Origin of the sequence: Planktothrix paucivesiculata PCC 9631 (genome assembly GCF_900009265.2) — a bacterium.
GTDB classification, from domain to species: domain Bacteria; phylum Cyanobacteriota; class Cyanobacteriia; order Cyanobacteriales; family Microcoleaceae; genus Planktothrix; species Planktothrix paucivesiculata.
Genome location: NZ_LR735022.1, coordinates 74,700 through 132,370, shown reverse-complemented (window position 1 = coordinate 132,370; position 57,671 = coordinate 74,700). Strand labels below are relative to the sequence as shown.

Sequence of the window (57,671 nt, the reverse complement as noted above, 5' to 3'; positions counted from 1 at the left end):
ATCGACTGCGAACCGATCAAATTGTCCGAGCTAAGGTAATTTGGGAACAACAATCAGGAATCACCATTCCCGTCACCTCTATTAGTCGGATTGGGGATCAAAGTTTTGTATTTGTTGCCCAAGAACAAACCCAGGATGGGAAAACTCAATTAATCGCCAAACAAAAACCCGTGCAATTGGGCAGTATCCAAGGTCAGAGCTTTGAAGTCCGCTCAGGTTTAAAAGCCGGAGAAAAAGTGGTGATAGATGGCGTGGTCAAGTTACGAGATGGCACACCCATTACGGATCAAAAACAGCAACCCACCACCGATGCCCCCTCACCGGGAAAACAATAAATTACCTGGTTAATCCCTAATCCCCCACTAACTGCCAACCCCTGAGAAGATTGCTATGCTTCTGTTTGTTCAAACCTTTATTAAACGACCCGTCCTCACGACGGTCTGTAGTATCCTGATTATTTTGATCGGGGCTATCTCGGTTCCCCTACTGCCGATTACCCAACTTCCTAACCTGGCAAATACCCAAATTAGCGTTACCGGGGTTAATATTGGGGCGGATGCGGAAACGACTGAAACCACCGTTACCACCATCATCGAGCGGGAGATTAACGGGGTGGAGGGGATGAAATATATGTCCTCTAGTACGGGCAATAACGGTATCAGTAATATTTCGGTGTTTTTTCCCAACGATGCGGATCGGAATATTGCTCAGGTGAACGTCCAAAACCGAGTGGCCCAAGCCGAATCTAATTTACCCGATGTTGTGAAGCAAACCGGACTCTCGGTTCAAGCCTCATCGCCCAATATTCTCCTCGTGATCGGGTTTTATTCCGCCAAAGATGAAACGGGAAAACCCCTCTACGATCCCACTTTTATTAGTAACTATATTGATCTATTTATTGTTGACCAAATTAGCCGAATTCCTGGGGTGGGTCAGGTTACTATCTTTGGAGAACGGAAATATGCCATGCGACTCTGGCTCGATCCGGCTCGAATGGCCGCCAGGGGATTAACGGCTCAGGATGTGGTCGGGGCTTTACGCGAACAAAATGTCCAAGTCGGGGCGGGAAAAATTGGTCAACAACCCACTCCCCCCGATCAACTATTTGAAATTCCCCTACAGGCCACAAGTCGGCTGCGGGGGGCTGAAGAATTTGAACAACTGGTACTGAAAACCAATAGTGATGGTAGTTTAATTACCATTCGGGATGTAGGAAAGGCGGAGTTAGGGGCGGAAAGCTACGATCTGGCAGCCACCTTTAACGGGGAACCCGCCGCGGGTTTAGGTATTTATCAATTACCTGGAAGTAACGCCTTAGAAACATCGGATCAAATCAAAGCCACGATTGCGGATATGGCCAAAAGTTTCCCGCCGGGACTCGAAAACCGGATTGCTTATGATACGACTTTATTTATTAAAGTGTCCCTTGAGGAAGTGGTGATCAGTTTACTGATGGCCGTTGGCTTAGTGGTGTTGGTGATTTTTATCTTTTTACAGGACTGGCGGGCTACCTTAATCCCCTCCATTGCCATTCCCGTAGCCCTAATCGGGGCGATGGCTGGGTTAAAGGTCTTTGGTTTTGAACTCAATACCTTAACCCTATTTGCTTGTACCTTGGCAACGGGGTTAGTGGTGGACGATGCGATCGTAATTGTAGAAGCCGTCTCGATCAAAATTGAACAGGGGATGAAAGCCCGTCAAGCTGCTTTAGATGCCATGCAGGAACTCACCGGGGCGACCATTGCCACTTCGGTGGTGTTGATGGCCGTATTTATTCCCGTGTCCTTTTTCCCGGGAACCACCGGGGCGATTTATCGGCAATTCGCCATGACGATTATTTTTGCCCTGGTGTTTTCCACTTTTAACGCCCTTTCCTTTTCCCCCAGTATGGCTGGGTTATTACTCCGCCCCAAAGAGGAAAGCCACGGGCCTTTAGGATGGTTTTTTGACCGATTTAATCAAGGTTTTGGTTGGGTACAGGAAGGATACCGTAAATTCATTACCTTTTTAACCCGGATTAATGCCTTAGTTATGGGTGTGTTTGTGGCGGGGTTAGTGGCAACGGTGTTCATGTATCAACTGGTTCCTTCGGGATTTGTTCCCGAAGAAGATCAGGGCTATCTGCTGATTCTATTTCGGACTCCCGATGGGGTGTCCCTCAACTATACTGCTAAAGCCTCGCAGCAAATTGTGGATCGAGTTTTAGCCATTCCTGAAATTGAAAGTGCCTTTGTGGTGCCGGGATTTGGTTTTGAGGGACAAAACCCCAGTCAAGGGATCGCCTTTGTGTTACTCAAACACTGGGAAGAACGCCAGAACCCGGAACAGTCGGTTTATGGGATCTTAAGAAAATTAAATGCGTCTTTACAATCGATTCCTGAAGTTCAAGCCTTCGCGGTGAATGCCCCCCCGGTACAGGGTTTGAGTACCACCGGAGGCTTTGAATTTCAACTCTTAGATACTACGGGGACTTTACCAATTCAATCCTTAGTGGAAAATGGTAATCGTTTAATCGCCGCAGCTAATGCCAATCCGACTTTCGCCGGGGTATTTAGTCAGTTTTCAGCCAGTAAAGCTCAGAAGCGAGTGGAGGTTCTGCGCGATCGCGCCAAAGCCCTAAATGTCAATATTAATGATATCTTTGGCACGCTACAAACCTATTTAGGGTCATCCTATGTGAATGATTTTGTCCTGGGTCAGCGTCAATATCGGGTTTATGCCCAGGCTTCCCCAGAATTTCGCGCTAGACCCGAAGATATTGATCAGTTATATGTGCGTTCCCAAGACGGCGAGATGATTGCCCTGAGTAATTTGGTCAGACTGACAGATTTTGTCGGGCCAGAAACCATTAACCATTTTAATATCTTCCGTTCCATGCTGATTCAAGGCAACCCCGCCCCTGGCTCTAGTACGGGCCAAGCGATCGCCGAGATGGAAAAATTAGCCGCTGAGGTCTTAGACCCCGGTTTTGATTATTCTTGGCAGGGAAGTGCCCTGGAGGAAAAATCCTCCGGGGGTTCGGCAGTTCTAATTTTCGGATTAGCTTTTATTATGGTATTTCTGGTGCTATCGGCCCAGTATGAAAGTTATATTGATCCGACGATTATTATGTTGTCCGTGCCTCTGGCGGTCTTGGGGGCGATGGCCGCGGTTTGGTTCCGGTCAAATGTCCTGATGCAAGGGACGGTCTGGCCGGTGATCACCAATGATGTCTATGTGCAGGTGGCCCTGGTGATGTTGATTGGTTTGGCGTCTAAAAACTCCATTCTGATTGTGGAGTTTGCTAACCAACTGCGAGACAAGGGCCTAAGTATTACCCAGGCCGCAATTCAAGCGGCGGAACAAAGGTTCCGACCGATTCAAATGACGGCGATTTCCAGTTTAATCGGGTTTTGGCCGTTGGTGGTTGCCTCCGGTGCGGGTTCTAGTAGTCGTTGGTCATTGGGAACGGCAATTTTTGGGGGATTGTTAGCGGGAACCGTATTAAGTTTGTTAATTACACCGAACCTGTACATTACGATTAAAACCCTGGAAGCTCGTTTTCTAAAAGGGGAAAAATCCGATAAATCTAATAACAATAAATCGGATAAAAATCAACCTCCTTCTCCACCGGAAGATCCCCATTCCCAAGGTAAAACTTCTGAGACTTTGCCCCCCTCAGATAATGGTTCTATCCAACCCGATACCAGTGAGCCAGTCAATCCTAAATTATCATAAATTATAGCCACTAGGGTTGAATGAGCCTTCAGCCCATAGCCTGTTACCTATTCCCTTTTATATCTACCAAATATGTCAAACGAACCTCTACTACCACAACAACCAAAAGGATCTAAACCTCAATCTCAACCTTTGAGTTTAGATGCTTTATCCGAACGAGTTGAACGCTTAGAACAGAAGTTAGATAAAGCGTTATTATTATTAACGGATATATACCGATACCAAAAATTACGGGATTTTTTAGAAACCGAAAATTGGAAAGCTGCGGATGAGGAAACCACAAGAATTATGTTAGAAATTATGGGAAAAAGTAGCCTGGAAAATATTATTCCTGATGAAGTTATGAATTTTCCCTGTAGTGCATTAAGTCTGCTGGATCAACTGTGGATGAGTTATAGTCAAGGTCGTTTTGGCTTTAGTGTTCAACAGCAAATTTATACTAATTTAGGGGGAACCGATGATATTTCTGATATTGATATGAAAGTTTTACAAGCCATGGAAGCCCAATTTGGATGGAGTGTCAATAATAAATTATTAGATTATGAAGATCTTGATTTTAGTTCAGAAGCTCCTGTGGGGTGTCATCCGTCTGGGTGGTGGCGATCGCCCTACGGCGCGAAAATGGAAGTTTATTTTATTGCCCGTTTAATTAGTTGTGGTGTTGATTGATCTGGAGCATTTATGAATCTCAATCGATTTAATTATTGGTTGAATCAAAGACAAATTCAACTCTTAGAATCCGCTTATCAAAGTGCCCAAGACATTAAAGCCCTCGAAGATCAATATTTTCAGGGTAATCCGATTGGGTATCATCCTGAATATAAAAAAACGGTGGTTGATTATGTTAAAAGTTTACGCGATCGCCACCTATTAACAATTCGTTTTAATTTGAGTCAGTTCAAATTGAATAGTTTTTTATGGAATCCTCAATCTTTATCCCAGGAAGAAACATTTCAATCCGTTGGTATTCCCGACATTGAAATTATCGAAAAGCTGGATTTTATTGATGGGGTGATCAAAAAATATCGCGACGACTCCCAGGATGCCCTAATTAATAGTTTAGCCAATACCTCAACACCGATCAAGTTAACACCAGAAGAATTAAAAGTAGAAAACAATGAATCTGCGATCGCCCGTACCCTAGATACTCCAATTATATCGGCGACATCTATTATTACACCTCAACCTAAAAATAATTGGTTGAATTGGGGATGGTTTGGGGGAAATAAAGTTAAACCTGAGTATGAACAACAGGTAGTTCAAGAATTAAGAATTAGACGCATCCAAGATCAAGTGGCTAGGCGTTGGATTTTGATTTTATTCTTGATTCCTTTGTTAGTTCAAGTTGCTGTTAAAAATATTGTTTTTAACCCATTAATGGGAAATTATAGTGACAAATATCCCACTAAAATTGAACTCAGTTCTGGGATTCAGGAGGAGTTTTTACAGGAGTATTCTTTTTTTAAAGAAGGTTTAGAAATCAAACAATTATTATCAGGAAAGCCGATGCTTTCCGAGGAAGAAAAAGAAGAAAAATTATCAGAAAAGGCCACCGAAATTTGGCGAGACTCTCGTAATCGTGCCTTGAATGGATTAAAAAATGTTTTATCCGATGGTGTGGCTTTACTTGCCTTTGTGGGATTAGTTTATTTTAATCGAAATAAAATCACGGTATTAAGAAGTTTTTCTAATCGAACTTTCTTGAATTTGAGTGATCCTTTAAAAGTATTTTTGTTTATTTTAATTACGGATATGTTTGTGGGCTTTCACTCCGCCGAAGGATGGGAAGTTTTATTAGAAGGTGCAATCGCTCATTTTGGACTCCCTGAAAGTAGAGTAGCGGTTAATGGTTTTATTGCAACGGTTCCTGTGATTATTGATTCCTGTATCAAATTCTGGATTTTTAGCTATCTCACCCGTTATTCTCCGGCCGCTTCTGCTATTTACGAACGCATGAATACCTAATCCATATATAATTTGTAGCCTGCTAATTAATAGTTCCCATGAAAACTTATATTTTCAGTATATCAGTTGGATATATCAGTGTTTTATATTGACAGGGAAAGCCCGCATTTATAAAGGATTAAGCCTCTAAAACTCTACAAATTTTATCAACTTTTTTAAACTTTTGTAAACAAGGTTAAAAATATTGTTCAAAAATAGAAAAATAGAGCTAATTTTAGAATATAGGGTTATGATTGCAACAAATTATATTTAGGGTTATCCCAGGAAGATAATTATGAATATGCGACTGGTAATTTTTTCTGGAATGGTGATGATGATCGTCGGTACAATTGCTGGACTAGGAGTTTCCAAATATAGCGAGAAACAATATCAATGCTGTAATATTGGCTTTTCCGTTGACCTGGGTTATAGTCAGTCGAGAGCTCCTCGGACTTACGCCCTAGCCGGTGCTGCCATGGGTTTCGTTTTTGGTTCTGCCCTCGAGTTAGTTAGACAATCTACGGCGCAAGAAGCGGAAAATCAATAATAGGAAATGGGTTAGGGGATATAATTGCCTAGAGTTGAGATGACGGGCTGATCAGAGCAAATCCCCCCCATAACTTTGGGGAGGATGAATAATTTAATCGGTAATTTTGTGAATTTTCAAGAAATTTGTACCCCGGGCTTTTTTAGTCGGAACCCCCCCAATAATCAGAATTTTATCTCCGATTTGAGCTAAATTCCGGTCTAATAATTTAGTTTGGGCCAGATCAATTAACCCTTCAAAAGAATCCACTTGATGTTCTAATAAAATCGGTTTAACCCCCCAAACTAAGTTTAAACGGTGATAGACTTTGTGGTTGGGAGTCAGGGCGATCACGGGAACTTTGGGGCGTTCTCCTGCGGCTAAAATTGCCGTATATCCACTACTGGTATAGGCAACAATACAATGCAAATTCAGGGTTTTATCAATGACATTCAACGCTTCACTTAAAGCATGAGTTTCATCAGACATCACCGGAGGATAATTTTTAAATTCGATTTCCGGTTCGACATCACTGGCAATTTTAGATAACATTTGTACTGATTTCACCGGGAATTTACCAACAGCAGATTCTCCCGATAACATCACCGCATCCGTACCATCAATAATCGCATTAGCAACATCACTGGCTTCGGCACGGGTGGGACGGGCACTATGAATCATGCTATCTAACATTTGGGTGGCGGTAATCACGGGAATCCCCTTTTGATTACACATCCGAATGATTTGTTTTTGCAACAAAGGGACTTTTTCGGGACTCATTTCCACCCCTAAATCCCCCCGGGCTACCATTAAACCATCACATTCATTGATAATAGATTCTAAGTTAGCGATCGCTTGTGGTTTTTCAATTTTAGCAATTACTGGAATCTCTGAAGCTCCCTTTTGGGCTAATAAAGTTTTTAAGGCAATAACATCCTCCGCCCGACGAACAAAACTGAGGGAAACCCAGTCTACCCCTTGAGAAATTCCAAAGTCTAAATCTTCTTTATCTTTGTCTGTTAGGGAGGGAAGACGCAAAATTAAACTTGGTAAATTTACCCCTTTTCTACTTTTGAGGGTTCCCCCTTCAATCACCCGACATTTAACGGCATTTCCCTGAATTTCTTCTATTTTTAATTCCAATAATCCATCATCAAGTAAAACTTGCGCTCCGGGTTGGGCTTCTTCTGCTAAATAGGGATAATCAATGGGGACGGTATTCGGTTGATTGTCAAAATCATCAACGGGAACAAAGGTTAATAATTCACCTTCGACTAATTCTATTTCTTCCGAGGGAAGATGACCAATCCGAATTTTGGGGCCTTGTAAATCTTGTAATAAAGTAATCGGACTATCACATTCTTGGGCAACTTGTCGTAGCAATTTTACCATTTCTGCATGATCTTCATAAGTGCCATGGGAAAAATTTAATCGGGCGACATTCATTCCCGCGTGCAGCATTTGACGAATAATTTCTGGGGATTTACTCGCTGGGCCAATGGTGGCAACAATTTTGGTACGATTTTTGAACGGTTTAGTCATGGTTTTTTACTGCCAATGGAATAATAATTAAAAGTTCTTGGACTCAAATTCAACTCTTGTCTGGCATATTCTATCAATAATTTACCTTTTGAACCCAAGTCTTACATCGATTAATCCAGTTTGGGTGAATCTTAACCCTAATTTAACTTTTTATCCGTTTAATTAGGTGATCAAAATAGCGATTTAATAAGGGAAATAACAAACTATGGAAATAATTTAAAATTTTCATTTCTAATCCGGGGGCGATCGCAAATTTATTTTTATTAATTCCCTGAATAATTGCTTGAGCAATATCTTCTGGTTCCCAAGGTTTAACCGTTCCCGTAATTGCTTTTGTTTCTGGAGGTTTGGTTTTATTTTCAGCAATTAATTGCGGGGTATTTGTATCCGGCGGATAAACAATAGAAACCTGTATTCCCAAAGGTTTTAATTCCCCTCGCAAAGATTCTGCTAACCCCCTTAAAGCGAATTTAGTAGGACTATAAGCGGTATAACCATAAATTCCAATTAATCCAGCCCCCGATGAAATTATAATAATTTTACCATATTTTTGTTCAATCATTTTCGATAAAATTCCTCGAATACAATAGAAAGAACCCCAATAATTAACCGCCATTGTTTGTTCAAATATCTCTATAGGAAGTTCCCTAAAATACCCCGGATAGGCCATTCCAGCCGAGAGAATTAAAATATCCACACCTCCCAAAAGATTAATTCCTGTTTCCATGACATTTTCCGCTTCTTCCCGTATAGAAATATCCGCCGACAGGGTAAAAACCTTCTGGTTTTGAGATAATTTTACCGCATCAATTTCTTTTCGAGCTTGATCAAGGGTAGTTTGATTTCGCGCAATAATAGTTAAATTTGCCCCTAAACTGGCTAACAATTGAGCCGTTGCTTTTCCAATTCCACTGGAACCTCCAGTAATAATAATATTTTTTTGATTAAAATTCATAATAATTATAAAGAGGGTATAGTCTAGTTACTCTAGTTACTCTCGTTCCCTGGTTCTACCACGGAATTTCTAACGGGGAGATCTGCCTCCTCTAAACTCCTATATTGAATCATATTTTGGGGTTAATATTAGGAAGGAGGCAGAGGCTCTTTTTTTTGTTTCTAGGTAGATAGAAACGAGGTTAAACCAGGTTAGGGACGGAATAAATGGGAATGTTCCGGGTTATATAATTTAGATCTTAAAGTTGAAGTGTGGGGAGTTTTTTCTAAGGCTGGACTAATCACATAAAGAGTGGTTCTAATTAAGTTTTCTTCCTGGGTCACCTGTGCCATTTTTTCTAAGGGAACTACCCGGATTTTTTCATCGGGCCATCCCAAACGATAACAAATAGCAATCGGCATTTCTGGCGGATAATATTTGATTAACTTTTGCTGGGTTTCTGCCACATAACGCGCACTCAAATATAAACATAAACTAGCTTTATGGGCAGCTAAACTTTCTAATTCTTCCTCCGCAGGAACACCTGTAGCTTTGCCACTCACCCGAGTTAAAATAATCGTTTGGACTAATTCAGGAACAGTTAATTCTATTTTTAATTTGGCGGCTGCATCCTGAAAAGCACTAATTCCAGGAACAATTTCAAACTCAATTTCTGCCTCTATTAACTGTTGCATTTGTTCATAAATTGCCCCATATAAACTCGGATCACCCGAATGTAATCGAACAACAGAAAGCCCTTGACGAACTCTTTCAATCATTAAGGGAATGATTTCTTCTAAGGTCTTATCGGAGGTTTTAACTAATTCTGCATCCGGCCGCACCCCGGTTAAAATTTGTTCAGGAACCAGAGAATCGGCAAATATAATCACATCCGCCGAGGTCAATAATCTTTGGGCTTTCACGGTTAATAATTCAGGATCACCTGGGCCTGCCCCAACAATATAAACCGCAGCTTTGAGTAATCCGATATCTGGTTCCATAAGGTTCTAATTTCCTAAAATTGACGCTGGATTTCTATTTTTTCCGGATCTGCACTGACCCACGGAGAAGACAAGAACGGTAGATGCACCCTGGTTGAAGCCCTGGCTATTGAGTCTAGGGCTTTTTTATTCGGATTCCGAGACATGGGATTTCTGCACAATATCGGGTAAGGTTCGCTTCAATCCATACAACCAAATTAAACCGAATAATCCTAACATCATCCCCGTTAAACTAACCAGTTGAGCTATTCTTAAAGACCCTAACATTAAACTATCCGTGCGTAATCCTTCAATCCAAATTCGACCCAAACTATAGGTTAATAAATAGACCAAGAATATTGTGCCCGGTTTGCAAGGATGTTTGCCTTTTAAACCTTTTAAGAATAAGGTTATTAGTAGGGCAAATATAGTTAAATTCCACAGGGATTCATACAAAAAAGTCGGGTGAAAATATTCGTAGGATTCAAAACCATAAGGGCGGCGTTCCGAGGGAATATAAAGTTTCCAAGGTAAATCCGTTGGACTTCCGAATGCTTCAGAATTAAAAAAGTTACCCCATCTACCAATGGCTTGACCTAAAATCAAAGAAGGAGCGACAATATCAGCTAATTGCCAAAAGGGAATTTGTTTAATTTTAGCAAATAGCAAAGCCGCTATTAATCCCCCAATAATTGCTCCATGAATGGCAATTCCTCCCTTCCAAATGGCAATAATATTGCTGGGATTATTAGCATAACTTTCCCATTGAAATGCCACATAATATAGTCTAGCAAAAGGAATCGCTCCCACAATTAACCAAATTGCCAAATCTCCGATGAGTTCAGAATCAATTTGCCGACGACTGGCAAGATACCCAGATAAGGATACTCCAATCAAGACGGCTGAGGCAATTAACAAGCCATACCACCGAATTGATAACGGCCCGATTTCAAATATAATAGGGCCGGGGGATGTAAATTGAAATGCTAGAAATAAGTAATTTGTATCCATAATAGCTGATTTTGAGCCAAGCCATTCTATCATCCCTTGGGGATCAAAGCTCTGGTTTAATTTTTTTTTTCAGAAGAAAGTTGATCAAAATATTGAATCAAAGGAATCTGAAGATATTTTAATCAAGAAAATGGGTACAATAGGATTTGCTATGCTTTCTGTCAATTTTCAACTCTTTAGATGAGATCGAATCAATCATTTTTATGATTTGAGGATAGGGATTTCCCCTAAAACTGTGAATGTTAATTTGTTTTAATTCTTAGTTACTCCTATGTCTTCCTCCAATTTACCCCCCAATTCATCGGATTTAGAATCAGGATTAGCTGCTTTAAAATGCAAAGATTATCAACAGGCGATCGCTATTTTAGAACCTATTGCCCAATCTCAGGATTCCGGTCAATTTAAGGCGCAAATGGGGTTAGTGATTGCTTATGAACACACAGGAAATACTAAGTTAGCGATTAATTTATGTCAAAGTTTAACCCAATCTTCCCGGGAAAATGTAAAAAATTGGGCTAGGGATTATTTAAAAAAATTATTAAAACGTTATCCCCCAAAACCTCAGAGTTTAAAACAACTTGAATCTCAAAATATTAATCCTAATCTTGAAAATAAACCTTCGGAATTACCACCTTTTACAGAAACGGGTTTTATTCCTTTAAATCCTAATTTACAACCGATAAAAGCTAAGTCTAGTCTGCCCAAAATTCCCCAACTTTCTACCCCATCACCGTCGGAAAAAGCCCCGAATCCTTCTTTATCTCAACCTCCACCTTTAAATCTCAAAAAAACTGAAAAAATCCCCCCCAATTCTACGGCAAAAATTCCCGATGCTCCGGTTAACTCAAAACCAGAAATCATTCAACCGCCGCCGCCTCCTAGGGTTGAAGATTGGCAATGGCGACAAGCAGGACGAGCTACGAATTGGAAACCCCTTAAACCTTTAAAATCGAGTCCGTTTAAACTGGAACAATTATTAATGGCGGTGGGTTTAATTTGGTTTATTCCGATGGTTTTTGCCTTTATTAATCATAGTTTAAATCAAATTTGGATTTGGCAACCGATTTTAAATTCTTGGCGAGAATTATCCCGTCAACCTTGGCAAATTATTCTGATTATTCTATTTATATTTGCTATGGGTTGGATTTGGCAAACTGCCCGATTTTTTGGCGAACTTTCCCTCACTATTTTAGCCTTGCTTTGGTTAGCTCCTCGTTTACTAGAGGGGTTAATGAAACTGACAAATAATAGTTTATCTTGGCTGCCTATTGTCCAACCTATTCCTTTATTTTATCAGAATCCAACTAATGGTGTTTATCTCACCCTATCGATTTTATTTATATTCTCTCCTTGGTTATGGGATAAACTTCTGCAACTGAGTTATGGATTAAAACCCTTACCTTTAACAACATTATTTAACCAAAGTCAAGAAACTAATAAACTGTTAAGAAATTATTGCCAAAAGAAAAAGTTTAAACTGCCGGAAATCAAACTATTACCGATTGATCATCCGGTGATTTTCTCCTATGGAAGTTTACGACGATTTGCTAGAATAGTTGTTAGTCAAGGATTATTAGATCAATTAACAGAAGATGAAATCGCTGTAATTTTTGCCCGGGAAATTGCCAGCATTGGGGAATGGGATTTTGCGGTGATGTCTTTTGCCACTCTGGTCAGTCAAATTCCCTATTTAATTTATTGGTATTTAGCCGAATTAACTGAAAAATTACCCGATCTTAATTTTCCCATTCCCCCTAGTATTCGAGGTATTTTACATCAAATATTAAGCACGATCTCTCTTTTGATTTGTCCTTTGTGTTATGGATTATATAAACTGTTAAGATTCCCTTCTTTATATTTATCCCGTCGTCGGGTTTATTATAGCGATCGCATCGCTTGTAACCTCACCGGAAATCCGAATGCTTTAAGTCGCGCCTTACTCAAAATTACGATAAAATTATCCCAAACTATTCAAACCCAGGGAAAAACTGATTTTATCTTAGAAGCCTTTGACCGATTAATTCCGATTCATTATCAACAGGCTTTAACCATGGGTAGTTTAACGCCTTACACATCAATAGATGCTTTATTAACCTGGGATTTAACTAATTCTTATACCCCTGAATTAACCTTAAATCAATCCCATCCCTTAATCGGAGAACGCTTAAAAATTCTGGGTTTTTATGCTAATTATTGGAAGTTAGAACCAGAATTTGATCTATCCCATCTGACCCCGGTGAAACCGCCCCGATTAATCGCCCAGAATTCTCCTTTATTATTACAAGGCGCGCCGTTTTTTGGGATTCCTGCGGGGATGATCATTGGGGGAGTTATTTGGTTAATGGGGGGAGTTTGTTCGGGATTAGGACTCTGGCAATTAGAATGGTTATGGGGAGACTATTGGATTATGGCAGGTTCAATTGTTATGGGCTGTAGTTTAGGAATTTTGGTCAGAATTAATCCCTTTTTTCCTGAAATCAAACCCAATAATCTCTTAAATGAACCTAACTTATCAGATTTGATCACCAATCCTAAAACCATTCCCCTTGATAGTCAACCAATTTGTTTAACGGGTGAACTTTTAGGTCGGACTGGGTTCAGAAATACCTTTGCTCAAGAGTTAATTCTACAAACCTCCAGTGGCACTGTCAAACTACATTATCTCCCCGAAAAAACTCCCCTAACTAATTTTTTGCCTCGAATTCGTCACCCCCAGGAGTTAATCACTCAAACAATTAAGGTGACGGGATGGTGGCGACGGGGGGCGACGCCTTGGATTGATGTGGACACCTTAGAAACCTCCGATCCGGCGACGGTCTTGCGCGGTGGACACCCCGTGGCGTCTGGGATTCTGGCGATGGTTTTAACCTTATGGGGTGCTTATCTGGCTTCTCAAGGCGGCTGGTAAACAGAAATTGATCAAAAAAGATTGCTTTTTCTGACTCGTTAGTGTTAGATTCTTTAACCAGAGATTCAAAATAACCCTATCCGTTTTTGGAGCTAGTTATTTGGATCACTCCGTTGATGGATTTCAGAAACTTTGCCAAATTAAATACAAAAATCTTGGCAAAACCCTAGAACTATGTTCCAGGCTGTGCTATCCTGGAGATTGGCTCAAAACGATCCGGTACTGGAAAACCCATAGCAAAGGTTCTAGGTTCCACTCAATAGCCTGACTGATACGAGGCGAAGCAGCAACTTAAAGGAATGATCAAATTTTTGTTGAATGCTGTAATCAACTATTGGCACTCTAAAGACGGGAAGTTGACATCCGGTGAGTTGACTTTAGATAGTCTTAGCTATAGGAAGTTCAATTTATTTTTGAATACAGAGATAACAAAACTCTATAGCATCAAGTTTTGACAGATGGCAAAAAGTTTACAAGACAACCGAGCAAATCCGCTTTCTCTACATGATCAGTTCAATAGGGAGAGGATGACAGGACTTTATCTTAATTTTAAGATGGAGTCGGTTGTTGAGTTTAATTTAACCGACCCAAGTGCTGATAGCCTGGGGTTGATCCTCAATTTGTGTTTTTAAACGACACAAGTTGGGGATGATTTTGTTTACTTATTTTTCATTTAACTTGGAGGTTGTACTTATGTCCGTTCGTCTTTATATTGGTAATCTTCCCAAAGAATTAGAACGCAAAGAATTACAAGATGTCTTTGCAGAAGAAGGAGATACGGTTTCTGCTAAGGTAATTACCGATCGCAAAACTGGTAAATGTCGCGGTTTTGGATTTGTAACCGTGCAGACCGATGAAGTCGCGGATCAAATTGTTGAAAAATATAATGGGGTAATGTTTAGAGAAAATGCTTTAAAAATAGAAAAAGCATTACCTCGGAAAAAAGGAAAAGGAGACGGTGTGGGCGAGGGCGAAAATGGTGGGGAAGACGATCAACCCCAACAACAGCAACAGCCTGTTCCACAACCCATTAAAGCCTCGGGGAATATGCCTAAAAGTGGTGGAAGTGGCAAAAGTCGGAATAAAAAATCTAAGCATTCCTCCGGCGGTCAAACTGCCCCATCGAGAACCAGTGGTGATGATTCTTTCCAACCCGATCCGCGTTGGGCTAACGAGTTAGAAAAACTCAAACAAATCTTAGCCGCCCAAGCTGCCAACCCTTAATTGTATTGGCTTTGTGTAAACTACCCACACTTCTTTTTAAGTTAGTGTGGGTTTTTAGTAGGAATCAAAATCAGAATTGCTCTTATTTTTGAGGGTATTCAATTATTATATGTATAGTTATATTAGCTTTGGGGAAGTATGTCATAATATATCATCTATAATATTAAGAGCAAGCGATCGCAAACCTTTAGGGTGAGGCTATCAACTCCCACGCACCAAAACCATAATAATAATAATTATACTCCTTTGTTTTACCTCAATTCGATATCAATAGATCAGAATATTTGGAGGGTTCAAAATCACAGCTATCAGATAATTTGTGATTTGTCCCTTAATATGGGTTGATGCTCTGGGTTTATAGACCCGTTTGTTGATAACGGCGCTAAAATATCATTGTCTTGGTGCGTGCACCGGGCTTACTTACTCTACCAAGTGAGGTGAAACGTGCAAAAGTTGAAATTGCTACCTCTGGTTCTGATTTTTTCTGTGTTGAGTTCCACACCTGTTGGTTTGGGGCAGAGTGTGGAGCAATTATTTAAACAAGGTGATGAAGCGGACAAAGCTGGAAAATACAAAGAAGCTGAATTAATTTGGCGTAAAATTATTCATGTTTCATCGAGTAATGATCTGGCTTATACTAATCTTTGCAATACCCTAGATGACTTAACTTATTTATATCAAGCAATTGCAGCTTGTCGCCAAGCTATTCAACTAAATCCTAAAAATACTTATGCTCATTTTCTCTTAGGCTATGTACTTAAAAGGCAAGGGAAACTAGAAGAAGCGATTACTAATTACCGGATAGCTTTAAGTTTACCCGATCAAAAAGCAACTCCTGCCAGCACCCATACCTTAGCCTATAATCGTTTAGGCTATGCTCTACAACAACAAGGGAAACTACCAGAAGCCATTGCCGAGTATCAAAAAGCCATTGCCCTTGACCGCAATTATGTCAGCGCCCAGAATAACTTAAAGGAAGCCCAACGACTCCTGGCCAAATAGTCTCCCCAATATGTAATATGTCCCGCCACCTGCGATTGATTTAGTCCACCAACAGTTAATCAAATGGGGGATAAATCCGTATTATTTTTAAAGTTATTTATCAAATAATTGGTTTTTTGAATAAATTAAACAGCTATGTTAACGAATGATTTATCATTATAGTTTTACGATATAATCATGAAGAATTAAACAACATTTTTAATAACTCAGGAGTTAAATATTTTTATGTGTTTTTCAGCAACAGCAAGTTTTACTGCTAGTTTCTCATTATCAGTGTTAGGAATAGCAACCTTAACACAAACAACGTCAAAAAACCAGCTTTTATTGGCGGCTTTTCCCTTATTTTTTGCCAGTCAGCAATTGCTAGAGGGAATTGTTTGGTTAACCTTAAATAAACCATTAACACCCCTGCATTTTATGGCAACCTACGGTTTTTTAGGGTTTGCTACGGCGCTTTGGTTGATTTTCTGCCCGTTTTCAGTTTATTTACTAGAAGCTCATCCAATTCGCAAAAAATTGATTTTAGGACTAACACTAATTGGCACTATTTTAGGAACTTATCTTTTCAGTTTTGTTGTGATACAGGGAACAATTCCGATTAATTATTCAGGTCATTTATTATACGATCTCAATTTTATCCCTTTTTATAATATCTGTAAATACTTATATTTGCTGGTGGTCAGTGTGCCGTTTTTAATATCGAGTCAAAGGTTATTGGTTTTATTTGGGGTTTTGGCAATGGTTTCTTTCCTAGTAGCTGATCAATTTTATCAGGTCACTTTTGTTTCAGTTTGGTGTTTTTTCGCCGCCATTTTGAGTGGTGGTTTGTTTTTAATCTTTTTGTATGATAAAATAGAGTTATCTAAATTAAATAACCAGCAATCTGAGGTGAATTAGTAGGACTAGAAAAAATGTTAATTGTTTTTGATGTCTAAGAATTAAGAGAGTCCTGAAGGACTCACTACGGTTTATTTTTGGTCGGGTAGTGCTAAACAATCTGTTGTTCCCCAACAGACATAAACGGGGGTATTGCTATCGGGTAAACTATCCCCGGTTTTGGGTTGGCGCACCATCACATTTTCCCCAGATAATAATTGCACCACATATTGAATATGGGTTCCCAAATACATAGAATTTAATAAACGACCTTCAAAACAATTTACAGCGCCGCCCACGGGATAAAAACTCAAAGTCACTTTCTCAGGACGCACACTGACCACCGCCGATGCACCTGTTCTTAAATCTTGTTGGGGGAGTTGAACACCGGGAATTTCAATCTGTTGAATTTCCATACTTAATCCCGTTTCTGTAACGATAAATAAACGGGCAGAATCGACACTTTCCACCGTTCCCCGAAACAGGTTTGTATCCCCAATAAAATCGGCAACAAAAGGCGTTTGAGGATATTCATAAATCTCGTTAGGACTGCCAATTTGTTCAATTCTGCCATCGTGCATCACCGCAATTCGATCAGACAGACTCATGGCTTCTTCTTGGTCGTGGGTGACCATAATAAACGTTAAACCCAAATTCCGATGGAGATTGGAGAGTTCCACCTGCATTTGTTTCCGCAGTTTTAAATCTAAAGCCCCTAAAGGTTCATCTAATAATAATACCGCCGGACGATTAACTAAAGCCCTGGCTAAAGCCACCCGTTGCTGTTGCCCCCCGGACATCTGAGAGGGATAACGATTGGCAAAGGATTCCATTTTGACTAAAGTTAACGCCTCCCGAACCTTCTCCTCAACTTCCGGCTTACTTTTGCGTTTGAGCCGCAGTCCAAAGGCAATATTTTCCCAAACCGTCAAATGGTTAAACAGGGCGTAACTTTGAAATACCGTATTCACCGGACGCAGATAGGCGGGAGTTTGGGTAACGGACTGACCCCGAATTAAGACTTCTCCGGCCGAAGGCATTTCAAACCCGGCTATCAGTCGCAGTGTTGTTGTTTTACCGCAACCCGATGGCCCCAAAATACTAAAAAATTCTCCTCGGTGAATATCGAGGTCTACTCCTCGAACCGCCGTTTCTCCATTAAAGACTTTGAAGACTTTACGAAGTTCGACGTCGAGCTTCGTTTGCGCCCCAATAGCACCTTGATTCTGCGTAGCCGCTTGCAGCATAGTGTCACGTTTGGAGATTTACCCTGACTACAGCTTATCTGATCAATAGTCTTACTGACAAGATGATAGCCTAGGGAAGTCCAGATTGTACTTTGGAGCATGAGACCGATTCCGGTGTACAATATCGAGCGCGAAAGTGCAGCAATTAAAGGGCTAACTTGGTATGAGGAGTTAAACGAATGAATTGGCAAAAAGATCCCCTGTCCGTCCTGCAAGATACAAGTCGAACCTTTTATATCCCCATTAGTCGTTTACCTCCTTTGCTCCAAGAAGCCGTGGCGTCTGCGTATTTGTGTATGCGGGCGATTGATGAAGTGGAAGATCATCCCGGTTTGGATAATGCCACAAAAGCCCGATTGCTGCATAGGATGAGCCAAAATTTTCAAGCGGCGGTGTGTCGAGAAACCATTGCTGATGATTGGTTTGCGGAATTTTCCGATATTGAAACCTTGGAAGAAGTCACCCTACGGGTGGGGGAATGGGCCAAATTAGCCCCGGAACGGATTGGCCCTCGGATTTGGGATGCCACGGCGGCAATGGCTGACCGGATGGCATTTTGGGCTGGACGGAATTGGCGGATTGAAACCGAAGCCGAGTTAGATCAATATACCTTTGGTGTGGCGGGGGCTGTGGGGCTGTTGTTGTCGGATTTGTGGGCTTGGTACGATGGTACACAAACCCACCGAATTCACGCCATTGGCTTTGGTCGGGGGTTACAGGCGGTGAATATTCTGCGGAATTACAAGGATGATGGGAGTCGGGGGGTGGATTTCTTTCCCGAAGGTTGGACATCGGAACAAATGCACAGCTATGCCAAACGGAATTTAGCCTTAGCAGATGCCTACACTGAAGCCTTACCCTCTGGCCCAGCCTTGGATTTTTGCCGAATTCCCCTAGCTTTGGCCCATGCCACTTTAAATGTATTAGCAGAAGGTCAGGACAAACTGACTCGCAGTGCAGTTGTGGAGTTGATTGAACAGGTTTGCGGCGGTAAATAATAGGAGTTTGTTGTTGCGCGTTGTTGCGCTTCAGCGCTAAAAGTTGTTGCGCTTGGGCGCTAAGAGTAAGGGCTAAAGCCCAACAACGAAGGAACTTTTTTATAATAATAGGAAAAAATGGCTGAATTTTTGGGAACTGGGGGAACAATTGTGGCGATCGCCACTGCCATTGTACCGCAACAGGGAAGTGTGGGAATTGTGCGGATGTCGGGGGGTGAAGCTCAATCGATTGCTCAACAGTTATTTTATCCTCCCGGACGCCAAACTTGGGAAAGTCACCGAATTTTATATGGCTATATTCGCCATCCCCAAACAAAAAAAACTATTGATGAAGTGTTGTTATTATTAATGTTATCTCCCCGTTCCTATACCCGGGAAGATGTGGTGGAATTTCACTGTCATGGGGGGATAATTGCGGTTCAACAGGTGTTGCAATTGTGTATAGAATTAGGGGCAAGGTTAGCACAACCGGGAGAATTTACCCTGCGGGCTTTTTTAAATGGCAGATTAGATTTAACTCAAGCCGAAAGTGTAGCGGAATTAGTCGGATCTCAATCAATTGCAGCGGCACAAACAGCTTTAGCAGGATTACAAGGAAAATTAGCCAATCCGATTCGAGAATTACGGGCAACCTGTTTAGATATTTTAGCTGAAATTGAAGCCAGAGTTGATTTTGAGGAAGATTTACCGCCCTTAAATGAGTCAGAAATTATCGCTCAAATTCATCAAGTTTTAGAACAATTATCGCAATTTTTAGCAACTGCGGACACGGGAGAACTATTAAGAACCGGGTTAAAAGTTGCAATTGTTGGTCGTCCGAATGTGGGAAAATCGAGTTTATTGAATGCTTGGAGTCGGAGCGATCGCGCTATTGTTACGGACTTACCGGGAACCACTCGCGATGTGGTAGAATCACAATTAGTTGTCGGAGGAATCCCGATTCAAGTATTAGATACGGCGGGAATTCGTCACTCGGAAGATCAGGTGGAAAAAATTGGCATTGAGCGATCGCATCAAGCCGCCCAATCTGCCGATTTGGTGTTATTAACCTTAGATGCTGTTGTAGGTTTAACTGAAGCCGATTTAGAGATTTATCAACAGATCAACCATCGTCATTTTATTGTTATAATTAATAAAATAGATCGAGTTAAATCAGATGAATTAGAGGTTTTAAAAACAACAGTTATTCAAACTTTAAATATAGAAAATATGGCGATTGTTCAAATGGCTGCTGCTTTAAATCTAGGTATTCCAGAGTTGGAAATAGCGATATTAAATTCAGTTTACGGAGGAAATATTCAAGCTGCTAATTTAGAGTTTGCGATTAACCAACGTCAAGCCGCTGCGTTAACCCGTGCTAAAGTTTGTTTGGAACAGGTGGAAACAACCATTAATGATCAACTTCCCTTTGATTTCTGGACAATTGATCTCCGAGGTGCAATTCAGGCGTTAGGGGAAGTCACGGGAGAAGAAGTCACAGAATCGGTTTTAGATCGAATTTTTAGCCGTTTTTGTATTGGGAAATAATCTTAATTTGACAGGAATAAACTAGAATCGACATGAAACAAATTACCTAATGCGATCGCTTGATTTAAAGTAATATTCTGTTGTTGATTCAAAACTTCTTCTAAGTTATCCTTTGATCCAAACATTAAAATTAAATCATCCTCCAAAACCCCTTGAGCTTCCATTAAATGAAGTAACCGCGACTGTGGAGTTGAAGCATTCAACCCATAATATTTTTCTTCAAAATCTTCAATTAATTTAACTAAAAGTTCTAGTAATATCTCCTGTTCAGGAGTTAGACTAGGACAAGCTAACAATTCTTCTACAATCGTTAAAAATTGGTCATTTTCTGCCTCTGTCTTGATAACATGAGTTTTACAGAATTCTTGTAACTTTTTTCGACTGATAACGTGCATTAATTTGTCATTTTGTCTGGTTCAATAGGTTTGATTCTATCGTGCAATATCATAGCATAGATTGATACAGGCTCGCGCCGGAACTGGTGATGGGGTGGAAGAATCTCAATTACTCGTGGGAGGAATAACAAAAACGGCTCCATGTCAACTCAGTCAACCCAATTCTTTGCGGGGTTTGGGCGTAATCCCTAGGAAATAGTGGCGATCGCTCCTAAAATTTGCTATGGTAATTACTTTGATGCAAGTTAAAAAAAAGATCAATTATAAAATGGGATTATATCTATGCAACTCATCGATTTTTTTGATCATGTTTATGTAATTAACCTACCGGAAAGAAAGGATAGACTAGAGCAAATCAAGAGGGAATTGATCGAGATGAATATGCCCCTCACATCCGAAAAAGTTGAAATCTTTCCCGCTATCAGACCAGAAAGTGCAGAATCTTTTCCTAGTATCGGAGCCAGGGGCTGTGTTTTAAGTCACTATAATATCTTGAAGCAAGCAAAAGAACGCCAATTTAACCGAGTTTTAATTGTGGAAGATGACTTAGCCGTATCCAAATATTTCAAGGAAAACGAAGCTAGACTACTTGAGCAACTGCAAGAAATAGATTGGGCGTTAGTTTATTTTGGTCATTTTCTTGACAAGGATATAGAGATTAAAACCGAGCCAGTGGTTAGTTTAAAACCTTGGGTGGGGGACATACGAACGACCCATTTTTATGGGGTAAATGGCGAAATTTTAGAGCCATTAGTGAAATTTTTTGAGGAAGTACAAAAAAGACCCGCAGGACATCCTGATGGCGGGCCGATGCAGATAGACGGAATTCTTTCAACTTTCCGAAAACAAAACCCAGATTTAATCACTATCGTTACTACTCCTAGTATGGGATTGCAAAGAGGATCATCAAGCGATATTACTCCTAAATGGTTTGACCGCATCACTCCTATCCGAAAAATTGCTAATAGTCTTAGAAAAGTTAGAAATCGGTTGAAAAACTAAAAATAACCTGGCGGGGTTGTCACCCCTTCAGGTTGCATTTTATGAATTATTTTACTAAATTATGTTATTTAACAATGCTTTTAAAAACCTTTGACCCGACTGTTCTAAATCATCTTCTAAGGAAAAGGTCAGATTCTGTAAACGGATTGAACTATTAGGAAATAGACCATTTAGAGGTTGATTTAAAGGTTTTGGATAAACTAAAATAGCATTTTGACTATTTTTTAAAGTAGCATAGGCGATCGCTTGATAAATATCTGAGTTTGACGGTTTGGAATCAGGAATTTTATATTTAGTATCGAGAATAAAGCTAACTTGCTTTGTATTTTTATCATAAATAACTAAATCAATCTTAGATTCTACAATTTTATATGAATTAACAATTTCTTGAGCTTTAATTTCAAAATTAGCGGGAAGATGAAACTTTAACCAAGCATCAACAAAGCGTTCATAGAGTATATCAGTTTTAACTAAAAAAGGAAACATCTGATAATTTCCGACTTGATGCGCTACCCCACAATGATCTAAAAAAAATCGACATAAACTGTGTAAAGTCTGATAATCTTGATTCAATCTATTATAAGATCGATTAATACAATCATCCCCCTTAAACGGTCGTTGAGTTGCTAAACCTTGTAAGGTATGATAGGCTTTTCTAACGGTTGTTGATAGCTGTTCTGAACATAACCCACTGCGACCAATAATATATAATGTCCATAACAAGATTTGATTATCTTCAATATCAGCCGTATACTGATTATATTGGCAATTGAGTTTAACTGTCCCAGGATGTTTAAATTGATATTTAAAATCAACCTTTCCCCGAACATAAGGTAAAAGTTCAGTATTTTTAAGATAAGTTCGATAAAATCCTTTGCGACTTTGAGCTAATATTTTTTGTGTTAAAATATCAGCTAATCGATTATAAAATTCTGGAATAGTTTCACAATGAACAGATCCGTCTAGGAGTTGAAAACTTTTGAGATCATAAGTATATTCCAACATCCTAAATAAATTAGCAATGGGAACTTTAGGTTTTAGGAAAATCTGAATATCAGCCGTTAACGGAATGAAACCCACATAACTTTTAGCGGTAAGTTTATATTGTTTGTGGGTTTTCGGGGATGGATACTCAATCTCAATATATGTAGAATAATTACGACAGATGAGATCTGCGATCGCTTCTTCTAATTCCTCTAGTTTAAAGAATTTGGGTTTATATTCTATCAGTTCAATTATTTTCATCAGTATTTAAACCCAGTTTAATTTTAACTTTATTCCACCGAAATTCCTCTATTTTATCCAGTGCATTATAAAAATATTCTTCTAAATAGGGTTCGATTTCCATTTCCCAGATATCTTGAAGATTATCCTCAATCTTCCATATCATAAAGAAGGATATCCCAATTTCATAATTCGGATCATTAATCATTTTATTGATATCTTGAAGAACTTGAATAAGTTGATCTATCGAAAAGTTGATTTCCTCGTCTTGATCATAACGTTTTAAAATATTATAATTTGGAGAAATTTTAATAAAAGCAAAACGACGACGTAAAGCATGATCAACTAACGCAATAGAACGATCTGCTGTGTTCATAGTTCCAATAATTCTAACATTTCCAGGAATCTTAAAAGATTCATTACTACCCGCTAAATTAATTTTTTCCTCTCGATATTCTAATAAATACATTAACTCCCCAAACACATTCGATAAATTTGCTCGATTAATTTCATCAATAATCAAAATACAAATATCATCATAAGATTCTGCTTTTTTACAAAATTCTAAAAACCGACCGGGAACTAAATCATAAGTTAATTGTCCGTTTTTACTCCGAGGACGTATTCCTTGAATAAAATCTTCATAACTATAGGAGGGATGAAATTGAATGATTTCTGAAAAACCATCTCTACCCGTAATAAAATGTTCAGCTAATTTTTGGGCAATAAAGGTTTTTCCAGTTCCGGGTGGCCCTTGTAAAATAACTTGTCCTTTGCGGTTAATATTGTTTACCCATCTGATAAGTTCAATTTCATCAATTCCTGTTTCTTCAGAACATTGATCTAAAGTATATTCTGGTTGTAAGTTTTGTTCTTCAATATCTGATTTAATATCAGTCATAATTTCATTCAATAATGAGGGGTTAATAGAATTAAAATGATATTTTTTAACAGCTACCAACCAATGAGAAAACATATCAAACAGATCATCATCTCGTAAAGCAGGTCTACCAGGCTGACGCATTTCGGGAGCCAGATTTTTAATAAGTTGTATTCCCGTGTTATTAATATCTGGATAATCAATTAACTGCTGAGTATAAGAAGTTTGAGCAAAATAGTTAATAACGATTCTTGATTTCTTATTAATCAAAATAAAATTATCGGGTCGAAGTGCATTCAGAATTGGGGAAATTATCCCAGACTGAAACCCTTTAGAGTAAGGTAAATTAGAGAAATTATTGCAAGCATCAATAAGTTTATTTGGGTCATCATTACAACAACGAACAAAATTAAGAATTGCTTGAGCAATATCAGGCCATTCTTCTGATTTTGTCCATTTTGCAGCCTCATATTTATTTCTAACATCTGTAGCAAGCACAGGTGCAATATGTATCCATCCTCCTCTTTTTTGGTTAGCTGGAGAATCAGTATAGGGAAGTAGTTGTAATAATATAGAATCAGTTACATCTTCTCCCGCATTAGCCGCAGCAATAATCCCTTTAAAATTTCTACAACCTTGTTGACGCTGTTGGTCGTATGCTGCTATGTGTCGCAAACCATCCCCAGAATAAGGATAGGAGTCTATAAATTCTAAAAATAATTCAGTAAATTTACTTTGAATATTACTCATATTTAGTTTGAATTTGATTGAGGTCAGTTTTTTGCTTTTAATATGGTTTTCTCTGCGAGTTTAGTAATTACTTTAAACTCATGATCTGTGATATAACGATAACTTTGAGGCGGATTAATTGCAGGCAACTTTTTTTTAAGTGTGGTTAACTTAATAGGGTTATTAAAAATATTTTTATTATTAAAAAATATGGCAACACCTAATGATGCACCTTGATAATAACGTTGAAAATCTTGATAGGTAATACCAGCTTTATCTTTGACCTTTTCCCAGAAATCTTTCTTTTTTTGAGGTAAATTTTCTGTAATTACCCGTTCTACTTCTAAAGAAGCAACTAAAATTTGCTGAGGGGATGTAACATATACCAAAACTAAATCTCCCGCTTCAAGACGAGTACGAACTCGGCGCAGTTCTACGGTTTTTTTACCTGCTAAAATTTTCTCAGCATATTCTGGCTTTATTGAAAGTAGCAATATATTATTGGGCATTATTCTTTAGTGTTTAATTGATTTCCTAGGCAATATAGTATAGCAAATTTTTCCTTGGGAACATAGTACGCAGACTGCATTGTAAATTTATTCTCTAAAACTTCTTGAACCTCATTTAATGGAATAGGTAATTTCAGTAGTTCAGTGTGACTAAATTTAATTGCCATAATTTCTTTTTCAGGATCTCCGTCAGCTACACCTAAGACGTCATTCCATTGATATATACCTAAATTTTGAAATCTACGAAATAGTTCTTGAGGTTTTCCTACTAATACTTCATCAAGACGAGATACCGCACGAATACAGCTTGTATCCTGATAGCGTTTATCTTTACTTACATACCATATAATTCTTCCTGAAACTCCTGGTTTAAGAGTTTTAGGAGCAGATTTAGATTTATAATAAACTGCTTCTGTATTGAGAGCTATATCAATTTTACTAGCACCAAACAAAGTTTGATTTGCTAAATTATAATCAAATAAATTTTCCGCCCATTTCGGTTGAATAGGAATAATAAATGTACGAATGTCAGCATCAATAATTTTAGCTGGAAAAATCATTTTTTCTATGTCCCACATTGTTTTTTTTTCTTTCAAATTTTCGTCATTAGATAGTAAATTTGAGATTTTAGTACAGAAATCATAATCTTTAGAAGATTGTTGAGCAATCATATTTAAGTCATTAGATAACTGTAAAGCAGTATCAGCTATAAATAGGTTGGCTCTTAACCAACCGTTAGAGACTTGTATAAAAGTAGAATCTTTTTTAATAGCTTTAGTAGTTTTTTCGGATAAGCAAGGATCTGTAATTCTTGTAAAATTCCGCCCTTCTTTAAGGCTATCAAGGATAGAATTGTAAATCAAATGGCTAATAATAGTATCAGCAATAGGGTTATCATCAAGGACTCTGATTATAGGTATTTCTAGTTCATCTGATTTATGTTTGTCATATACTAATACAGCAATTTTATCAGAGTTTTCTAAAATATTCCAGCATTCAAATTTATCTTTATCTGTCAAAAATCTCTTGATTTTTTGGATAAACTCTGCTTTCTTTTCCTTGTTTGCTTTTGATAAAAATATTGTTTGTAAATCTATTTCTCCCCACTGAACAGGAATTTTTGTAATTGACATCCCTGCCATACGAATAGGTTGATACCCTGTTTTGCTTGCAATATCATTAATTTGAATAATTAACTCTAAAGGAGAAAGAATAGAGAGTTTAAATTGATCATAAAATTCATCTTTAAATTTTAATATTTGTTGATTTTGGGTGACAAAAATATAAGTTTCAGAATCCAATATCTTTTGAAGATAACGGAAATTATAGTTATCTAAATCAATATTTTTGCTTTTTAAAAAAATGGCTAATTCATTTTGATTGCCATTATTTTTTTTGCCGATATCCAGTAAACTAAAATGTGTACGAAAAGTCATCAATTTTTTTCTTTGTTCTGAATTAGTAATATTATTTATTTGATTACTAATTTCATCAACTAAAGACAAATCTACTTCTGATTGCAACCAATCTGACATAAGAGATTTTGAATCTTTATTTTCTGGATTATCTTGTTCTTCCGCTATTTCAAAAAAGATTGGTGCATCTATAACAACAGATAATTTAGATTCTCTATTGGTTTCGTTTAGTATTGATAGTAAATTAGGATGTCCGTAATCAAGCCACCAATATGTGTTTTCTTTTCCTTCTGTTTTCGCAGCTTTATCAAACCGAGGGAGGAAACCTAACTTTTGCCAAAAGTGATCTAAATTGAAGTCTCTGCGACAAGTTAAACCGATACCTTCATATTGTTTATCAGTATCAGTGATTTTTTTTAAATGATTAACTAATTGTCCAGGTATTCCTTTTTTTCGCCAATTTTCACTAATACACAAATGAACAATCGTAACTCGATTATATATTTTTGAAGTAGCATATAAAAGATAACCAATACATTCTTTTTGGGGCGAAATAGCAACAATAATAGTTTTTTTAACCGCGTGTTGAATAAATGCACCTTTCGGAAAAAACCCCAATGTTTTATTATTGGCATCACCTAAATTGATTACAGTCTCTAAATAAGGAGAATTTTGATCAATTATTTCAGTATAGATATCTGTATCTTTCATTGGGGTACTGTCCTCTGATTTTTAATTTACCTTTGGTATGGTTAGTTAAAGTTGCAATAACTAACCCTGAAATTGCGATAATAACCAAGCACTAACTTTACCATGATTGGTTTGACGACTGCGACGAAATGCTTCCTCTAATATCCCCATTTGTAACCCAGGTAAAACGTGAGATTCTTTAATTCTATAACTCCCTTGATTTTTAACTTTAAACGCTATTACCTTAACCGCTTGAACATCAATAATCCAATATTCTTGCACCCCTAAAGATTCATAAAGTAACCTTTTTTCGCCCTTATCATCTGCTAAAGAAGAATAGGCAACTTCGATAACTAAATCAGGCGCGGGAAACTGATCTAAATCAATAATTGTGGTTTCCCAAGGAATGATTTCTGCATTGTCAGCAATATAAAAAGAAGCATCGGGTTGGGCTTCGTCAAACCCTGTTTTACGGTAAGTGCAGTTGTCATGAGCATCTAAATCAATATTCCGCAATGCTGCAAATAGATACAGCACGGCAATAATGGTGGCGTGATCACGAGAATGGGGATTTCCTAGGGGTGACATTTCTAACCTCATACGTCCATTAAAATAATAACCTCTGGCATTAGAATAGATGGGATCATCCAATGCAGCCAAGTATTCATCCCAAGTTGCTGTTACCCAGGTATCGGTCGGGAGTAGAGTTTGAATAGGACTCATAACAGTATCATTGATGAGCGATCGCTTTTATATTAACAAATTCAAATATAACTTACCAAGCGCCGTTAAATAATTTTTTTCACCCCTGCTCAGGGAGTTTATAATAATAAAATGTTACCCGATTTTAGTTTAATTAGATGGTATTATACAATAAATATCAATAACAAAAAGCCCAAGGATAACCGAGGGGCTTTAGACCCATTTTTTTTGAACTAGGAGGATTATTATTTATGGAACAGACTCACGAAACCTTAAAACAACAACTGAGTGCCCTATCCCAACGCTATCCCGATTTAGGCAACCGTCTGGCCGAAACTGCACAAAAACTCAAAACCGCAGGAACTCCAGCAACCAAAACCTTAGTCGATGAATTGATAGCTTACTCCCAAGACTTTAGCAAGATTCAACAAACCCTACTCAGCCAAGGACAACCAACGGCCAGCCAAGCCACCTCCCCACAACAGTTAGAGACTTTATTGCAAAATCTAAAACCGGCTCCAACCCATCAAAAGACGCACCAACAGGCCTTACAAATTTTAGAGCGAGTTCTCTCCCTAACCCACAACGAACAAAAAGATTTTCCCCCGTTACAAACGGCTCAAAATCAGGCGCGGGAATTGCAAACCGCAATTGCTCAACAAACAAATCAACTGCATTCTGGGGCTGAAGCCTTAGCTACAGGAAATCATCCCCTAGTAGCCTTAGTTAATTTAGTCGAAAAACAAGAGAGTTTAGATGATAATCAATGGGCGATTTTAGAAGAAAAAATTACAAGCGCCTTTGGTAAATCTTTAGGTGTGGCAATTTCCCGAGGAAAAATTAATTTTAGCATTCCCGTCGCCGCCCCATCTGTTGTTGCTGCTCCGAAACCCGCAATTCCTGATATTGTAATTTTAGATGAACCTCAAGGATCTCGCGGCCCGGAATTAATTATTGTTCCTAGTATTGATGTTACGAAATTACCACCAACAATTGATGGTAAAAATATCTTTTTTGGCAATGCTCCCCTAGCAGGTAAAGCTCAAGAAAAAGCCAGTCTTTCTAATATTAATTTAAAGATTTTAGTCCATTTACAAGGATTGGGCGATCGCACTTTTGCCGCCAGGGAATATGCCGGAACTCGGGGACAGGGACGACGTTTAGAAGCCTTTCAAATTAATATTGATCCAGCTATTGCGGGTTTAAGTTTGCGCTATATGGCTCATATCGCAGCCATTGGGGACACACCTTTAACTCCCGAAGGTCAACTGGTGGGAGAGCGGGGCAAAAACCGACAAATCGAAGGATTAGCCATTGAATTAATCGGCCCCCAAGCCCCTAACTATACGGTCTTCTATACCGCCCACATCCAAAATAAAGGAGATGTTCCCGTCTGCACCAACGGTCAATACTGCGGCACCAAGGGTCAAGGGTTAAGAATTGAAGGGATTAAAATTTGGATTGAAGCTAACTAAATAGTAGGGGTAATTCGTGAATTACCCCTACATCTAGGGTTACATCCCCAAATTTGCGTAAGTCCTGATATAGCGATCAACACAGTGGTTAGAACAAAGACCGATCTAGCAACTTTTACCTATTGCCAATTCCCCATTGCCTATTTACGTTTTTTCCGATTTTTCTTGCGAGATTCCTTCGCCTGTTTTCGTTTTGCTTTTGTTTTCTGATCGAGCTTACCAAGATTATAATTAGAGGTCGAACTTTCTTCTGAGATATCGATTCGGTTAGGGAAACTTCTGAAATAGTTGTTTTCAGATTCTGGGCGAACTTCATCTTTTGATTTCAAACCGAATTCCACTTGTACATCCCACCAATCTCCTACCATAAAGGGTTCGACCCGATCAGTTGCAAAAGCCCGTTCAATCACCCTTGCGGATTCTACTGCTTTTAAATCTACTAAACCCCCAACTAACATTCCATTAAAATCTCGGTGTTGTTCGGTAAACTTACTTAACTGTTTCGTTAGAATAGCAACACATTGATCACGGAAATCTGGATAAGAATTACCTATTTTTTCCAGAGCATCAATGGCGATCGCCCGAGAGTAGATTTCTGCATCAGAGTCACCTAAATGGGCTATAAGAAAGGGAATTGCGGCGGGCCCAATTAAACTATAAACCTCTGGTAATTCACCCATAGCCCAATCATCATTAAAACCCAGAAGTGGAGTTAACCCTTCAATCGCCGCTTCTGCTTTTAGTTGTGCCAGTGTTCGCCAAGCATGAACAGGAGCCCAGATGTCTAAACGGTCTGTTTCTTCCTCAATCTCGAAAAAAGTTTCATCCGTTGCCATTCGGATCAATTCACTAATATGTTCTTCCCCAAAACCCAATTCTTCGACATAGTTAGGCCACTGACCCGAATTCATTTTATTACAGTCGCCATAGCTTAATAACTGACTGACTGGAGGTTTATAGGATTCAATACTCATAATACAAGTTCAAAAGTTAATATAGTAATCCTACTCAATCGGTTGTAATCTCGGATAGGATTCAGACCCTGACAGTAGGTAATTCATGAATTAACCCTATTTTAGATTATTAGGGATTGCTAGGCTGTTAAGCATTTAAACCCTATATTCGCTTCGTGCGAGGACGCTCCCCCTGCCTCCCCTGCTTCCCCTGCTTCCCCTGCTTCCCCTGCCTCCCCTGCTACCCCTGAAGTGCCACAACTAACACTAATAAAAAGGCTTCTGTCCATTCAACCACGGCCCCATAGGTATCTCCGGTGTGTCCCCCCAGACGGGCGTTAAACCAAGCGCCAATTAAAATCGCGATCGCACTTCCCCCCAAGGCCAGACCCACGGCCACTAACCAATGTTGGGGATGGAGAATAACTAAAACCCCACTTAAAGCCATAAGTATTAGTACACCCGGAACTAAGTCCCAGGAAGAATAGGGGGTATCTTTATGAAAAGCTCCCTTTCCTGTAGCTTTCAAATAGGGATAACGGGCGATCGCCACCAATTGTCCCCACCGTCCCCAACCCGCGACGGCCATTAAAATTAATCCTCGGTCAGCCGTAATATCGCTTAAAGCCGCGACCTTCAATAAAACGATCGTGATCGCAGCCATCACCCCAAAAGCTCCCGTAACACTATCCGCCATCACTTCCAAGCGTCGATTCGGGTCAGCCACCGCTAAACCATCGGCCGCATCCATCGCCCCGTCTAAATGCAATCCTCCGGTTATTGCAATTCCGGTGACAATCACTAAGACCGAGCGAGTCAAGACCGGACACCCTAAAAGAGATAATCCCCCATCCATCAATCCTAAAATCCCCCCAATCAATATCCCAATTACCGGAGCCAAACGGGCGATGCCCCTAAACTCCAACGTCCAAGAGAGGGGAATGGGAAAACAGGTATAAAAAGCGATCGCGGCGGCTAAGGCGGCTCCCTGTCGCTGGAAAAATTGGGAGAGCGATCGAAAGTAATCCTCTGACATGGTAAAAAATTAAATTGCCATAGATGTATGAATATTTTCTAGGGTATGCCAGAATTGAAATAACAACTCAGGTTTTGTCTAAAAGTCAAAACACTTTGAGGAGAGTTTACCAACCCCAGGGTTGTTAAATCACCGATCCAAAAACAAATCCATCCTTTTTGATTGCTTTCAATGATCAAAGATTAGAGAAGGAATAGACGAACAAGAGATTGAAGGTTTACCCATTAGCAGGTGTAGGGTCGTTAGCTACCTGTACAGCCAGATGTTTTTATTCGCTATTCCTCAAGACCTCGGGATGGGAAAATTTCAAAACTACAAATTTCATTCAACAGAATCATCGCCATTCTGTAATTCACAGATTACATCTGAGGCTTTTGTTCCATGAGTTATGATCAATTAGACTACAGGGTGTCTGCTCCTTGCATTATTGATACGGGGATCATTGTTAACAAGCGGGATATGCAAAAACTGCTTGTTGATTTGGGTCGCGTCCGTTATTTGAATATTCAAGACGGACAAGTATGCAGCGAAGCAGAAGGATACATCCTAGAAGTTTTTGCTAATCCACAACAGGCAACTTTAGTTGCCAATCATTCGTTGTATTTGAATGTTTATAGTTTCGATTACTTAGAACTAAAGCAATCTCCTGAGCAAGAAACTTATTTTGATCTGGTTCAAGAAGGAGGGAGATTATTACGATTAATTCCCTTAACAAATCCCTTACAAGAACAATTTAATCGTAATTTTAATACAGCGGCTCTTGATGCAGTCATGGATCAAGTTTTATCATCAAATTGGGAGAATCCCCTTGATGATGAAGACTGCCCATTCTAAGTAATTAAGCCGTTTTCTATTGTTTTATGTCACATCCTTTTTCCTTTGAAGTTCAGGCGTGCTGTAGTCAAACTAAAGCCCGTGTCGGCTTATTTCATACTCCCCATGGTTGGGTAGAAACCCCACGATTTATGCCCGTGGGAACCCTCGCCAATGTCAAAACTCTGACTCCAGCACATCTCAAGGATGCGGGCGCCCAGATGGTATTATCCAATACCTATCACCTACATTTACAACCCGGGGAAAAGATTGTGGCCGGGGCGGGGGGACTCCATCGGTTTATGGGCTGGAATGGCCCAATGCTGACGGACTCCGGCGGGTTTCAAGTATTTAGTTTAAGTAAAATTAATACCATTACCGAAGAAGGTGTTACCTTTCGTTCCCCCCATGATGGACGACTGATTAACTTTACCCCAGAACTTTCGATCCAAATTCAAAACGAATTAGGGGCCGATGTGATTATGGCCTTTGATGAATGTCCCCCCTATCCGGCGACGCGGGAGGCGGTCGTCAAGGCTACGGAACGAACAAAACGCTGGTTAGAACGCTGTATTAAAGCTCATAAACGGCCTGACCAAGCGTTATTTGGAATTGTTCAGGGGGGCGTTCATGCGGATTTACGACAACAGGCGGCTCGAGATTTAGTAGAATTTGATTTACCTGGCTATGCCATTGGCGGGGTGAGTGTGGGGGAACCTTCGGCTTTAATTGAAAAGATTGTGCAGGTGACAACCCCCATTTTACCGTTTAATAAACCCCGTTATCTCATGGGAATCGGAACCTATCGAGAAATGGCCCAAGCGATCGCGGCTGGGGTGGATTTATTTGATTGTGTAATTCCCACTCGTTTGGGCCGTCACGGGGCGGCGTTGGTTCAAGGAGAACGATGGAATTTAAAGAATGCTCAATTTCGGGAGGACTATAAACCCTTAGATGCCACTTGTCCCTGTTATACCTGTCAAAATTTTAGTCGGGCTTATCTGAGTCATTTGGTACGGGCAAAGGAAGTTTTGAGTTATACCCTAATTGCCATTCATAATGTTACCGAATTAATTCGGTTTACCCAAAGAATTCGAGAGTCGATTTTAAATAATCGGTTTGCCGATGAGTTTCAATTTTGGCTCACCTCAACGGATGCGGAAGCCACTTTAGAGGATGACGAAATCGATAAACGTTCCGATCATTAACCCCCGTAGTAAGCCCGACCGGGCTTCTTCAGTGGTTTTTGACATTTTTAACAGAAACACTGGTATCTTAACAACGGCAAGGTTTAATTTAACAACAAAGACACAAAGACACAAAGTTTAACCCCCCTGTTTTTTCTCTAATTCCTCGATTCTGAGTTTGGTTTCCTGGGCTGCTTTTTGATTTCCGGTTTTTTCCAGAATGGCTAAGGCTTCTTTCCAGGTTTGTAGGGCTTGGGAATATTCCCCTTGAGCATAATAAAGCGTTGCTAAATTATTCAAAGCGGCGGTTAAATTATTTTGATCATTGGCTAATTTTGCCAGTTCAATTGCTTTTTGATAGGAGCTTAAAGCCTGATCCGGTTGTTTTAATTTTTCCTGAATTTCTCCGATCAAATTATGAATTTTCGCCGCCCCAGTATTATCCGCAATTCGAGTCATGAATTCCGACGCTTGTTTCAAATAAACTAAAGCCTGGGTATCATCTCCTAATTGACGATATAATAACGCCATATTACCTAATAGCCGCCCGACTCCAGCTTGATCGCCAATTTGACGCCGCAGGGCTAAAGCTTGTTGATAAATTTCTAAGGCTTTTTGGGTATCTCCTTGAACTAAATACAACGCCCCTAAATTATTTAAAGTGCGACTGAGATCCCGTTTATCTCCCACTTCTTCCCGAACTTTTCGGGCGTCTTGATAGAATTTTAGGGCTTGATCATATTGTTTTAAACTGGTATAATCAGAGGCTAAATTATGTAAAGATTCGGCAATATTGGGTCGGTCATTAATAGATTGAGCAATTTGTAAAGCTTCTTGATGAAGTTTCAAGGCTTCTGAGATTTTGTTTTGATTGCGATAGGAAAATCCGATTAAATTTAAACTCCGACTGATTCCTGTTTGATACTCGGGATTTTTGTTTTCCGCTTGTTGATTCAATTGTCGATAGGACGTGAGAGCTTGTTGTAGGACTTTTAAGGCTTCTGTATCGTTACCTAAATTACTATAAACCTCTCCAATATAAGTAAGGGTTTCGGCAATTTCTTCAGGTTTACCTTGTTTTTGTTGTTGTTCCAAAACCTTTTTAAATGTGGCTAAGGCTTCAGGAAATAACCCTTGACGAAATTGATCAATTCCGCTTTGAAATAAAGCATTAGAATCGGGTTTTTCTGGAGTTTGAGCTAGAATTATTGTTGATTGTCGGCTGATAAAATTTAAAGGGGGTGTATGGAGCAAAAACCAACTGATGATTAAACCGAGGGAAACGGGCAAAACTCTCGCACTAGCCGTTAAAATACCCAGGGGTTTTAATAAAAATAACCGGTTTTGAAACAATAACGAATTATTCATGGCAAGATTTAAGAATAAACACTGGATATGACAGGAAAAACAGGGGAAATGCAAAGGATTGATCTTCGGTGGTTTCTCCTCTCCCACCCATAATTAGGTTCACCTCTATATTAATATTGATCAAAATGCTCCTAAATTTAACTGTTGATACCATTCTTAACCGTGCTATAGCGGGTGATGATTTATCCCCGGAGGATGGGGTGATTTTGCTCGAACAAACTGATCCAGCTATTCTGGAAAATATTCGGGTGGTGAGTGATAGTTTGCGATCGCAACAAGCCGGAGAGACTGTTACCTATATTATTAATCGCAATATCAATTTTACGAATATTTGTGAACAGCATTGCAGTTTTTGTGCATTTCGTCGAGATGCGGGGGACGAGGGAGCATTTTGGTTAGACATTGAGCAAATTTTGGAAAAAACAGCCGATGCAGTTACCCGAGGGGCGACGGAAATTTGTATGCAGGGGGGATTAAACCTAGAAGCGAAAATTAAAGGAAAATCCTTACCCTATTATTTGAATTTAGTCCAAGCCATTAAGACTAAATTTCCTCACCTGCATTTTCATGGATTTTCACCCCAGGAAGTCCAATTTATTGCCCGAGAAGATGATCTGAGTTACGCGGATGTGATTATGGCTTTAAAAGATGGGGGAGTGGGTTCGATGCCGGGAACGGCTGCGGAAATTTTAGCAGATTCAGTCCGAAATATTATCTGTCCTGAAAAAATCAATACCGCCACTTGGTTAGAAATTGTTGAAACAGCCCATCGTTTAGGGGTTCCGACCACGAGTACGATGTTATCGGGTCATATTGAAACACCCCAACAGCAAATGCACCATTTACAGCAGTTGCGATCGCTACAACAAAAAGCCCAGAATTATCCCGCTAGAATTACGGAATTTATTGTTTTACCGTTTGTGGGAGAAATGGCTCCAGCCCCTTTGCGGCGACGGGTGGGACGGGATCAACCGATTTTAGCCGATACTTTGTTATTAACGGCCGTGGCTCGAATTTTTCTGGGAAATTGGGTCTCTAATCATCAACCCAGTTGGGTGAAATTAGGCTTAGAAGGGGCGACGGAAGCCCTGCGATGGGGTTGTAATGATATCGGGGGTACTTTAATGGAGGAACATATTACAACCATGGCGGGTGCTAAAGGTGGCACTTGCATGGAACCTGAAACCTTGAAAAAAGCGATCGCTTCCCTGGGGCGTCCTCATCAACAACGGGATACGGTTTATAATAGGGAATGGGTAATGGGTAATTCGTAATGGGTAATGGGTAATGGGTAATGGGTAATGGGAATGGGTAATTCGTAATTCGTAATTCGTAATTGAAAAAAAAGACTCGCCCGGATGAAGATTAAATCATCTTGACGAGTCGAAAGGACAAAACAGAAACCTTGATTTTCAGGCGGCAGAAGTATCATTTAATTCTTCTGTTAAACCATGATTTAATTCTTCTGTTAAACCATCATTTAATTCTTCTGTTAAGTAATCCAAAACCGTATCAAGGGTTTGCTGTTTTACCCAACCTTTCATTACCGCAACTTCTCCAAATCGCAGCTTCAATTGGTTCTGTTGTTCTAGGATTGAGTCTATTTGGGCTTCATCTAACAATTTAGCTTTATAGAGATAGTGACCTAAAGGATGTCGATGTTTAGAAAGTGCTAATTCGGGAAGGAATTCAGCAAAAAAATCCACTGTTTCTCGTTCCAACCATCCCAACTCAACCACAAAATCACCAAAGCGTTTTTGCGGTTGTTGCCGTTGCAATCCTAAAATTTTATCCACTTGTTCAGTAGATAATAAACCCGCTTTATTGAGCAGTTGTCCTAGGAGGGGAGATTCCCAATTGACAAATTCTTGTCGCGTGGAAAACGGCGGGTTATACAGTTTTAATTTTTGCAGGAGCAATAACCAGAAAAAAGGAATATCCTCAATTAAATACCGCTTCCACATCCGTCCGGGTTCTGAAAATAGCCGGTGTAACCATTCGATTCCCCAATCGCTCATCCATTGGGGAGAACGTTTTTTTTCTCCGGCTTCAAAGTCAATGGTTGCACCAATAGCCAGAAAAACTTTAACATTTTTGAGTTGATTTCGGTATTTGGCAATCCATTTTTCTTGTTTGGGCGCGCCGACACCAATGGCTAATACGGTGGCTCCAGACTCGTTAATTCGAGTTACGATCCGTTGACATTCTACCTCATCTTTGTCAAATCCAAAGGGAGGAGAATAGGACTCGATAATCATTTCTCGGCCTACTTTGGCATTAATTTTTTCCTGAGCGCGTTTAGCTACTCCTTCGGCGGCTCCCATCAAAAAGATGGTCATTTCTTCATTATCTTTATAATAATCGTAGAATGCTGGAAATAAATCAGACCCTGAAATTTTTTCTTTGATGGGCTGTCCTAAAAATTTAGACGCATAAATTAGGATTTTACTATCACAAACTCGGTAGGTTGAACCCTTATAAATCTCGTAGAATTCCGGATCTTTTTGCAACTTCATCAAGTGATCCACATTCGGCGTCACAACAGTACCCCCTTCGGAACCGAGTCGTTTCAGAAGCTCGATGATGGTAATGTTATGAATACGCACATTAAGGATGTTAATTTCGTCATCCATAGGGTTCCTCTGTCCTGTCCTAAAAAATAATGGGATGATCCTAATTAAGCGACAGCTTAGTTAAGCTTATACCACAACATTCGGCCTCGCTATCTGCGACCACCTGATTGTTAAATAATCGAGTCGTGTACTCTTGGAAATTTCTTCGATTCCGCCACCAACTGCCGGGACTGGGACAACGAACTTTAGTCCCTGAACCAACCCTTGATCCAGCTAATCGAGAAATGCTCAGTGACTACTCGGGGTTATATTAAGTAGAAGAAAGCGACTTTGAATTTTATCATTTTCATTTTAGAACATAAACTGACCACAATGGTAGATATTTTTATAAAACTTTATCATAAAATTGTAAAGATTTTGTAAAAACTCACTCCAGTTAAAAATTTTGTTATAGAATGAAATATTTTTTTGAAAATAGCTGAGTTGAGTCTGACCAATTGCAGCGTTGATCGATACAATAATAAAGTTCAGTGATGGGTTGAAACTCAGAGGTTCAAAATGATTGATGAGGGCGTAGTCAAATATTCCTGTGAATGGGTTTTAGGGGAAAAGGTTGATCTTGAATCGCTCCAATCCTTAATCCAGTGGCGGAATTATATTCATCAATTAGGATTAATTGGAGTTTATGACAATGGGATTGGATTTGGAAATATCAGTATTAGGATTTCAGGTACGCTACAATTTATTATTTCTGGGAGTCAAACGGGACATTTAGCTCAGTTAGAAGCCGAACATTTTACGGTTGTTACAGATTTTAATATTGAACAAAATCATCTCACCTGTTGCGGGCCAATTCAAGCCTCCTCTGAATCCCTAACCCATGCCGCAATTTATAGTGTTCAACCCCATATTAATGCCATTATTCATGTTCATCATCCCCAACTTTGGCGAAGTCTATTATATCAAATTCCCACAACCCGTCAACAAGTTAAATATGGAACCCCAGCCATGGCAGCAGAAATGTTTAGATTATTTGAAGAAGAAAATTTAAGTCAGCAAAAAATATTAGTCATGGCTGGACATGAAGATGGGCTTCTTACCTTTGGTAAAGACTTAAACGAAGCCGGGGAAATCCTAATGCAATATTATAAGTTTAGCCTAGGTTCTTCTATTTTAAAGACTTCAGATGAAGATTAATATTATTTAGGTCGTTTTCTAACTGTCGATAATCTCCTGGGGATAATAAGGGATCTTTGCGAGATTTTAATATCTGTTCTATGGGAAGAACACGAAACTGATATTTCCCATTCTGACTATAGCGATGTACCCAAGTGGGTAAAGTTTCAATCCCTTTAATTTCAATGGTTTCATCGGGGAAATGCTTAACAATATTAACTTTAAAAATAACTCCCAAATCTCGATATTTTTCCCGTTGATTAGAAATAAAATTCCCCATAGAATAAATTACAATCGATTTTTTGGGTTTTCCTGATTCTCCTGTTTGTTCAAAAATTTGATAGGGTTGCACAACATGGGGATGACTGCCTAAAATAATATCAGCCCCCGCATTAACTAACTGTTTAACTAAAGTTTTTTGTTCTGTATTCGGTTGACGTTTATATTCTGCACCAAAATGTAGAATCACAGTAACTATATCTGCCCCTAATTCCCGGGCTTTAGTGATATCTTGGGTGATTTTTTTGGCATCTATTAATGAAACTAAATAATTTTTGCCCGGGGGAATTGGGATACCATTAGTTCCATAACTATAACCTAAAATTGCCATAGAAATATTATTTTTTTCAACCATAACTATTTTGTTGGCTGCTTCGGGATCGGCCGCCGTCCCCACAGGAATCAAACCGCGTTTTTTAACATTTTCTAGGGTTTTTAAAACTCCTTTTTCTCCTCGATCTAAAGAATGATTATTAGTCGTTGAAATAATATTAAATCCGGCTTTTTTAATCGCATCTGCTAAAGAATCTGGGGCATTAAATAAAGGATATCCTGTATATCCAGTTTCCGGCCCTGCTAAAGTTGTTTCTAAGTTACCAATCACCCAATCTCCCGAGGATAAAATTCCTTTGACTTCTTTAAAGAAATTATCATAATTATAGGTTTTTGTGGTCGGGTTATAACCGGATTTAATTTGCGTACCGTGCATCATAATATCCCCTACAGCAATTAATTCTGCTGCTTTTGTATAAGGTTTTGGTTTAGGGGGTGGGGTGGCGGTAATTTCAGCTACGGCTTCTGATGTTTCTATCGGGCTTGTATTGCGGTTACATCCCCCAATTAAAATAAAAAAACTGCTGGTTAATATTAAAGTAATCCATCGACTTTTTAAACTAATAGCCATAAGTTTATGCTGACCTTGAGATTTTAATAATTTTACCGCAATTGTTACCCTAGGGATAAATTATATGAAATCGAAAAAATAATGCTATGGCAGGAAATTACGAATTAGCAATAATTATTTTAAAATTTCTCAACACTTACAATGAGCTTTACAGGAGGTAAAACAGGTAAAAAATAGGCTGAAAAATAGGTTGAAAAATTAGCGAAATATTTGCGATCGCTCGGTATTAATCCAGAGGAAATTAATTAGAATAATTAAAAAGCGATGCAACCGCAGATTTGACCAGCAGCATCGCTTTTTTTTGTTAATTTTCCAGTAAGGATTCAAACGTATTACGCAGGAATTTGATATCGGCGACTCTGGCGACTAATAGATTTTGTTGTCCAGCGTCTTCTAGGCGGGTTTTCCAATATTGGATGCTGTCGGCGTTATTCATCCAGAAGTGAATTACCGTATCGACAACTTGATCAACATTCCAACCCCGTTGAGGAGAAACCGTCTGTACAGACTCAATAAAAGTATCGAGGGTACACTTGTGATTTCCCAAGTATTCAACGCCCGGGGCGGGTTGTTGGTTTAATTCTTGTTGTTCATAAAAAAAGGCAAGAATGGGAGAAACACCCACTAAATCAAAGGTGTATACCATCGGTTCCTCCTGTCCATTTTTAAGTATTTGTTGGTTATAGCAGGTAAATCGGGTTAGGATGGTAAATTTACTTACAACTTACCCAGATTTTTGGGACTTTAGATCGGATTTTGCAAAAATTCACAAGTAGACGTAGGTAGGTTTTCATATTATGCACAGAATCAAGTTAAAATCTCATATCGGTAGTGATGGTTTTTTGAAAGTTCGCTTACCTGATGTACAGAATATGGATATCGAGGTGATCATTGTCTATCAAACTAGCTTACCTAAACCAATAGAAGCAACACCGCTTTCACAGTTTTACGGATGTATTCAGGACGACTCGTTTATTAGACATCCTCAAAACTAACAACCTGAACGTGAACCCCACCGAATGAGATATCTTATTGATACTTCAGCAAACCTTACGCCGAAGTTTTTCCCCGTGTTTCCTGCTATAACAATATTTAATTAATAATTTAGTTATTTTTTAAGGTTTTAAGTCATCTGGTCTATTGCAATTTAATAACATTTCTGATTCTGCTTCCGATAGCTCAATTGCTTCTACAGGAATTAGACTTAACCAGCGTTGAAACGATCGGCCACCGGGAGCCATAAAGCCTTGTAAATGGTCATAGGCGGAACGGCGATAAAATCCACATAGGGGTTCCCAACGGGACTGACTTTGAGGAATAACGGCTAAAATACTATCAGGAACAACAGTTAAACGGGTTTGCCAATGTTCAATGATAGACGGTTCTAATCGGGGTAAATCACAGGCTAATAACCAAATCCAATCAAAGGGAATTTGGGATAATCCTTGGGATAGGGCGATTAATGGCCCTTGGTTTGGTTCCCTCTCTAATATTACTTCGTAATCCTCAGTCAATAGGGTTTCATACCGTTTTGGCCAAGGCGTGGCAATATATACTTTCCGGCTACAGACGGCCGCCACTTCATAGACACGCTGAAGCAGGGGTTTTCCTTCATAAAGAACAAAAGCCTTATCCTCACCCATGCGAGAACTTTGACCCCCAACTAGAATTAAAGCGGCAATGGAAAGATCCTTGTCGATCATTTTAAATCTCCATTCAAAAAGTAATATTGAAGTTCCCGTAATTTAGCCTGAACTTTCCCTTTTGTGAGTAGAGATTCAGCCATGGATAATCCCGATTCTAAATCTTGACAAACCCCAGAACGCCAGAGATAGAAGCCTCCATTCCACAGGGCGGCTTTCATAAATTCACTACTTTGACCCGTTAAAACGCTTTGAATTTGTTCAATTAAAATGGGAGTTGAGGATAGAGGAACTTCCCGACCTTCAAATCCATAATCTCGGGGATGTAATAATAATCGTTCAAAATAAATATCATCGAGTTGTATTGGGTTTGCTTGCTCGGTTTGGGTGGGTTGACTGGGTTGACGTAGCCCAATAATACAAGTGCGATCGCGGGGTAAATCACAACTGCCTTCTAACCCTTTAACCGTAATAAATTCCGTCTCCCCACGCCAACGAAACGCCTCCCTAAACATGGTTTCTGTTGGGGGATGTACATACCCACAAACCAGCGTTGCTTGCCCTAGATATGGTTTCCAGATTAATTCCATCGTTGCTACGGGGGGACGTTTTCCAATTTCTCGACGATAGGTAACTAATTTTTCTGCTGCTAAAAAATGTTGGGGAAGATAGATAAACCCTAAACCCAATTCAGCCAAGACCTTTTGTACTTGTGTTAATGATAATTTAGACCAGTCCAACCCTAACCCCTGCCAAACTTCAATTAAAGGAATTCCCTCCTTCGTGGGCATTCGCTGACCCCCGTGTAAAATCACCGGAACTCCGGCGGTGACTAAAATTAAAGCCGTTAGGGGAGCCATGGGAGCCGTGCGAGACCGACCATCGTAGGGACACCCCAATATAAAGGGCGTCGGAGTAACAGACTGAAGTTGGGGGCCAATTTCTTCATAGGCATCTAACATTCCAGCCAATTCTTCCCCCGTCGGGCGTCGGATACGGTGGGCGATCAAAAATGCACCAATTTGAGCCGGAGTTGCGGCTTCTAATAACATTAATCTCATGGCTTCGGCGGCCTGAGAACGAGTTAAGGCTTCACTGGTATGGGTACCACTGCCCACTTGACGAAGTAAGTCTCTAAATCGATCACTCATGTTTATAAAATTTTAAATTGTCAGATCAACCACTATAGCAATCAACGCTGAAGTTATTTCAACAAAGGCATTTGAGGATTTAAAGAACTAATTGATCCATTAATTTGAGCGGGAATACAATCATGAACTAATTGCCAAAAATAGGCGATCGGAGGAATTTGCATTCGATCTGGTGTGGTTACAATTACCACTTCACGAGTCCAATTTGTATCTATATCCCCAGAAACCAACTCGGATGAAGCAGAATTTTTAGGATGTTTAAGGGTTATGGGTGCTAACCCTCTAATAGCCAAACTGGTATCACTTCGGGCTTCTATTAAGGCAGAATAGGGTAACAAAGCAATCAGTTCTCCTTGACGAATGACTCCACGAAACCCATCTAATGTATTTAACTCTAAAACGGCATTTAATTTTGCTCCGGCTTTAGTAAAGTTTTCCTGAACTAAACGCTGCATTCCATAACCATCTTTAAAAACAACTTGGGGATAACGAATTAATTCATCCCAAGGAACTTGAGAATATTTTGTTAAAGGATGGTTACTCGCCATTAATACTTGAATGGATTCTTGATATAGAAGATCAACTAAAAGTTCTCCACTAGCAGTAAAAGAACGATTATTCATAATAATAGCAATATCCACTAATCCATCTTTAAGAACTTTTAAAGCCCGATCACTTCCCAGGGAGGTTACTCTTAACTGAACCTCTGGATAAGCATAACAAAACTTCTGTAAAACCGGAGGCAAATAGGAGGAACAAACCGAATGAATTACCGCCACACAGAGTTCCGGTTGTTTTCCCATTAATAAAGATGCTAGTTCTTCTTTAGCACTCTCCCAAGTTTGGCAAATTTTGCGAGCATAGGGCCAAAAACGTTCACCTCCAATTGTTAATTTAACTTGCGCCGTGCGATGAAACAAGGGTAAACCCAGTTCTTCTTCTAGTCCTTGGACTTGTCTACTAATTGTTGATTGAGTCAGACCCAATTTCCGTGCTGCTTGTTGAAAACTTCCGGTCTCAGCAACGGACAGAAAAGATTGTAGTTGCTCTAAACGCATAAATACAGTTATCAGTTATCCGTCATCAGTAAACAGTTATTAGTCATTAGTAAACAGTAAACAGTAAACAGTAGACCGTAAAAAGTTATGGGTAAACATTTATCATTAATCATTTACACTGATAACTGGTAACCGATGACTGATTTCAGGTACGGGGGGGTTCTTTTAGATCTTTGTTAATCACCTAAATCTCGATGAACCCGCCCCTACAAATTTCTGATAAAGCCATGAGAACTGCCTGTTTAATATCAGAACTAATATTTTCTTGCTGGGACAAATTTTGTAAATGTTGATAGGTTTGTTCTGGTTCAATTTGTTTTAAAGCTGAAATACAATGGAAGCGTACCGAGGGATTAGGATCAACCAAGAGGTTAATTAAAGGAGGAATTGCAGTTATTGATCCTAATTTTCCTAATCCAAATATAGTCAATTGTTTAATTTTATCATCAGAAATTGCGGGATGATTACTATTAATGAAATCGGTCAGAATTTGAGTAGCTTTTTCTTTTAAATCTACGGTTTCAATCCGTCCTATACCCTGAATAATTTCTTGGATTAGGGTAATTTCTTCTATTGTTGCTGGGGTGGAATTTAGATTGAATTGAATTTCCTGTAAATAATCTAAACTTTTTGAGGTTTCAATCCATCCCAAGGCGCGAACCCCATCTATTTTTAAGGAAAGGGGAACACTTGAAGATTGTACCTGTTCAAATAATGCGGTGGCGGCTTCATCGGTTTTTAAACGGGCTAATGCGAGTTGAGTTTGTTGACAAACTTCGGGTCGAATATCCCATAATAAGGGTTTAAGTTTTTCGACTAAATTGATATTTTCTAATAAATCTAATCGCACTCCTAATCCAGTTACGGCTTGTTTTCTTACCTCAGCAACGGGATCATTTAAACCTGCTAATAAAATCGGGATAACTCTAGGATCATGAAAACTGCCTAATGCTTCAATAGCGATCGCTCTAATTTGAGAATTTGGATCATCAACAACGGTTAATAAAGGGGTAATAGTTTCAGAATGACGAATTTGAGCTAGGGTTTGGGTTGCTAACAATTTAGAATCGGGTTTTTCTAATAATTCAGTTAAAGGTGCGATCGCGGTAATTCCTAAACCCGCTAAGGTAACTGTAGTAATTTCTTGAAGGGATATTTCTGCTTCTGTTGGTTCAGATTGAGAATTTTTCAGTAGATTAATTAAAGGTTCAATAATTAATTCTGATTTAAAATTTCCTAAAATTCGAGCTACAAACCAACGCATTTCTACATCAGCCGTTTCATCTTGTAAAATATTAAGCAGTGGCTCTAGGGCAATTGTGCCTAAACCGGGTAAAATCTTACTAATTTCCCATCGTTGTTGAAAATCTCCCTGTTCTAACTGAGTTAAAATATTATTTAATAATGCTTCGGGTTCCTGTTCTGAAAAATCAATCTCTAAGTTGTCCATATTTTTTTTAAAGCGGTAATGGGTAAGATTCTTTGAGTTTTTATGTCAAGAATTTTTGAGTTAATTGATGAATAGTTAATAATTGACGCTTATACTGATAAATGATAATCTGTTGCTCTAATCTTGATTTTATAACGTTATGCAACACTTTAAATATTCTTCGATTATTCATGCCCCCGTAGAAGTAGTTTGGGAATTCCATACCCGCCCCGATATTTTGCAAGTTTTAACTCCCCCTTGGCAACCAGTAGAAATCCTCCGTCGGGAAGGAGGGTTAGAAATAGGGGCAATTTCTGAATTTAGGATAGGATTCGGGTTAATGTCGGTGCGATGGGTTGCGGTTCATACTGAATATAAACTCTATGAATTATTTACCGACGAACTACAAGAAGGAATGGTTAAAAGTTGGGTACATCGACATCAATTTGTAGCAGAAAATGGTCATACTCGTCTAACCGATGCGATCGCATTTTCCCTACCCGGAGGAACATTAGCAGAACAAATATTACAAAATTGGGTGAATAGTCGTTTACAAGATATGTTTCGTTATCGGCATCAAGTCACAAAAAAAGAATGTGAAAGCGATGGCAGGGAATAGGCAAAAAAGACCAAGGAGAGAAGAGATTTCACCCTCTATTAGAATATCTATTAATCTCCTAAGCGACCGCCACGACTGCTAGAAAACTATTTTTGTTGAACGGGTTTTACCAGATAATCGGAAGAAATGGGTTCGGCTTTTTTTTGATAGACTAACCCTTGGTAAATCATCGATGAAACTTCTCCGTAAGTCGCCGATTGGTTAGGATTTAGGGTGTTTTTATCAGGATAATTAACCACTAATCCGGCTTCTGTTGCCGCGGCTACACCCTCAATTGCCCAGGGGGGAATTTGATCCGCATCCTTAAATAGTTTTACTGTTTCTTGGGCATTAGTCGCAGGTTTTAAGCCTAACCCACTGGCTAAAGCCACTAACACTTGAACCCGAGGAATTTCCTGTTCGGGTTTAAATATATCCTGGGGATATCCCGCTAAAAAACCCGATTGATTAGCGGATTTCAGATCGGATTTAGTTGCCGAGTTTTGGGGAATATCTTTAAATTCAATAGCTGGTTGTTCGGGTTCAAGATTAAAGGCGTTTTGCAGTTCGGTGGCAAATTGTTCCCGGGTAATTTTTTCATCCGGTTGAAACTGTTTTTGATCTGATTTAACAGTATTTTTATTAATCAAATACACGATAAATGGAGCAGCCCAATGGGATTCGGTCGCAGTAGAAGATGAGGCGATCGCAGAAGGTGGAGTTGGGTTAGAGGATGAGGCGATCGCAGAAGGTGGAGTTGTTGCACAGACCTCTACTCCCGAAGTTGGAAGCGAACAAGCAGTTTTTGTGGGAGTTGTGTTCTGGGACTGGGTGGCGGGGATAACTTGGGACTCAGGGGAAGGTTGAATCGGTTTCTGTCCTAGGGTTAAAAAGCCTAACCCCAAAATAGCCGATTGAGATGGCTTCACCTTGGAGGTCGGTGAAATAGGGGTTGTTAGGGCTGGGTTAGGGGTTTGGGACAGAGGAGAAATCTCATCGGGAAGGGAATCTTCCGGGATTGGGGCAACGCTGGAATTAGCGGTCGGGGTTTGGGTTTGGGTTTGGGTTTGGGTTTGGGTTTGGGGGGAGTTTAGGTCGGGGTTGAGAACTAATTTTCGGTTGGGGTGACTTAAAGTCCAAAACAGAATTGTCCCGATTGTTGTCAGGGCAACAATAATGGCGATAATCTCATCCAAGTGGCGATTGGAACCGGGATTGGGGGGATAGGATTGTGACATAGATTCAAAATCTACCTGATTTAAAAGGATTAAGCCTAATTTAACCACAAAGATCCAAAGACAAATACGGCAGTTAGGCGGATATCTTCAAGCTGAAACGGACAAAACCGCAATGGGTTGTGCGAATTGCTTGATCAATCGCTTTGTATTGATTGGGTTTACCTTTAATTTTATTTCCGGAATTATCATGGAAATCTACTTTTTTCGACCTACCTTATATTAACATAGATTGGGTATTTCTAGGCTGGTATTTTTGGCTTTTAATTCTTCGGTTTGTTCTTCTACTTTGACTTCTAAGGTCTGATAGAGGTTGGCATTTTCTAGGGCGATCGCGGCTTGTCCTGATAACATTCGCAATACTTCCACCCGATCCTGAGTAAAAGCTCCGACTGTTAGGTTATTTTCTAGGTACAGAATCGCCGTAAGTTTGCCTTGATAAACAATCGGCACACACAGAATCGATTGGGTTTGATGTTGACTAATGTAGGGGTCAGTGTTAAATGTTCCCTCGCGACTGGCATTGTTTAAAAGAACATCTTTTTGAGTTCTAGCGACGTAATTAAGAATTGACACAGGTAAATGCTGGCTCGTGGATACGGGCAGAGATTGCAGCACTTGCACTTGATCTTTATTACCCACTGCTTCTATGAAAAATTTCCCATTCTTTGATAGAATCAACGAGCCAGTTTCCGCCCCCGCATTTTCTATCAGAATTTTCATTAACTGATCAAGCAAGTTAGCCAGAACAATTTCCCCAGAAATCGCCTGAGATGCTTTGATTACTGTTGCTAAGTCCAGAAACTCTGAAATTCCGGCTCCGCTAGAATTCAGGGTTCCCTGCATCGTCTGGATCATTGTTTTATCTGGATTTTCCCTCAATTTCTGATTCAGGATATCGGTGAGTAACTGCGGATATCGTGCTTCTAAATCTTTGACTTTCGATGCGGCTCCCCATCGGATATAACCATAGTAGGCATTGGTCATATAGGTTTTAGCAATCTTCTGTCTGCCCAAAGATAGATGAAACTCTGCCGCTAGTTCATTAGCTAAGGCTTCTTCTTGGATGTATCCCTGCAATGTGGCTCCTTGAATCGCTTGCTCGTAATCATCCATAGCTTTGTCTTTTTGCCCCAAAACCCGCGCTTTCTCGGCTTCTACTAAATCGTATTTGTGTTGATAATTCATCGGCCCATTGAGCGCCCAATCCTGCATTTTTTTCTGATTGTTTATCACTTTTTCTAAGGATTTTATTTGTTGACTTTCAGAAACTTCGGGACATTGACCCAGGAGAGCCAAAGAATAATAAAAATTAAGTTCGGCAGTTGTCATTAAACCCATTACGCCTTCTTCATATTTTTCGGCTAAACAGGCATTTGTTACCGATTCTTGGTAATCTTTAAACAAATAAAAGCGAATTGTTTTGAATAAATAAGCTGAAAAAATAAACGTCGCTTGATTAGCTGCAATTAATTTCTGTAAATTTTCTTCTTCGTTCAATAATTCGCCCTTAATCTGATAGGATTCAGGCGGAGCATTGAGTAATTTTAAAACCATTACTATCCCGACTTTTATATAAGCACTGTGCATTTCTTGTTTAATTTTCAGCATTAACTCCAGATGTTGCACTTGCTTAGGATACACCCAGTCTAGCGGTTCACCTGCAAAAAATATATGGTCACAATAATAAAAAGCATTGTAGCCAGCCCAGTCTATATTTCCGGTTTCTAGCCCGCTTTGAATTCCCTCCAGCAAAGGGGTAAAAGTTGCCTTAACGTGTTCTTTCCAGTGTCTGATATGGGCATTAAATATGGTGGTGATTTGAGCTTTGTGGGGGCGAGCATCAAATTGATCGAGTAGCTTGACCGCCAGTTGTCCAAATTGATATCCCGAATTAATGGTGGCTGACGAACCACACAAAATCATGGCATAAAACCCATAGCCAATAGAGGCCAGTGGTGAATTGCCATATTGAATCGAAAGGGCGATCATAGTATAGGGAACCTGGGGAAATATCGCCGGAGCCCCGAAATAAGTTGGAGGGGCAATCAGCATTAACAGTTCCATGGCTGCAAGCTGATCAGGCGCGGTCATTTCCGGTAAATTGGCTAGGTCTTCAGGGTTCATCTGACTGGGGGGTTCTTTAGAAAGGGATATCCCCAGCATCTCTAGGGCTTGTAGACCCGCTTCTAAAGCAGGTTGCATCTGGTTTTGAGCAATATAAAATTGCACTTGTAGTTCATAAACTTTGACTCGACCGAGGACAGTTTTAGCGTGTTTTAACACCACTTCTGATAGCAGTTTTGCCTGCTCAAAGTTGATGTTTAAAAATTCCGTCGCCATCGCTTCTATATACAGATCAAATGTTAAATCATAGTTGGTTTCCCAGGAATCTGAAGCGAGGATTCCTATGCCTAGATTCAAATATTTGACCGCCGACTCATAGGCGGTTGCTGCTTTGGCTTTCTGTCCAGCGATTAGATTAAGTTGAGCTAATTCATATTTTTCGGCTTGAGTTTTCAGTAATTCAATGCCGTAATTAAGTTGATTGACTAAAGCAAAAATATTTTCTTTTTGTTCTTGGGGTGTGGTTGAGTGCAGAAGCAGTTGACCGATTCTCAGGTGAGTCTGTTTTTTTTGCTCATCTGGAATCAGAGAATAGGCGGCTTGCTGCACGCGGTCATGTAAAAATTTGTAGTCTACTTTGACATCAGTTAAGGTGATATCTGCTGATTCTTCGGGATTAAATGCTAAAAGAATTTTGTACTCATTGCCCAGGGGTAAAATTAAACCCGCCTGAAGGGCTGACCACAAATGTGCAGCCGTCAGTAAGCCGGATTTCTGGTTAACAATTGCCAGGACGTCTAAATTAAAGGTATTGCCAATACAAGCTGCTAATTTTATGACTTTTTGGGTTTCAGGGGACAGTTTGCGAATATTTCTGGCAATTAGTTCCACCACATTATAATCGGTGATGCCAATGGCTTGAATATGTTCGATGTTCCACTGCCACTCACCTGAATACAAGTCATAAACCAGCAAATCTTCTTGGTAAAGAGTTTTGATCAATTGAGTTAAGAAAAAGGCATTTCCTTGGGTTTTATTGAACAGGAGAGAGGCAAAATTTTGGGTTTTTGCCGATAGAGATTCCGGTTTAAGTGCTTCCTTATTTAAGGTATCGTCGATTAATTCTGTAACATGAACCAGTTGCAGGGGGCTGAGGACGATATGATTGACCTTTGCACCCGTTTGTTGAATTTTATCAATGGTTTGAATTGTCGGATGGGTGGGAAAAACTTCATTATCTCGATAGGCTCCAATGATTAATAAATATTCGCTGTCGCTATCGGTAATCAGCAGTTCAATTAATTTCAGGGACGCCGAATCTGCCCATTGCAAGTCATCGAGAAAAACAACTAGGGGGTGTTCAAACGTGGTAAATACACTAATAAATTGTTTAAAGACTCGACTAAAACGGTTTTGAGATTCAGTTGGCCAGAGTTGCTTTACCGGGGGCTGTTTGCCGATAATTAATTCAACTTCGGGAATCACATCAATAATGATTTGCCCGTTTATTCCTAAAACGCCTAGGAGTTTTTGTTTCCAAATCTGAATTTCTGCTTCACTTTCGGTAAGTAATTGTTGAATTAAGGATTGGAAGGCTTGAATTAGGGAAGCATAGGGAATATTGTGTTTGAATTGGTCAAATTTTCCGGCAATAAAATAACCCCGTTGCCGGACAATGGGTTTGTGAACTTCATTCACTAAAACGGTTTTGCCAATCCCAGAATAGCCGGAAACTAGCATTAATTCAGTTGTACCACTGGCAACGCGATCAAAAGTTTTTAGCAGGATTGTGACTTCGCGATCGCGACCATAGAGCTTTTGTGGTATGTTTAATTGCCGGGCTTTATCCGCACTTCCGGCCACAAAGTTGGAAATCGATCCGTTCACCTTGAGATTAATTAAGCAGGTTTCCAAATCAAATTTGAGTCCCTCGGCACTTTGGTAGCGATCTTCAGCATTTTTGGCTAATAACTTCATCACCATCGCTGAAATTTGTGGCGGGATTTCAGGATTTAGCTCATGGGGAGAAATGGGGGTTTTAGCAATATGGCTGTGGACTAATTCTAGGGGATCGGTGTGATTAAAAGGCAACTCTCCAGTTAGCATTTCATAGAAGGTAATGCCTAGGGAATAAAAATCAGTGCGGTAGTCAATGGAGCGATTCATTCTGCCCGTTTGTTCGGGGGACATATAGGCGAGAGTGCCTTCGAGCAAGTCTGGATGGGATAGGGCTGTATTTTCTTGTCCTAGGCGCGAAGCGATACTAAAATCAATCAGTTGAACTTTTTCTGTTATTGGGTTAATAATAATATTTTGGGGCTTGATATCTTTATGAATAATGTTATGTTGATGCAGTTCTGCTAAGGCACAGACCAGTTGCAGGGCTAAAGAAAGAAATTGAACGAGCGGGAGTTTTTTACCTTTGATCCAATTATCGAGAGACTGCGCCCCGGAATCTTCTAGGATTAGTGCTAAACCATTTTTATAGCTTTCTAAACTAATCGCTTTGATAATATTTTCGGCGTTCAAACTGTGCAGTATTTGATATTCGCGCCGGAGGTGGGTGATATCAGAAAGGGTGGGATATTCAGCTTTTAAGGTTTTGATAATCACGCTGGAAATTTCCGACTCCTTGCGAGCGCGATAAACGAAAGTTCTAACACCGATGTGAAGGGTTTCAACGAATTGATAACCAGCTAAGTCCATAGTCATTGTTATTCTAATGAGTACCGGGGAATTGAGCTTGCTGTCAAGGAAAGTTTTAAAACTTAATAATTTTGGGAACTGTGGCTTATTTATTTAGAATACACTCAAAACCAGAAATAATATCAAGTTTTATTGATATTCTGACCGTCTGAAGCCCACCCTGAGTAAAAACGGGGTCAGCCTTCAATTTTAACTTTAACTATAACATTTACTCAACCATAGCAATCCTAAATAGGTTGTAACATTTGTGCCAGTTTTTGCTAATCTAATCTCAAATACAAAATCGATAATTCAATGCGTGTTATATCTTTTCGTCCTTTGAAGGCGTTTCGGGTTCCTTCGGTGTCAACGGCTATGACCTTTGTTGGATTAGTCCTGACCCTTTTATTTTTATTGATTGCGGTATTGTCGCCCTTATTTTTAAGTTGGGGATGGATACAAAGTCCTACGGAATTTCTCTCTAACCCCATCCATCAACCTCCCTCCTCGGAATATTGGTTGGGAACCAGTCGTTTAGGATATGATGTCTTGGCTCGGACATTATTTGGGACGCAAGTGGCTTGGCAGGTCGTGTTATTAGCAACTATTTTGAGTGTGGGAATTGGTGTACCTTTAGGGATGGTTAGTGGATATTTAGGCGGGAAAATAGATCGGGTTTTATTGTTTTTGATGGATACGATTTATACGTTACCCGGATTATTGCTTTCAATTACTTTAGCGTTTGTCGTTGGAAAAGGGGTTTTGAATGCAGCGATTGCCCTGAGTGTCGCCTATATTCCGCAATATTACCGCGTGGTTCGCAATCACACTACTTCGGTTAAAACGGAGTTATTTATTGAAGCTGCTCAAGCTTTAGGAGCCAGTACCAGTCGAATTTTAACCCGTTATTTGTTTTTAAATGTGATCCAAAGTGTTCCGGTATTATTTACATTGAATGCGGCGGACGCCATTTTAACTTTAGGGGGATTAGGATTTTTAGGGTTAGGTTTACCCGATGAAATTCCCGAATGGGGACATGATTTAAGAATTGCCCTAGAAGCATTACCCACCGGAATTTGGTGGACAACTCTATTTCCGGGTTTGGCATTAACCATCATGGTCGTCGGTTTATCTCTCTTAGGAGAAGGATTAAACGATTTTCTTAATCCCCGTCTTCGCAATCAACGTTAACCTCAAAAAACTTAACAAAAAATAGCTGTCCGACTTCAGGGGGGACAGCATTATGAATTAGGTATTTTTACTTCTTTTTATAAAGTTTCTATCCTAAGCTCGGTTGATACACAGGGTATCAGGCTTCAACTGTTTCCTCCGAATCTTCTGTATCTAAATTGTCGGGATCAACATAATAACAAACAGTATCGTCAACACAGATCAACGCCCAACCTGACTCATCAATATTTTTGAGCTTATAGGCTCCTTGTTTCACAAAAAAGCCTTTGTGGTTACGGGTTTCGGCTTTGACAAAAACTTGGCTATCCATAGTGATCCCATCTCCTTATTAATTATGAAAATTTTTTTTGAACCGTCGATTTTGATTGGTAGTAACTGAAGTTTTCAAATATTATCACTATTTTTTGTCTTTGTTCGTTAACTTATGTAATTTTTTGTTTCGATTTCTTAAGGGTTTTTGTTAGATTATAGATTTTTAGTCATTTTTAACCGTTTTTAGTAGATTTACGGCAATTTTAACAATTCAATCAACAGTTCAATGATTGTGAATTTTTACCTAATTATGCAAGGAGAACGGCAAAATTAGGTAAAAGTTCCCTAACCCTCAAATAACCATTGTTTGACTCGGGCTAAGGATTTCCAGTCGGGTTTACGAGTTAATCCATCTTCAAAATTTTTGGCTATTTCCTGTTGCCAATCTGTATCAACCAGTACCAACTGACTGACAAGTTCAATATGGGAACGTACCCCGGTTTTCCCTAACTCCAACATTGCCGTCGCTAGATTAACTCGGGCTTGGGGATCATGGGGATTAAGTTTAACGGCTGATTTGGCGGCGTTATAGGCTAATTTGGGTTTATCTGTTAATAGATATAACCAGGCTAAACTTGTCCAAGCATTACTATTTTTGGGCGCGTGATCACAAATATCTTTAAAAACTGGAATCAATGTTTCCGGGTCTTCCCCAGCCTGATACCGTTCAAAACCTTCTTTGAATAATTCTTCTGGAGTTGTCATGAGTTCTTGTGGATTTAAAATACAGCCCTAGGTAAAATGGGCGATTGAGTCCCCAATTTATACCTAGGGTGAAGTGCCAACCTTGAGTTATAACACAACTTTAGTATATATGGGGGAATTCATGAATTCCCCCTGGGATTAATTCCCTTCACCAAGAAGGGGTATTAGGTGGTAAAGGACTTTCCACAGCCACAGGTTTGAGTGGCTTGAGGATTGGTAAATTGAAACCCGCCACCAATCAGAGCATCGGTATAATCAAGGACTAAGCCGTAAATGTAGAGTAGGCTTTTGCGATCGCAAACCACCTTAAACCCCTCATAATCAAAGACCTCATCATCCTCTCTAATCGTGCTAGGGTCAGCAAAATCCATTAAATAGGACATTCCAGAACAACCGCCCTGGCGGACTCCGACCCGCAGACAGAGATCCTTTCCTTGCTTAGACCGGAGAAATTGAACTTGTTGGATGGCTGATTCAGTCATCTGAACGCCTTGGGTTGGAGCTTGAGTCGTTTGTGTCATGGGTTAGCCTTACTCGTTGTGGTAATGTTTTAAACCCATCAAAAAATCATAGCTTTTTGATTGAGCCTCTCTATTCTTAATATTTTATCGCAGAGAATCATTAACGGGTAACGGATTTGGGCGGGACTGAAGTAGGGTTTTCGCTCCATCTGAGTTGAGCGATGGGCGCACCGAAACCCAGATCAAAGGTTAAACTTTGGATATACCCAACTGTCAACGACAATTTCAGGTCTGTTAGCGGTAGTGTAGACAAGCTGGTTTCCACCCTTCCATCATGTTCCTATGAATTTCCTAGAAAGTATAAAAATGTCAACGACAACGCTATTAGCTAATAAAATGCGAAGTAGCTTAACCATGTTAGGAATTATTATTGGTAATGCTTCTGTAATTGCGATGATTGGGATTGGAGAAGGAGCGCAGAAATTTGTCAATGGTCAAGTGAATTCCTTGGGGCCCAATGTTTTATTTGTGATGCCAGGAAGCCCAGAATCTCAACGTCGTCCGGTATTTCCCCCACAAAATTTGGTCTTGGAAGATGCCAAAGCGATCGCCGAACAAGTCCCTTCTGTTCAACAGGTTGCTCCCTCTTTAAATGGCAGTGAATTAATTACCTATCGCAGTAATAATGCCTCATCTTCTGTCGTGGGAACAACACCAGAATATTTATCGGTGCGAAATTTTGATATGGCTAAAGGTCGATTTATTACGGATTTAGACTTAAAACGAAACGAACAAGTTGTGGCGTTAGGGTCAGAATTAGCAGAACAATTATTTAAAAGTGAAGATCCGATTGGGAAATCGGTGCGACTGCGAAATCTGAGTTTACAAGTGGTGGGAGTCATGCAGCCTAAAGGCTCCAGTTTTGGCAGTAATGAAGATATGAATGCCTTTGTTCCTCTGACGACAATGGCGAATCGAATTGTGGGAAATCGATCGCCCTACGGAACCCAGGTTACTTTTATTTCTATTACTATTGATAGTCAGGACAATATGAGAGCCGCCCAATTTCAAATTGAAAATTTATTGCGGTTACGTCATAAAATCACCAGTGAAGATGATTTTACGGTCCGCAACCAAAAAGATTTAATGAATATTTTGGGTAGTATTACCGGAGCTTTAACCCTTTTATTAGCAGCAACCGCCGCCATTTCCTTGTTAGTTGGTGGAATTGGGATTATGAATATTATGCTGGTTTCTGTCACCGAAAGAACCCAAGAAATCGGACTCAGAAAAGCACTCGGAGCCACCCAATCGGATATTTTAATTCAGTTTATAATTGAATCCGTGATTTTATCGGCTGCCGGGGGTTTGATTGGAACCTTAATCGGTGTCGGTGGGGTTTTAGTCGTCGGTGTTTTCAGTCCTTTACAAGCGGGGGTGTCTACCGTGGCAATTGTAACCGCCGTTAGTATTTCTGGGGCGATTGGCTTATTTTTTGGGGTTGTGCCCGCGAAACAAGCCGCTAAACTTGACCCCATTGTGGCTTTAAGAAGTATATGAACAAACCTGATGGTCAAAGGATTACCGTTAGACCGCAGGCTTCTTTTTCTCTTTGTTCAAGAGCTTTTTTGAGTGACGGAGTTCCCCCGCCACTTTCGTAGTTTAGGCCAATCTTTTTGATAAGTTTGGCTGAATTTTCATATCGATCCAAAGACTCCCCGCACTGACAAGAATGCCATCGGTCTGACAATTCTTTAGGTACTTTATTAAGGCAATTCCAACAGTGCTGAGAAGTCCCTTTTGGATCAACAAACAGAACGCTTTTGCCTAATTTCCAAGCCACATATTTGAGAACAGTGGTGAACTGACCATGAGCGGCATCAAGCATTGATTTATTCAAACCACTTTTAGACCTCTTTTGTCAGTCTCCGAGTATAATGAATAGAAGAATCAGGTTCTTCAGTATCTAGTATGCTAAAAATTTAGTTAAAATGCCAATTAAGTAAACATCTTGCTTGAAAGTTTTTAAAATTTCTGAATCAATAAGCCGAACGTTTAATCAGTTTCAGCTTGTTATTAATTCCCTCCACTACTCCACTGGTTGTTCTATGATCAAAGTACGCAATAATTTCATCTAGCCATCGAATAATTGTCTTTTGACTTTTCGGGAAATACTTTTTAGCTTCATCTAACCACATCCCCAATTGCCATAATCCCCCTAACCAATCATTTTTTTCCTCAAAAATTTGACGAATTTTTTCTTTGAATTCCTGCATACTTTTTAGGGTAGGAGAAACCTCTTTCACTTCCGCTAGTTTCCGGCTTTGTTGTTCATTCAAATCTTTTTCATTCTTCAAGAGAGCGTATTTACTCTTCTTCAATCCGGCTAAAACTTTTTCAGAATTGGCTTTTTCCGATTCGGACTTTGCTGTTTTTAGCAAATTTTCTTCCTTCCGCCTTTCTTGTTTTCTTTGCCAATCTAACTCCTGATTGATTTGTACCATCACATGAAATCTATCCGCTACAACTTGAGCATTTGGCATGATTTCTAAGACTAAGCTTTTGTATCCTTTCCACAGATCTATACTGACTTCTTCTATCTTTTCTAACACTTCTCTTCCCCACCCCATCAACACTTTTTTGATTTCTTCTTGTGTTCTTTTTTCGAGAATGGCAATTAATTCCGACTTCTCTAAATCTATTAAAACTGCACAATAATTTCCTTTTCCTTTAATCAATGCTATTTCATCAATTCCTAGCCTTTTTAAATGGCTGGGTTTAAACTCTGCTAATTCTGATGATGCGTCTTTTAACATCCTTTCTATTTCTTCTGTTGTGACCAGCCCTTTTTTGGCGACACTGTTTATATCCTTTTCTAAAACTTCTTGTAGGATTCTATCAGCCAATCTTTTTGTATAAGTCCTTCTTTTTCCGACAAAATCTAAATCCTCACTAAATGGCTTTTTACATTTCTTACATTTGAACTGTCGTCTATTTATTTCCAAAAATACTGGAGATTCTCCCCAAGGTAAATCTTTAATTAGATATCGATGATTTTGATGTAATTTATGGCTTTTTTCCCCACAACGAGGACAGATACTTTCCTGATGGATTGTCTCTATCTCTAAAATTATTCCAATCCCTTTATGTTGATGGCGTGTTCCCACTTTTACTCCTTCTAGCCCCAGAAGTTCTGTGAGCATTTTAATTTCCCTGTTTGAAGCCATTGTTACCCCTTTACCCTGAATTTACTCTTTTTCTGATTTTAGTTAACACCACATATCGCTTAACTGTCAACCGGAAAAAGATTTTCAGCCATCGCCAGATATATTTTTTGTCTTTATTGATTTTATTAACTATGATTTTAGCATACTAGATACTGAAGAACCA

General features: G+C 39.5%; 50 protein-coding genes (1 of these 50 only partly in view). 21 read left to right on the top strand and 29 right to left on the bottom strand.

The features are described 5' to 3' along the window. From PL9631_RS19205 to PL9631_RS19185, 5 genes are all read left to right on the top strand, one after another. Positions 1-335, top strand: partial view of an efflux RND transporter periplasmic adaptor subunit gene (locus PL9631_RS19205; protein ID WP_083622794.1) — the 3' portion only. Its footprint begins 1,303 nt before the window's first position; 335 of the gene's 1,638 nt are visible here — the last part of the coding sequence; its start codon lies beyond the left edge, outside the window; the stop codon is at positions 333-335. Positions 336-390: 55 nt separating this feature from the next. After that, positions 391-3,717, top strand: a complete 3,327-nt coding sequence (locus PL9631_RS19200) for an efflux RND transporter permease subunit (protein WP_083622793.1) — start codon at positions 391-393, stop codon at positions 3,715-3,717. 72 nt (positions 3,718-3,789) lie between these two features. Next, on the top strand, positions 3,790-4,386 hold the full coding sequence (locus tag PL9631_RS19195) for a GUN4 domain-containing protein (protein ID WP_083622791.1): 597 nt from the start codon (positions 3,790-3,792) through the stop codon (positions 4,384-4,386). 12 nt (positions 4,387-4,398) lie between these two features. Next, positions 4,399-5,682, top strand: coding sequence for a hypothetical protein (locus PL9631_RS19190; RefSeq protein ID WP_083622789.1), 1,284 nt, complete (start codon positions 4,399-4,401; stop codon positions 5,680-5,682). Between the two features lie 274 nt (positions 5,683-5,956). After that, positions 5,957-6,208 carry a hypothetical protein gene (locus PL9631_RS19185; RefSeq protein ID WP_083622787.1) on the top strand — a complete coding sequence of 84 codons (252 nt, stop codon included), beginning with the start codon at positions 5,957-5,959 and terminating at the stop codon, positions 6,206-6,208. 93 nt (positions 6,209-6,301) lie between these two features. Here the strand turns inward: PL9631_RS19185 and pyk are convergent, their stop codons facing one another. The 4 genes from pyk to lgt all read right to left on the bottom strand — a co-directional run bounded on the left by pyk (position 6,302) and on the right by lgt (position 10,654). Further along, the gene (gene pyk / locus PL9631_RS19180) at positions 6,302-7,729 is read right to left on the bottom strand and encodes a pyruvate kinase (protein WP_083622785.1); all 1,428 of its coding nucleotides are present in this window, start codon (positions 7,727-7,729) and stop codon (positions 6,302-6,304) included. Between the two features lie 142 nt (positions 7,730-7,871). Continuing rightward, positions 7,872-8,684, bottom strand: coding sequence for an SDR family oxidoreductase (locus PL9631_RS19175; RefSeq protein ID WP_083622783.1), 813 nt, complete (start codon positions 8,682-8,684; stop codon positions 7,872-7,874). Between the two features lie 191 nt (positions 8,685-8,875). Next, positions 8,876-9,664 carry a precorrin-4 C(11)-methyltransferase gene (cobM, locus tag PL9631_RS19170; protein WP_083622781.1) on the bottom strand — a complete coding sequence of 263 codons (789 nt, stop codon included), beginning with the start codon at positions 9,662-9,664 and terminating at the stop codon, positions 8,876-8,878. A gap of 126 nt (positions 9,665-9,790) precedes the next feature. After that, on the bottom strand, positions 9,791-10,654 hold the full coding sequence (lgt, locus tag PL9631_RS19165; protein WP_083622779.1) for a prolipoprotein diacylglyceryl transferase: 864 nt from the start codon (positions 10,652-10,654) through the stop codon (positions 9,791-9,793). 271 nt (positions 10,655-10,925) lie between these two features. On the opposite strand from lgt, the gene PL9631_RS19160 reads away from it, so the two are divergent. The 4 genes from PL9631_RS19160 (at position 10,926) to PL9631_RS19145 (ending at position 16,685) form a co-directional block, all read left to right on the top strand. Continuing rightward, positions 10,926-13,562, top strand: a complete 2,637-nt coding sequence (locus PL9631_RS19160; RefSeq protein WP_083622777.1) for a zinc metalloprotease HtpX — start codon at positions 10,926-10,928, stop codon at positions 13,560-13,562. A 693-nt stretch (positions 13,563-14,255) separates the two neighbouring features. Then, the gene (locus tag PL9631_RS19155; protein WP_083622775.1) at positions 14,256-14,786 is read left to right on the top strand and encodes an RNA recognition motif domain-containing protein; all 531 of its coding nucleotides are present in this window, start codon (positions 14,256-14,258) and stop codon (positions 14,784-14,786) included. Between the two features lie 444 nt (positions 14,787-15,230). Then, entirely contained in the window at positions 15,231-15,788 is a 558-nt protein-coding gene (locus PL9631_RS19150; RefSeq protein ID WP_083622773.1) for a tetratricopeptide repeat protein, read from the top strand. A 225-nt stretch (positions 15,789-16,013) separates the two neighbouring features. Then, on the top strand, positions 16,014-16,685 hold the full coding sequence (locus PL9631_RS19145; RefSeq protein ID WP_083622771.1) for a DUF6629 family protein: 672 nt from the start codon (positions 16,014-16,016) through the stop codon (positions 16,683-16,685). Positions 16,686-16,756: 71 nt separating this feature from the next. Here PL9631_RS19145 and PL9631_RS19140 read toward each other — a convergent pair whose 3' ends face one another. Then, entirely contained in the window at positions 16,757-17,911 is a 1,155-nt protein-coding gene (locus PL9631_RS19140; protein WP_083622770.1) for an ABC transporter ATP-binding protein, read from the bottom strand. A gap of 179 nt (positions 17,912-18,090) precedes the next feature. On the opposite strand from PL9631_RS19140, the gene PL9631_RS19135 reads away from it, so the two are divergent. Together PL9631_RS19135 and mnmE are read left to right on the top strand one after the other, a co-directional pair. Further along, the gene (locus tag PL9631_RS19135) at positions 18,091-18,909 is read left to right on the top strand and encodes a squalene/phytoene synthase family protein (RefSeq protein ID WP_083622768.1); all 819 of its coding nucleotides are present in this window, start codon (positions 18,091-18,093) and stop codon (positions 18,907-18,909) included. Between the two features lie 117 nt (positions 18,910-19,026). Beyond that, positions 19,027-20,436: a tRNA uridine-5-carboxymethylaminomethyl(34) synthesis GTPase MnmE gene (gene mnmE, locus PL9631_RS19130; RefSeq protein ID WP_083622767.1), complete on the top strand. Its 1,410-nt coding sequence runs from the start codon at positions 19,027-19,029 to the stop codon at positions 20,434-20,436. A gap of 2 nt (positions 20,437-20,438) precedes the next feature. Here mnmE and PL9631_RS19125 read toward each other — a convergent pair whose 3' ends face one another. Next, positions 20,439-20,831 (bottom strand): helix-turn-helix domain-containing protein, encoded by a 393-nt coding sequence (locus PL9631_RS19125; protein WP_083622765.1) that lies wholly within the window; start codon positions 20,829-20,831, stop codon positions 20,439-20,441. A gap of 282 nt (positions 20,832-21,113) precedes the next feature. Here PL9631_RS19125 and PL9631_RS19120 point away from each other — a divergent pair, with 282 nt between their 5' ends. Next, complete coding sequence (locus PL9631_RS19120) at positions 21,114-21,833, top strand: glycosyltransferase family 25 protein (protein WP_083622763.1); 720 nt, start codon at positions 21,114-21,116, stop codon at positions 21,831-21,833. Positions 21,834-21,887: 54 nt separating this feature from the next. Here the strand turns inward: PL9631_RS19120 and PL9631_RS19115 are convergent, their stop codons facing one another. Genes PL9631_RS19115 through PL9631_RS19095 form a run of 5 tightly spaced genes read right to left on the bottom strand, consistent with a single transcriptional unit; the run spans position 21,888 to position 28,003 of the window. Further along, on the bottom strand, positions 21,888-23,078 hold the full coding sequence (locus PL9631_RS19115) for an McrC family protein (protein WP_083622761.1): 1,191 nt from the start codon (positions 23,076-23,078) through the stop codon (positions 21,888-21,890). Further along, a complete protein-coding gene (locus PL9631_RS19110) occupies positions 23,065-24,687 on the bottom strand; it encodes an McrB family protein (RefSeq protein WP_083622760.1) in 1,623 nt (540 codons plus the stop codon). Before PL9631_RS19110 ends, PL9631_RS19115 begins: the two co-directional genes overlap by 14 nt. A 23-nt stretch (positions 24,688-24,710) precedes the next feature. Continuing rightward, complete coding sequence (locus PL9631_RS19105) at positions 24,711-25,175, bottom strand: ASCH domain-containing protein (protein WP_083622758.1); 465 nt, start codon at positions 25,173-25,175, stop codon at positions 24,711-24,713. Next, entirely contained in the window at positions 25,175-27,301 is a 2,127-nt protein-coding gene (locus PL9631_RS19100) for a GNAT family N-acetyltransferase (protein ID WP_083622757.1), read from the bottom strand. The genes PL9631_RS19105 and PL9631_RS19100 overlap by 1 nt, the downstream gene beginning before the upstream one ends. Positions 27,302-27,361: 60 nt before the next feature. Continuing rightward, on the bottom strand, positions 27,362-28,003 hold the full coding sequence (locus PL9631_RS19095; RefSeq protein ID WP_083622755.1) for a Uma2 family endonuclease: 642 nt from the start codon (positions 28,001-28,003) through the stop codon (positions 27,362-27,364). Positions 28,004-28,233: 230 nt separating this feature from the next. Between PL9631_RS19095 and PL9631_RS19090 the strand changes: the two genes are divergently transcribed. Next, on the top strand, positions 28,234-29,457 hold the full coding sequence (locus tag PL9631_RS19090) for a hypothetical protein (protein ID WP_083622753.1): 1,224 nt from the start codon (positions 28,234-28,236) through the stop codon (positions 29,455-29,457). Positions 29,458-29,597: 140 nt separating this feature from the next. Here the strand turns inward: PL9631_RS19090 and PL9631_RS19085 are convergent, their stop codons facing one another. Together PL9631_RS19085 and cobS are read right to left on the bottom strand one after the other, a co-directional pair. Next, the gene (locus PL9631_RS19085; RefSeq protein ID WP_083622752.1) at positions 29,598-30,431 is read right to left on the bottom strand and encodes a HEAT repeat domain-containing protein; all 834 of its coding nucleotides are present in this window, start codon (positions 30,429-30,431) and stop codon (positions 29,598-29,600) included. A 220-nt stretch (positions 30,432-30,651) separates the two neighbouring features. Further along, the gene (cobS, locus tag PL9631_RS19080; protein WP_083622750.1) at positions 30,652-31,446 is read right to left on the bottom strand and encodes an adenosylcobinamide-GDP ribazoletransferase; all 795 of its coding nucleotides are present in this window, start codon (positions 31,444-31,446) and stop codon (positions 30,652-30,654) included. Between the two features lie 381 nt (positions 31,447-31,827). On the opposite strand from cobS, the gene PL9631_RS19075 reads away from it, so the two are divergent. After that, the gene (locus PL9631_RS19075) at positions 31,828-32,280 is read left to right on the top strand and encodes a hypothetical protein (protein WP_083622748.1); all 453 of its coding nucleotides are present in this window, start codon (positions 31,828-31,830) and stop codon (positions 32,278-32,280) included. Between the two features lie 26 nt (positions 32,281-32,306). Next, positions 32,307-33,467: a tRNA guanosine(34) transglycosylase Tgt gene (gene tgt / locus PL9631_RS19070; protein ID WP_083622747.1), complete on the top strand. Its 1,161-nt coding sequence runs from the start codon at positions 32,307-32,309 to the stop codon at positions 33,465-33,467. Between the two features lie 117 nt (positions 33,468-33,584). On the opposite strand, the gene PL9631_RS19065 is transcribed toward tgt, so the two are convergent. Beyond that, entirely contained in the window at positions 33,585-34,814 is a 1,230-nt protein-coding gene (locus tag PL9631_RS19065) for a tetratricopeptide repeat protein (protein WP_083622745.1), read from the bottom strand. A 125-nt stretch (positions 34,815-34,939) separates the two neighbouring features. On the opposite strand from PL9631_RS19065, the gene cofH reads away from it, so the two are divergent. Further along, the gene (cofH, locus tag PL9631_RS19060) at positions 34,940-36,088 is read left to right on the top strand and encodes a 7,8-didemethyl-8-hydroxy-5-deazariboflavin synthase subunit CofH (protein ID WP_083622743.1); all 1,149 of its coding nucleotides are present in this window, start codon (positions 34,940-34,942) and stop codon (positions 36,086-36,088) included. Here cofH and PL9631_RS19055 read toward each other — a convergent pair. Both PL9631_RS19055 and PL9631_RS19050 read right to left on the bottom strand, forming a co-directional pair. Beyond that, positions 36,055-36,246, bottom strand: a complete 192-nt coding sequence (locus PL9631_RS19055) for a hypothetical protein (protein WP_156090632.1) — start codon at positions 36,244-36,246, stop codon at positions 36,055-36,057. The two genes, cofH and PL9631_RS19055, sit on opposite strands and share 34 nt — an antisense overlap. Continuing rightward, positions 36,227-37,447, bottom strand: coding sequence for a WecB/TagA/CpsF family glycosyltransferase (locus PL9631_RS19050; RefSeq protein WP_083622741.1), 1,221 nt, complete (start codon positions 37,445-37,447; stop codon positions 36,227-36,229). Before PL9631_RS19050 ends, PL9631_RS19055 begins: the two co-directional genes overlap by 20 nt. 498 nt (positions 37,448-37,945) lie before the next feature. On the opposite strand from PL9631_RS19050, the gene PL9631_RS19045 reads away from it, so the two are divergent. Then, positions 37,946-38,584: a class II aldolase/adducin family protein gene (locus PL9631_RS19045; RefSeq protein WP_083622739.1), complete on the top strand. Its 639-nt coding sequence runs from the start codon at positions 37,946-37,948 to the stop codon at positions 38,582-38,584. Here the strand turns inward: PL9631_RS19045 and PL9631_RS19040 are convergent. Together PL9631_RS19040 and PL9631_RS19035 are read right to left on the bottom strand one after the other, a co-directional pair. Next, positions 38,556-39,746, bottom strand: a complete 1,191-nt coding sequence (locus PL9631_RS19040) for a CapA family protein (RefSeq protein ID WP_083622737.1) — start codon at positions 39,744-39,746, stop codon at positions 38,556-38,558. The two genes, PL9631_RS19045 and PL9631_RS19040, sit on opposite strands and share 29 nt — an antisense overlap. Before the next feature lie 304 nt (positions 39,747-40,050). After that, positions 40,051-40,392 carry a hypothetical protein gene (locus PL9631_RS19035; protein WP_026788612.1) on the bottom strand — a complete coding sequence of 114 codons (342 nt, stop codon included), beginning with the start codon at positions 40,390-40,392 and terminating at the stop codon, positions 40,051-40,053. Between the two features lie 151 nt (positions 40,393-40,543). On the opposite strand from PL9631_RS19035, the gene PL9631_RS19030 reads away from it, so the two are divergent. Then, positions 40,544-40,741, top strand: coding sequence for a hypothetical protein (locus tag PL9631_RS19030; protein ID WP_083622735.1), 198 nt, complete (start codon positions 40,544-40,546; stop codon positions 40,739-40,741). A 120-nt stretch (positions 40,742-40,861) separates the two neighbouring features. On the opposite strand, the gene PL9631_RS19025 is transcribed toward PL9631_RS19030, so the two are convergent. From PL9631_RS19025 to PL9631_RS19010, 4 genes are all read right to left on the bottom strand, one after another. After that, positions 40,862-41,449 (bottom strand): molybdenum cofactor guanylyltransferase, encoded by a 588-nt coding sequence (locus tag PL9631_RS19025; RefSeq protein ID WP_083622733.1) that lies wholly within the window; start codon positions 41,447-41,449, stop codon positions 40,862-40,864. Continuing rightward, entirely contained in the window at positions 41,446-42,540 is a 1,095-nt protein-coding gene (locus PL9631_RS19020) for an anthranilate phosphoribosyltransferase family protein (RefSeq protein ID WP_083622731.1), read from the bottom strand. The genes PL9631_RS19025 and PL9631_RS19020 overlap by 4 nt, the downstream gene beginning before the upstream one ends. A gap of 53 nt (positions 42,541-42,593) precedes the next feature. After that, complete coding sequence (locus PL9631_RS19015) at positions 42,594-43,598, bottom strand: LysR family transcriptional regulator (protein WP_083622729.1); 1,005 nt, start codon at positions 43,596-43,598, stop codon at positions 42,594-42,596. A 184-nt stretch (positions 43,599-43,782) separates the two neighbouring features. Further along, positions 43,783-45,048, bottom strand: a complete 1,266-nt coding sequence (locus tag PL9631_RS19010) for a HEAT repeat domain-containing protein (RefSeq protein ID WP_083622727.1) — start codon at positions 45,046-45,048, stop codon at positions 43,783-43,785. A 139-nt stretch (positions 45,049-45,187) separates the two neighbouring features. On the opposite strand from PL9631_RS19010, the gene PL9631_RS19005 reads away from it, so the two are divergent. Beyond that, the gene (locus PL9631_RS19005) at positions 45,188-45,646 is read left to right on the top strand and encodes an SRPBCC family protein (protein WP_083622725.1); all 459 of its coding nucleotides are present in this window, start codon (positions 45,188-45,190) and stop codon (positions 45,644-45,646) included. A gap of 86 nt (positions 45,647-45,732) precedes the next feature. On the opposite strand, the gene PL9631_RS19000 is transcribed toward PL9631_RS19005, so the two are convergent. Next, positions 45,733-46,863 (bottom strand): S-layer homology domain-containing protein, encoded by a 1,131-nt coding sequence (locus tag PL9631_RS19000; protein WP_156090631.1) that lies wholly within the window; start codon positions 46,861-46,863, stop codon positions 45,733-45,735. A gap of 219 nt (positions 46,864-47,082) precedes the next feature. Beyond that, complete coding sequence (locus PL9631_RS18995; RefSeq protein ID WP_083622722.1) at positions 47,083-51,639, bottom strand: ATP-binding protein; 4,557 nt, start codon at positions 51,637-51,639, stop codon at positions 47,083-47,085. Positions 51,640-51,987: 348 nt separating this feature from the next. On the opposite strand from PL9631_RS18995, the gene PL9631_RS18990 reads away from it, so the two are divergent. Further along, positions 51,988-52,803, top strand: a complete 816-nt coding sequence (locus PL9631_RS18990; RefSeq protein ID WP_407947597.1) for an ABC transporter permease — start codon at positions 51,988-51,990, stop codon at positions 52,801-52,803. A gap of 118 nt (positions 52,804-52,921) precedes the next feature. Here PL9631_RS18990 and PL9631_RS18985 read toward each other — a convergent pair whose 3' ends face one another. The 3 genes from PL9631_RS18985 to PL9631_RS18975 form a co-directional block, all read right to left on the bottom strand. Then, positions 52,922-53,113 carry a hypothetical protein gene (locus tag PL9631_RS18985; protein ID WP_081692271.1) on the bottom strand — a complete coding sequence of 64 codons (192 nt, stop codon included), beginning with the start codon at positions 53,111-53,113 and terminating at the stop codon, positions 52,922-52,924. Positions 53,114-53,400: 287 nt separating this feature from the next. After that, positions 53,401-53,820, bottom strand: coding sequence for a tetratricopeptide repeat protein (locus PL9631_RS18980; RefSeq protein WP_083622719.1), 420 nt, complete (start codon positions 53,818-53,820; stop codon positions 53,401-53,403). A gap of 164 nt (positions 53,821-53,984) precedes the next feature. After that, positions 53,985-54,341, bottom strand: coding sequence for a HesB/IscA family protein (locus tag PL9631_RS18975; protein ID WP_083622718.1), 357 nt, complete (start codon positions 54,339-54,341; stop codon positions 53,985-53,987). 282 nt (positions 54,342-54,623) lie between these two features. Here PL9631_RS18975 and PL9631_RS18970 point away from each other — a divergent pair, with 282 nt between their 5' ends. Further along, positions 54,624-55,841, top strand: a complete 1,218-nt coding sequence (locus PL9631_RS18970) for an ABC transporter permease (RefSeq protein ID WP_083622716.1) — start codon at positions 54,624-54,626, stop codon at positions 55,839-55,841. 13 nt (positions 55,842-55,854) lie between these two features. Here the strand turns inward: PL9631_RS18970 and PL9631_RS18965 are convergent, their stop codons facing one another. Together PL9631_RS18965 and PL9631_RS18960 are read right to left on the bottom strand one after the other, a co-directional pair. After that, the gene (locus tag PL9631_RS18965; protein WP_231516789.1) at positions 55,855-56,169 is read right to left on the bottom strand and encodes a transposase; all 315 of its coding nucleotides are present in this window, start codon (positions 56,167-56,169) and stop codon (positions 55,855-55,857) included. A gap of 151 nt (positions 56,170-56,320) precedes the next feature. Further along, positions 56,321-57,508, bottom strand: coding sequence for an ISL3 family transposase (locus PL9631_RS18960; RefSeq protein ID WP_083622714.1), 1,188 nt, complete (start codon positions 57,506-57,508; stop codon positions 56,321-56,323). Between the last annotated feature and the right edge of the window lie 163 nt (positions 57,509-57,671).

What these genes read in the sequence shown, in the direction of transcription:
- mnmE (WP_083622767.1), top strand. Translation starts at nt 19,027, where the DNA reads ATGGCTGAATTTTTGGGAACTGGGGGAACAATTGTGGCGATCGCCACT.
- PL9631_RS19155 (WP_083622775.1), top strand. Translation starts at nt 14,256, where the DNA reads ATGTCCGTTCGTCTTTATATTGGTAATCTTCCCAAAGAATTAGAACGC.
- PL9631_RS19030 (WP_083622735.1), top strand. Translation starts at nt 40,544, where the DNA reads ATGCACAGAATCAAGTTAAAATCTCATATCGGTAGTGATGGTTTTTTG.
- PL9631_RS19100 (WP_083622757.1), bottom strand. Translation starts at nt 27,301, where the DNA reads ATGAAAGATACAGATATCTATACTGAAATAATTGATCAAAATTCTCCT.
- PL9631_RS19090 (WP_083622753.1), top strand. Translation starts at nt 28,234, where the DNA reads ATGGAACAGACTCACGAAACCTTAAAACAACAACTGAGTGCCCTATCC.
- PL9631_RS19195 (WP_083622791.1), top strand. Translation starts at nt 3,790, where the DNA reads ATGTCAAACGAACCTCTACTACCACAACAACCAAAAGGATCTAAACCT.
- PL9631_RS19120 (WP_083622763.1), top strand. Translation starts at nt 21,114, where the DNA reads ATGCAACTCATCGATTTTTTTGATCATGTTTATGTAATTAACCTACCG.
- PL9631_RS18965 (WP_231516789.1), bottom strand. Translation starts at nt 56,169, where the DNA reads ATGCTTGATGCCGCTCATGGTCAGTTCACCACTGTTCTCAAATATGTG.
- PL9631_RS19115 (WP_083622761.1), bottom strand. Translation starts at nt 23,078, where the DNA reads ATGAAAATAATTGAACTGATAGAATATAAACCCAAATTCTTTAAACTA.
- PL9631_RS18985 (WP_081692271.1), bottom strand. Translation starts at nt 53,113, where the DNA reads ATGGATAGCCAAGTTTTTGTCAAAGCCGAAACCCGTAACCACAAAGGC.
- PL9631_RS18990 (WP_407947597.1), top strand. Translation starts at nt 51,988, where the DNA reads ATGACCTTTGTTGGATTAGTCCTGACCCTTTTATTTTTATTGATTGCG.
- cobS (WP_083622750.1), bottom strand. Translation starts at nt 31,446, where the DNA reads ATGTCAGAGGATTACTTTCGATCGCTCTCCCAATTTTTCCAGCGACAG.
- PL9631_RS19140 (WP_083622770.1), bottom strand. Translation starts at nt 17,911, where the DNA reads ATGCTGCAAGCGGCTACGCAGAATCAAGGTGCTATTGGGGCGCAAACG.
- PL9631_RS19045 (WP_083622739.1), top strand. Translation starts at nt 37,946, where the DNA reads ATGATTGATGAGGGCGTAGTCAAATATTCCTGTGAATGGGTTTTAGGG.
- PL9631_RS19075 (WP_083622748.1), top strand. Translation starts at nt 31,828, where the DNA reads ATGAGTTATGATCAATTAGACTACAGGGTGTCTGCTCCTTGCATTATT.
- cofH (WP_083622743.1), top strand. Translation starts at nt 34,940, where the DNA reads ATGCTCCTAAATTTAACTGTTGATACCATTCTTAACCGTGCTATAGCG.
- PL9631_RS19110 (WP_083622760.1), bottom strand. Translation starts at nt 24,687, where the DNA reads ATGAGTAATATTCAAAGTAAATTTACTGAATTATTTTTAGAATTTATA.
- PL9631_RS19095 (WP_083622755.1), bottom strand. Translation starts at nt 28,003, where the DNA reads ATGAGTCCTATTCAAACTCTACTCCCGACCGATACCTGGGTAACAGCA.
- PL9631_RS18970 (WP_083622716.1), top strand. Translation starts at nt 54,624, where the DNA reads ATGAATTTCCTAGAAAGTATAAAAATGTCAACGACAACGCTATTAGCT.
- PL9631_RS19005 (WP_083622725.1), top strand. Translation starts at nt 45,188, where the DNA reads ATGCAACACTTTAAATATTCTTCGATTATTCATGCCCCCGTAGAAGTA.
- cobM (WP_083622781.1), bottom strand. Translation starts at nt 9,664, where the DNA reads ATGGAACCAGATATCGGATTACTCAAAGCTGCGGTTTATATTGTTGGG.
- tgt (WP_083622747.1), top strand. Translation starts at nt 32,307, where the DNA reads ATGTCACATCCTTTTTCCTTTGAAGTTCAGGCGTGCTGTAGTCAAACT.
- PL9631_RS19200 (WP_083622793.1), top strand. Translation starts at nt 391, where the DNA reads ATGCTTCTGTTTGTTCAAACCTTTATTAAACGACCCGTCCTCACGACG.
- PL9631_RS19000 (WP_156090631.1), bottom strand. Translation starts at nt 46,863, where the DNA reads ATGTCACAATCCTATCCCCCCAATCCCGGTTCCAATCGCCACTTGGAT.
- PL9631_RS19175 (WP_083622783.1), bottom strand. Translation starts at nt 8,684, where the DNA reads ATGAATTTTAATCAAAAAAATATTATTATTACTGGAGGTTCCAGTGGA.
- PL9631_RS19035 (WP_026788612.1), bottom strand. Translation starts at nt 40,392, where the DNA reads ATGGTATACACCTTTGATTTAGTGGGTGTTTCTCCCATTCTTGCCTTT.
- PL9631_RS19105 (WP_083622758.1), bottom strand. Translation starts at nt 25,175, where the DNA reads ATGCCCAATAATATATTGCTACTTTCAATAAAGCCAGAATATGCTGAG.
- PL9631_RS18975 (WP_083622718.1), bottom strand. Translation starts at nt 54,341, where the DNA reads ATGACACAAACGACTCAAGCTCCAACCCAAGGCGTTCAGATGACTGAA.
- PL9631_RS18960 (WP_083622714.1), bottom strand. Translation starts at nt 57,508, where the DNA reads ATGGCTTCAAACAGGGAAATTAAAATGCTCACAGAACTTCTGGGGCTA.
- PL9631_RS19125 (WP_083622765.1), bottom strand. Translation starts at nt 20,831, where the DNA reads ATGCACGTTATCAGTCGAAAAAAGTTACAAGAATTCTGTAAAACTCAT.
- PL9631_RS19015 (WP_083622729.1), bottom strand. Translation starts at nt 43,598, where the DNA reads ATGCGTTTAGAGCAACTACAATCTTTTCTGTCCGTTGCTGAGACCGGA.
- PL9631_RS19145 (WP_083622771.1), top strand. Translation starts at nt 16,014, where the DNA reads ATGTGTTTTTCAGCAACAGCAAGTTTTACTGCTAGTTTCTCATTATCA.
- PL9631_RS19135 (WP_083622768.1), top strand. Translation starts at nt 18,091, where the DNA reads ATGAATTGGCAAAAAGATCCCCTGTCCGTCCTGCAAGATACAAGTCGA.
- PL9631_RS19040 (WP_083622737.1), bottom strand. Translation starts at nt 39,746, where the DNA reads ATGGCTATTAGTTTAAAAAGTCGATGGATTACTTTAATATTAACCAGC.
- PL9631_RS19050 (WP_083622741.1), bottom strand. Translation starts at nt 37,447, where the DNA reads ATGGATGACGAAATTAACATCCTTAATGTGCGTATTCATAACATTACC.
- PL9631_RS19085 (WP_083622752.1), bottom strand. Translation starts at nt 30,431, where the DNA reads ATGAGTATTGAATCCTATAAACCTCCAGTCAGTCAGTTATTAAGCTAT.
- PL9631_RS19160 (WP_083622777.1), top strand. Translation starts at nt 10,926, where the DNA reads ATGTCTTCCTCCAATTTACCCCCCAATTCATCGGATTTAGAATCAGGA.
- PL9631_RS19010 (WP_083622727.1), bottom strand. Translation starts at nt 45,048, where the DNA reads ATGGACAACTTAGAGATTGATTTTTCAGAACAGGAACCCGAAGCATTA.
- pyk (WP_083622785.1), bottom strand. Translation starts at nt 7,729, where the DNA reads ATGACTAAACCGTTCAAAAATCGTACCAAAATTGTTGCCACCATTGGC.
- PL9631_RS19190 (WP_083622789.1), top strand. Translation starts at nt 4,399, where the DNA reads ATGAATCTCAATCGATTTAATTATTGGTTGAATCAAAGACAAATTCAA.
- PL9631_RS19020 (WP_083622731.1), bottom strand. Translation starts at nt 42,540, where the DNA reads ATGAGTGATCGATTTAGAGACTTACTTCGTCAAGTGGGCAGTGGTACC.
- lgt (WP_083622779.1), bottom strand. Translation starts at nt 10,654, where the DNA reads ATGGATACAAATTACTTATTTCTAGCATTTCAATTTACATCCCCCGGC.
- PL9631_RS19185 (WP_083622787.1), top strand. Translation starts at nt 5,957, where the DNA reads ATGAATATGCGACTGGTAATTTTTTCTGGAATGGTGATGATGATCGTC.
- PL9631_RS18980 (WP_083622719.1), bottom strand. Translation starts at nt 53,820, where the DNA reads ATGACAACTCCAGAAGAATTATTCAAAGAAGGTTTTGAACGGTATCAG.
- PL9631_RS18995 (WP_083622722.1), bottom strand. Translation starts at nt 51,639, where the DNA reads ATGACTATGGACTTAGCTGGTTATCAATTCGTTGAAACCCTTCACATC.
- PL9631_RS19065 (WP_083622745.1), bottom strand. Translation starts at nt 34,814, where the DNA reads ATGAATAATTCGTTATTGTTTCAAAACCGGTTATTTTTATTAAAACCC.
- PL9631_RS19055 (WP_156090632.1), bottom strand. Translation starts at nt 36,246, where the DNA reads ATGATACTTCTGCCGCCTGAAAATCAAGGTTTCTGTTTTGTCCTTTCG.
- PL9631_RS19025 (WP_083622733.1), bottom strand. Translation starts at nt 41,449, where the DNA reads ATGATCGACAAGGATCTTTCCATTGCCGCTTTAATTCTAGTTGGGGGT.